The following is a 44,501-nucleotide window of genomic DNA, read 5'->3' on the forward strand; positions in this document are numbered from 1 at the left end:
CGCCTCAAACGCCGGCGGGGCTATTTGGCCTCAGGCGCCAGCCGGACTGTTTCGCCTCAAACGCCGGCGAGGCTGAGTGGCCTCAAGCGCCGGCCCGGCTGTCTGGCCTCAGGCGCCGGCGGGGCTATCAATAGCCCCGCCGGCACTTGAGGCGAAGTAGCCGCGCCGGCGCTTGAGGCGGCCTCGGCCGGAGGCCGGGCTTATCCCGCCCCCGCCTCCGCGGCGGATGCAGCGGCCTTTGCTGCCGCCTGAAGGGTTTGCACCGGGGTGTTCGTGCGGAGAGCGTCCACGAAGATCAGGTGGTCGGTGGCGAGTTGGGCGCGGAGTACGCCGTCCTCGACGACCGCCTCGGTCAGCCAGCCCTCGGCGACCAGTACCTCCGCGGCTGCCGCCACCCCTTCGGCGTCGGTCGCGGTCAGGCCCGCGAGGAAGTCGAGTTCCGCGCGGGCGTCGCCGCTTGCGTCGGAGTGGGCGGTGATGCCGAGCGCGGCCAGTCGTACCTGCGCCGGCTGCTTGCGCAACTTCTTGTGGCCGATCACTCGCGCCACCCACCCCGACGACCGGGTCCGCGGCAGCTTGCCCAGCGAGAAGCCCGCCGCCCCGGGAACCCCACACCCGACCGGGTCCTCCTCGGTGGCCAGCAACTCCTCGGCGTCGACCGCCAGCCACCCGGACGCGGTCAGCTCGCCGACCGCCGACTCCGCGTCCTTCCCGCACACCCCCCGCAGGTCCGGCCCGGTCAGATTCGCCGTGCCCGAACCGACCCCGCGCAACAGGCAGACCAGCGCGAGCAGTCGGGCGACCGGCGCGGTGCCGGGCGCGGTCCGGCCGATGTACGTCAGCGCGCCGCGCACCGGCTCGCCGAGCCCGCTCACCGCCCAGTGCCCACCCGGTTCCGCGTCGGGCCGCGCGCTCTCCCACGGGATGCCGCGCTGCTGGGCCAACTGCTGCAGCGTCGTCTCGTACGCCCGCCGGGCCCGCTCGGCCTCGGCGCGCACCAACCCCGTGCCCAGCGGATAGGGCGCGTCGGCCCACACGGTGAGCGCGGCGGCCTTGCGCTTGGTCAGTTCGGCAACCACCGTCAGATCCGCCGCGCCGGAGGCCTGATGGGCACGGAAACCCTCGACGATCGCGGTCAGTTCGGCCAGCAGCGGCGCGGGCAGCCCCGGCGGCACGGTGAGTACGCCGAATCGCTTGAGCCCGATCTGCTCGCCGTCCCGGGCACCCTTCGGCTCACGCGGGCGGCGGGCCTCCTTCGACACGCGCGGTTCGGGCGTGGGCCGCGGGCCGCGTACCGAATCGGGCGGCGCGGTCGGCTCGCGCAGCTCCGGCATCGTCGGAGCCAGCGGGCGCGGCAGCACCGGCTTGGCCACACTCTCGACCGCGCCGCGACCGGCCACCGACACCTCGATCGGCCCGTCCAGGCCGACCGCGGCGAGCGGCGGGGAGAGCGCGAGCAGGCCGCTGTCGACCAGATCGCCGGCGATGGTCAGCGCGCTGCGCGAGCCGATCGTGCGCCCATTGGGCCCGGCCAGGCCGGCCACCTCGCGAATGGTGATCGGCTGCCCCGCCGCGGCTGCGGCGGCGAACAGCGCGAACACCCGCAACTCCACCGGGGCCATGCGATTCACATCCATCGAGCCGACCCTGGCGGCCCGCGTCTTCAGAGGCATGCCCACCTGTCTACCGCACCGGACCCGCCCCCGAAGCCCCAATCGAGCCCAACACCCGAAAGGACTAACCGAACAACATGCAAACAACGCGGAACGTGTTCCCCGAGCACCCGCCGAGCACCCGCCGAGCACCCGCCGACCACCCACCGACCACCCACCGAGCACCCACCCGGGAAGGCCCGCCGGCGGATGCTCAGTTCGCCGCCCGGCGATCCGCCGCCGTGATCCGCTCGACCAGCACGCGGCGCAACACCTGCCCGGTGGCGGCGGTGCGCGGCAGGTCCGGGACGTGGACCACCCGACGTGGGTGCTGGTGCGCGGCCAACTGCTCGGCGCAGGCGGCGCGGAGGGCGGTGAGCGCGGGTGGGTCGCTCGGGTCGGTAGGGACCACGACGGCGCAGATCAGCTCGCCCCACGTGGGATCCGGGAGGCCGACCACCGCCGCCTCGCGGACCCCGTCGACCCCGACCAGCACCGCCTCGACCTCGGCCGGGGCGACCGCCTCGCCGCCGGTGCGGATCAGCTCGCCGACCCGGCCGGTGATGGTCAGGTAGCCGTCGGCGTCCACTGTGGCCAGGTCGCCGGTGTGGTACCGGCCATCGCGCAGGGCCGCGCGCGTGGCCGCCTCGTCGTCGAAGTAGCCGTCGAACAGCAGCGGGCCACGCACACACAGTTCGCCGTCGGCGGCGACCTCGACCTCCTGGAAGGGGCCGGGTACGCCGCAACTGCCCGGCCGGCACGGGATGTCGGCCCCGTCGAGCGAGGCCACGTTGCCGGCCTCGGTCGAGCCGTAGAAGACCCGCAGCACGGCGTTCGGCGCGGCCCTGGCGATCGCGGCGAGCAACTCCGGCGGGGTCTGCGACGTACCGGTGTCCGCGAACCGCACGGTTTCCAAGGTGCCGCCGCCCGGCTCCTCCGCCGCGAGCGTGTCCAACACCCGCTGCCACACCGCCGGTACGCAGTTCAGCCGGGTCGCCCGATGCCGGCGCACTGCCGCGACGATCTCCGCGCCGTCGGGCCGGGCGACCAGTACCAGGGTGTCGCGCGCCTGCCACTGCTGGAGCGCGATCGTCCAGGCGCCCATGTGGAACAGCGGGTACGGGCAGACCATCGCGCCCCGCGGTTCGAGCTGCGCACCGGGGTGGCTGCGCAGCACATTCGTCCGGTGGGACAGGACGACCCCCTTGGGGAGTCCGGTGCTGCCGGAGGTGAAGAACACGACGTGCGGGTCGGTCTCCTCCGGGCCGACGATCGACTCCGACTCCGACTTCGACTCCGACTCCGACTCCGACTCCGACTTCGACTCCGACTCCGACTCCGACTCCGACTTCGACTCCGACTCCGACTTCGACTCCGACTCCGACTTCGACTCCGGTGCGGGTGCCGGTGCCGGTGCGGGCGCGGGCGCGGGCGCCGGCACGGCATCGACCGGATCCGCCAACCCGTCGAGCCCGAGCACCGGCACGCCCGTCGCCGCGCCGACCTCCGCCGCTGGCACCGTGTCGTCGACGATCAGCAGCGCGGGCCGTGCCACCCGCGCCGTCCGGGCCGCCTCGGCGGCGGACAGGCCCGGGCTCAGCGGCACGAAGACCGCGCCGAGCCGGGCCAACGCCGCGAATACCGGCAGGATCTCCAGCGTGGTCCGATGCCAACACACGACCCGGTCGCCGGGCCCGACGCCGGCCGCGCGCAGCGCGCGTACCGTCCGCGTGGCCGCCGCGTCCAGTGCACCGAAGGTGAGCGCGTCGTCGCCCAGGACCGCCGCGAGCCGGTCCGGGACGGCCCGAGCGGCGCCGGCGAACACACTGCCGATGAGGAGACCGGGTGGCATCGGCGCTACCGGTCCTTCAGCTCGACGATGATCTCGTGATACCGCCGCTCGCCGACGTTGACCGCGGTCTCCACGCCGCCACGCCGCATCGGGACCACCACGCCGGGGACCACGTCGGCCGCGAAGTAGTCGCGGTATTCGCCCTCGCTGTCCGGCTCGGGCTCGACCGCGATCCGATCGCCCGCGATCTGGATCAGGTAGTAGTCCAACTCGTGGCGATGCGCGTCGCTGCGTGCGCCCGGGGCCAGGTCCAACTCCCAGATCCGGACCCGATCGTCCTCGAACAACACCCGCGTGCCGATCCCGCCGAGGGTGCGCTCGGCGGCCGGTCGGGTCTCGGCTTCGGGAGTGGCTTCGGGTTCGGTCGCTGCTTCGGATGTGACTTCGGGTTCGGTCTCGGCTTCGGCTTCGGCTTCGGATGTGGCTTCACGTTCGGTCTCGTCGCTCATCTCTCGTCCGTCCGTCCGTCCCTCGGTTCGTTCGTCCGCAGCGGGCATAGGGGTGGTGATGGTGATCGTGGGGTCAGCAGCCCGCGTCCGAGTCGATTCGATTGCGCAGTTCCTCGCCGGCCAGGTAGCGGGCCAGGTTGTCCCGGAAGAGTCGGAAGACCTCGGTGAAATGTTCGAGGGCCGCGCTGGAGCAGTGCGCGGACAGGTACAGATTCGGCGCGTCCCACAGCGGATCGTCGGCCGGCAGCGGCTCGGCGGCCGTCACGTCCAGGGCCGCACCGCCGAGCCGGCCGGTACGCAGCGCGGCGATCAGGTCCGGCTCGACCACAAACGAACCGCGCCCGACGTTGCAGTAGAACGCGCCCTCGCGCATCGCGGCGAATGCGGCGGCGTCCATCGTGCCCACGGTGTCCGCCGTCTCCGGCGCCGCCGACACCACCGCATCGCAGCCCGCCAGCATCTCGTGCAGGTCGTCGGGGTGAAAGACCCGGTCCACATGCGCCGCGGGCACCTCCACCCGACGCCGCGTCGCATGCACGGTCATCCCGAACACCTGGGCCCGACGGGCCAGTTCCGTACCGATCCCACCGACCCCGATCAGGCCCAGGGTGCGGCCCCGGACCAGCCCGCCGAACATCGGCTTCCAGCGCCGGTCCTGCTGCGCCGCGTCCAGTTCGCGATGCCGCTTGAAGAAGGCGAGCAGCCGGGCGAAGACGAACTCGGCGATCGGCGCGCCGTTCACCCCGGCGGCGGACGTCAACCGGATCCGGTCGGTGGGCAGGCCCGCGGAGAGCAACTGCCCGTTGCCCGCCGCGCAACTCTGTACCCAGCGCAGCCTCGGTGCCAGGGCCGCGACCCCGAACGGCAGATCGGCCACCAGGGCGACCTCGACCCGGGCCAGCAGCGCGTGCTGTTCGGCGGTCAACTCCGGTGCGCGGGCGCGCAGTTCGGGGTCGATTGCGGCGCCGGGCCGACCGCGTGCGATGCGCAGGTCGTCGGAGTCGGCGTAGCGGCAGTCCACCACCTCCAGGCGCGGATCGAGCGCGCGTACCGCGGCGAGTTCGGCGGCCAGGACGTGCGCGGGTCGGATGTCCCACGCGGGTGGGTACATGATGCCGACGACGATGGGCTCGCTCACGCCGGATTCCCTTCCGGGCCCGGGTCCCGGGTCGGTTCCCGGGCCGGTTCTCGGGCCGGTTCTCGGGTCGGTTCCTTGAGTACGCCGAGGGTATGCGTGGCGGCGTGGGTGCGGGCCAGATAGTCCGGCGCGGCGGTGGTGTCCACGAACCAGCCGGTCGGGCACATGGTCAGGATCTCCACGAACGAGAAGCCCTGGCCGCGTAGTTGGGTGCGGAACGCGTTCCTGATCATCCTGGTGGTGCGGGTGATGTTGACGATGTCGTGCACCCCGCCGCGCGCGACATAGGCGGCGCCGTCCAGTTGGGCGATCAGTTCGGCCAGCCGGATGGGATGGCCGTGCCGGGCCGCGTCGCGCCCCTCCAGGGTGTTCTTGGTGCGTTGGCCGAGCACGGTCGCGGCGGTCATGTGGCCCCCGGTCTCGCCGAATACGCCGTTGTTGAGCATGAAGCAGGTGACATTCTCGCCGCGCGCCGCGGTGTGCAACACCTCCTGGAGGCCCTCGTTGACCATGTCGCCGTCGCCCTGGACGGTGAAGACGAGGGTGTCGGGTCGGCAGCGCTTGACGCCGGTGGCCAGCGAGGGGGCCCGGCCGTGCAGGGCCTGCAACACCTCGATGTCGAGGTTGTTGGAATAGGCGGTGTAGCAGCCGATCCCGAACACCGCGATCGCCTTGGCGACCTGGTCGAGTTCCTGGACCTGCTCGACCATCGAGCGCATCGCGATCGGCTCGCCGCAGCCCGGACACAGATGGTGTGCGCCGACGTCGATCAGGTCGGGGGTGAAGTCGTGCACGAGCCGGGCGCCGCAGGTGGGCGCGGTGGCGGTGCCGGTCAGCACGGGCAATTCACGGCGTCCGGCGGGGGCGATTCCGCCGGGTTCGGGGGTCATTGGGACGCCGCCGATCCGTGGTCGGCTTCGAGGTCTTGGTTGGGGTTCTGGGTGTGGTCCCGGTCCCGTCCCCGGTCCCGGTGGTGGTCTCGGTTGCGATCCCGGTCGCGGTCGCTGTCCCGGTCGCGGTCGCGGTCGCGGTCGCGGTTGTGCTCGTGCTCGCGGTCTTGGTCGAACACCGCCTCGATCCGCCGTCGCATCGCGCCCACGTCCAGGTCGGGGGCGATCCCGAAGCCGGACGAGTCCAGGCTCAGCCGGCCGATGAACCGCACGGGCGCCGCGCCGAGTACGGCCAGCCGTACGTCGTCCACCATCTGGCCGCCGCCGTTCTCGTACACCGCGACCACCCGTGCCCCGGCCGCCGCGGCCCGGACCAGCTCGCCGGGGAACGGCACCAGGGTGATCGGGCGTACGTAGCCGACCCGCCGACCGAGCGCGCGCAGGTCGTGCACGGCCTGGCGGACGTACAGCGCAGGTGTTCCGTACGCGATCACCACCACCTCGGCGTCGGCCAAAAAGCCGGTCTCGGCACGCGGTTCGGTCTCGGCGACCATGCGCTCGATCGCCGCGCCGTGCCGGGTGTAGAACTCGGCCAGGTCGTAGCCGGCGTCGTGGCGATCGCCGGCGTGCCGTTGTTTGCGGTCGGACAGCGGCGAGATCAGCTTGGCCGCGCCGGTCCCGCCGGAGGAGCCGTCCAGGGCCCAGTCGCGGGTGGGATCCGGCAGGGGGCCGAAGTCGATCGGGCCTACGTCGACGGAAACATGGGTGTGCGCCAGGTAGTAGTCGCCCAGGACCAGTACCGGGCTGCGCCAGTACTCGGCCAGGTGGAACGCGTACTGCGTCAGGTGTACCGCCTCGCGTACATCGCACGGCGCGAGTACGAGGTGTCGGTAGTCGCCGTGCCCGCCGCCCCGGGTGGCCTGGAAGTAATCGCCCTGCGCGCGGGCCATGTTCAGCACCACCAGCGGGAGGCGGGCGTAGACGATCTCGGCCAGCGACTCCTGCATCAGCGAGAGCCCCTGGCCGGTGGATCCGGTGGCGGCCGGGGTGCCGGTGGCGGCGGCGCCCCAGGCCATTCCGACCGCCTCCAGTTCGCTCTCCGCGTTTACGCACACCCCGCCGACCTCGGGCAGCCGGGCCGCGAGGTGTTCGAGTACCTCGGTGAACGGCGTCATCGGATATCCGGCGAAGAACCGGCAACCGGCCGCGATCATCGCCTCGCCGATCGCGGCCGAACCGGCCAGGATCGGCGGCCGGGTGGTGGTTGCGGTCGACGCGTTCATGCGTGGGTGCCTCCGGTCTCGTCGCGGGGTTCGTCGTAGCGGTAGACCTGGAAGACGAAGTCCGGGCAGATGGCCGAGCAGGCCTTGCAGGCGATGCAGCCGGGGAGCAGTTGCGGGTAGCGGTAGCCGCGGTGGTTGACGACGTCGGTCGTCATGCGCAGTACGTCGGCCGGGCACGCGTCGATGCACAGGTCGCAGCCCTTGCAGGCGTCGATGTCGATGACGAGGGTGCCTCGGCTGAGCGGCGGAGGGATGGGCTGCGGGTTCGTCACCTTCATCGCCTTCATCGCCTTCATCGTCTTCGTCATCTTCATCGTCTTCATCGTCTTCGTCGTCTTCGTCGTCTTCGTCATCGCAGTACCGGCCAGGCGCGGAGGGCGGGGCCGGCGTGTGCGTGGCCGGTGCGGAGGGCGGCGCGGATGCCTTCGGCGTGCTGCGCTCGGTACGGCGGGAGTACTTCGGTGGCGGCGGCCAGGAGCGATTCGAGCGCGACCACGGCGGTGGCGGCGGCGTAGGCGCCGAGCGCGATCATGGTCACCGCCGCCGGGTTGCCGGTGCTCGCGGCCAACTCCGAGGCGGGGATGGGGACCAGGCGGCCGATGGTGGGGGTGCGGACCGGGTCGCACAGGCTGGTGTTGAGGACGAGTAGGCCGTCGTCGTCGAGGCGGGAGTAGACGGCGTCCGCATGCGCGGGGTGCAGGACCAGGGCCGACCAGGCGGAGCCGACGGTCGGCGGGCTCTGCACGGGTTCGTCGCCCAGGACGAGCGTGGTGTCCGAGTTGCCGCCGCGCATCATGCCGCCGTATGAGCCGAAGAACATCGCGTGTCGCCCCTCGGCGACGGCCGCGGTGGCGAGGAGTGCGGTGGCCAGTTGGATGCCTTGGCCGCCGATCCCGGTGAGCAGAACCTCGCGCTGCATGGGCGGTCCCTTCGCGTCGGCTCCGAATCTCGCGGACGGGGAGAACGTAGGAGAACGTCGGAGAGCAACGGAGAGCATCGGAGAACGTCACACGCATCTGTCAGAACGCTGTTCTGGATAGTAGGATGCGGCGTTCCGACAGACAAGAGTGTCGGGGAAACGGTCGGGACACGGTCGGGGAAAACGAAGGTGGGGACCGCCGATGGACGGGATCGAACCGGTGGCCGAGGCCGACCCCGGGGGCCTGATGGGCGATGCGGTCCGCCGCCCGCTGGAGGCGCGGTGGGCGGTGTACGCAGAGGAGGTACGCCGGTTGGTCGACGCGACCTACCGGGTCGTCGAGCGCACCGGAAGCCTGGATCCCACGATGCGCGACATCCTGCGCGAGTCGGGGTTGTCGAACCAGGCGTTCTATCGGCACTTCCGGTCGAAGGACGAGTTGCTCGTCGCGTTGCTGGACGACGGCCGGCGGCGGATGGCGGCGTATCTGGATCACCGGATGTCGGCGGCGAGCGATGTCGCGGGCAAGGTGACGGCCTGGATCGAGGGTGTCCTGGCACAGGCCGGGGATCCGGTGGCGGCGGCCCGGACCCGGCCGTTCGTGGCCCAACAGGACCGGTTGGCGGAGTCGTTCCCGACCGAGCAGCGGGATTCGGTGGAGGCGATGGTCCGGCCGCTGCGCGACGCGGTGGCCGCGGGGGCGCCACCCGGGCGCGATCCGGGGGCCGATGCGTTGGCGGTGTACCGGCTCACGTTGGCGACGCTGCACGACCACCTGCGGGCGGGGACTGCGGTGGGGGAGGCGGACATGGTGCATACGGTGGGGTTTGCGTTGGCGGGATTGGGGTTGGGGCTGGGACTGGGATCCGAGTCGGGGTTGGGGGTGGGGTCGGCCGGAGGGCTCGGTTAGTTCAGGTCGGTCGATTCGATTGCGCGAGGGCGCTTTGCAGCAGCGCGATGCCGTGAATCAGTGGGTAGCTGGTCCGGGGACCGTCGGTCGGCGCAACGTGCCTGCTCGGCCTGGCGGTTCGCAGGATGTGGCGCAGCGTCGGGGCGTGTGGCGCGGCGGCTCGGGCCCAGGCGCGGATGCCCAGGAGGAGGTCCCGGGCACCGAGGTCCCGGGCACCGCGGTCCGGGCCGCCCCTGGTCTGGGTGCCTCCGCCGGCACAGCGCCCGCATGGCCCGGCCGCTCTCCGGGGCCGGCTCGTCGAATCCCCGGAACTCGGGGACCAGTACGGCGAGGTCGCGGCTATCCGTGGTCGCCGCCCGGGCGCAGGCCGTTGACCATCAGGGTCAGCAGGTGCGCGGCCTGTTCGTCGGCGACTTGTTCGCGCATCCAGGCGGCGGCGTTCATCAGGGCGTGTACGTCGGCCGGCGTGACGTCGTCGCGAACGGTGCCCGCCGTGCGGGCGGCGGTCAGGAGCTCCTCGGTGATCGCGGCCATCCGTTCGCACGCCTCGTGCAGCTCGGACGCCTCGTCGTCGAGGCCCGCCATCAGGAGGGTGGCCAGGCCCCGGTAGGCCGCCGCGTGGTCGGCGACGGCGCCCATCCAGTCGGGAAGTTCGCCGGTGAACTCGAACAGGGCCGCGTGCCGTTCGCGGAGCAGGGCGGCGGCCAGCGCCCGGCGGTTCGGGAAGTGGCCATAGAGCGTCCCGATCGCGACGCCGGCCGCGCGGGCGATGCCCTCCAGGGAGGCACCGGTGCCCTGCGCGCGAAACGCGGCGTCGGCGGCGGTGAGGATGCCCTCGTAGTTGCGCTGCGCATCGGCACGCGGCCGGCGCGTCCTGATCTCGGCCATCGAACTGCCGCCCCTCTCTCGTCCTTTGCCCTCTTGCCAAAGTGAGGGCACCTCATCTTATTATCTCGAGGAGCCCTCATCTTAACCCTTGGTGCGATTCGAAGGAGCAGCAGCAGATGATCCTGGTTACCGGAGCCACCGGCTCGATCGGCACACATCTGGTCCGTCGGCTGGCCGAACTCGGGGTGCCGTTCAAGGCGTTCGTGCGGGACGCGGACAAGGGCCGCGCGCTCGGTCATCCGTACGTGGTCGGGGACTTCGACGACCCCGAGTCGATCGCGGCGGCGCTTGTCGGCGTCGACCGCGTGCTGCTCAACGGCGCGGGCGCGGTGCCGACGCCGGACGGCGCGCCGCAGCCGATGATCGCCCAGCAGAAGAGGGTCATCGACGCGGCGGGGCGGGCCGGCGTCGCCAGGATCGTCAAGGTCTCGGTCTGGCGCGCCCGGGAAGGCGGCCGACTCGCCCAGGGCGCCCACTGGGAGATCGAACAACACCTCAAGGCATCCGGCATCGAATGGTCCCTGCTGCACCCCAACGGCTACATGCAGAACTTCTTCACCGGCGCGGGCACCTTCAGCACCGACGGCAGCCTGATCGCCCCGGCAACGGACGCCCCGGTCTCCTACATCGACTGCCACGACATCGCCCGCTCCGCCGCCGTCCTGCTGACCGAACCCGGGGGCGCGGCCGAGACGTTCGTGCTGACCGGCCCGGAAGCCCTCACGATGACCGAGGTCGCGAGCCGACTCTCGAACGTGCTCGCCAAGCAGGTGAAGGTGGTCGCGCTGACCGCCGAGGCGATGGCCACTCGCCTCAAGGAACAGGGCGTCCCACCCGGCTTCGCCGACGACATCGCCTTCCTGTGGGCGGACGTCGGCACCGGTTCCCTGTCCCCGACCACCCGGGAGGTGGAGAACCTGACCGGCACCACCCCACGCACCTTCACCGACTTCCTGACCACCAACCGAGCAGCCTTCGGCTGAGCGGCGGGTGGGCGCGGGGGCGATGTCCGCGGCCGACCGTGGGTCCACTCGGCATGGAACGGACCCACGAGTTGGGCGAGATCGGCTGCCCTTCGGGCACCCTGGTCGTACTATCCATGGGATTCAGCAACCGCTACGGGCGCCGGGACGGCCTGGGGCGGTTCGGGGTCGGTCTCAAACTTGCCGGACTCAGCCTCGGAAAACGCATCGACGTCTACATCAGGAAGTCGGGCGACGACACCATCAGGCACGCCTATCTGGACCTGCAGGAAATCAAGGAAAAGCTGTAAACCCACCTTCAGGCTCGCGAGGTCGACAACTGGCCGGAGGAGTTTGCTGCATCGATGACGGATGCCAACGGCATCGGCTTCGACTCGGGCACCCTCGTAGTGTACGGAAAGATCGACAGGCTGAAGGACGGAGGCACCCTCGGCACAAGCCTCGATGAGAAGATGGCCGACCTGCGTAATTTCGTCGCTCGCGCCTATCGGAAGTTCCTGGACGAGGGATTGAGGTTCGAGCTCGACGGAACGAACGTCACGCTCTTCGATCCGCTGTTCCTCATGGACAACCCGTGCATTGTCAAGAAGTACCCCAGGCTGGCCTGTTGGGAAAGGCGATCGATCGGGGGACGATCGAGATCGTCGACGGTCAGAGCATCGAGGTCACGGTCACCATCGCTCCCGTGGAGTTCCGCTGGAAGGACGGTGTGGGCGGCGCACGGGACAACAGCGGGCGTGATATTCGCGAGTTCCATATCCAAGACAGTGCCGGGAAGATCAGCATGGTCCGAAATCGGCGTGAGATCAACTACGACATCGCTCCCAAGCTGCTGCCCGCCGGTGTGGACAAGGTCGACCGATACATCGGTATCGAGGTGAAGTTCCCCGCCACGCTGGACGACTTCTTCCAGGTGCGCAACGTCAAGCGAGGGGCTGTACCGGTCGACAAGCTCCGGGCAAAGCGTCGCGGTTGGCTGCGGCGCCCTGTCAAGCTCGCCCGCCAGAAGATCCGGCGTCATTGAGGCGAGGTAGCGACGCAGGATCTGGCCGCGGCGAAGGAACACAGAGCCGCGATGCCGGCCGCGTCGCGCGCGCAACAAAACATCCCCGATGGGGCAGGCCAGGAAGAAGCTGACCTCGGAGGACAATGCGCGGATTGTTCAGGAGATCCTTGAAGACCTTGGCCTGGCCGACGACCGGGAAAGGTCGGAGGAGATCCGTAAAGAGATCCAGGAGAACGCCTTCACATTGGTGGACGGTGGCTGGTCGGGGAAGGAGATCTTCGAGATCGATCATCTCAACGAGAAGGCCATCGTCCGCCTGAACCACCGTCACATCTTCGTGCGTGATGTCTATGACCCGCTCAAGTCCGTTGCCAAAGCGGGGGCCAACGGCACCGAGGTCGATGCGCTCGTCGCCTTGATCCGCAGGACTTTGACCGCCCTCGACCTGCTCTTCCTTGCCCATGCCAAGGCCGAGAACCTGCATCGCGACCCCGCCATCTTCGAGAATCTCCGCTGCTACTGGGGTCAGTCGACCCACTCGTTCATGCGCGAACTTCCCAACGGTGAGTGATCGTCGTGGGGGGGGGGGGGGGGGGCCCCCCCCCCCCCCCCCCCACGACGATCACTCACGGGACAGGTCTGCCGCAGGGCGGGTCGAGTCCCAAGAGAGGGTGTCCGGGTCAGTTCGACAAGTCGAGCTTCTCGAACCAGCGCAACAGCAGGTCGCACTGCGTGGCGCTGACCTCCAATTGGGGATGGCCCATCAGTCGGAGTTTGATCTCGGTGGTCTCGAGTCCCTGTCGGAACATTTCCCTGGTTTCGGCGGCGCCTTCGATTCTTTCGAGGAAGAGAGTGCAGAGCAATGCCGTGTCGCGACTCTCGACGAACTTTCTTCCGGAGGGAGTCAGGAGGATATTTTCGTCGTGCACGACGGCGAGTCCGAGCGAGACCAGGTTCATCAGGCGTCTGCGAGCTTCCGGAATGAGCGTGACGCTGGGGAAGCATTCCATGAACTTTCCTATGTACGCGTCGAGCAATGGGGTGTCGTCTACCATCTGGGCCATGGTCCAGAATGTCTCGACGTAGTCGCCGCTGTTTTTTCTGGGAACCTGGGCGAGCCGGTATCTGGGTGTCCTCGTCGAGTTTCGCTGCCGGGTCGAGTCGGCTTCGGCGGATTCGATGCGCTGCAGGGCGGCCACGGAGTCTTCGTCGAACTTCTCCTTCAACGAGAAGACCCGACTGACGTGGCTCATGAGCATGCTGGGCCCGAGCATGAAGAGTCGCTGTCCGGTGATCTCGCGAAGCTCGTCGACCAGTTCGACACGGGGAAGCCGCGTGGGTTTCGAGGACACGTGTTGCCACCAGTCCTCCTTGAGGTCCCTGGTGACAAAGAGGACGTCCGTCTCCCGGTCTAGCGCTTCGTCGAGGAGCTGTCGCCAGACCAGGTAGTCCCCGGCGGCCTCCGCATCACCCTTCTTTCCACTCTCGAAGTCCTTGTAGCCGGGTGGAGTCCCAGCGTTCGCCCGTTCCTTGGCTCGGGTGATCTCCTCGGCGTGGCGTTGCTCGTCGAAGGGGCGCCCGACCCGCCCGTCGAGCAACGGCTCCAACCTGCGGATCACCGGGTCCGTGTTGGTGTCCCGCATTCCGAGGACGGTGTCGCTGTCCGCCTGCTCGCGGAGGATCCTGTCGAGGTCGCCGTAGATCTTCTCGATCCGGTCCAGCGCGTCGTAGAGGGGTTTGGAGATTTCTCCGCTGCTGCCGGAGTGAACACTGTTGACCCAATCGTCGATGACGTGTCTTGACTTGCCAATGTATTCCTTCAGGGATCGCTGCGTGCTTGCAGCCTTCTTCTCGTGGTAGGCAACGAGTTCCTCGCCCTGACGGTTCCGCCGGAATTCGACGATCATCTGCTGCGGAATCCAGATGCGGTCCTTCAGCGTGCGCAGGACGGCCATCATGTCCTTGCGAACGCGGGCATTCATCCTGTAGAGATCCAGCAGGACGTTCGTATCCAGAGCGATCAATCCTTCACGAAGAACGCCCTCGTAGTCGGCATCGGTCGGCGTTCGATAGGCCTCGAACCCGTCGAACAGCCCCTGCCCGTGCGCCACGACATCCCCCAAGCCAGATCGTCGAATATGTTCATGATTCCAGACGGCGCCGACGGAAAGAAACCGATATTTCGTTTGCCCCGAGGGCCCGGACCACTCACGAATCGCGAGCATTGACTCGAGACGTGTCGCCGATGATCTCGCAACCAGCAGCCACACAATGCGGGCACCCGTCGGGACACGGAAGCTGACCCGCACCACCCGGCGGAGGCGTCGGGAGGGGAACCGTCCTCCGCCGTCGGGACGTCTGCAGAACGACGTCTGAGGGTTCCCGACGCGGACGGGGCTTGCTCTCGTGGCTTCTGGGACAAGGCATTCGAGCTCGAATCGGTTCGGCCTCGCAGGATCGCCTGCGATTTTCAGGTCCGGTAACACGCATTACCGGACCTGAACCGTTGAGTGGTCGATCGGAGTACGCACGATGCGCGTGGAGGTTGAGCCGAGGCGGAGACCCGGGGGAGGGTGTGACGAATCCGCATCGCGTGATGTCCCGCCGCGGCCAGGGAGGAATGAGCTCTCGGTGTCGGCCGACGCTCGTTCCGTGCCAGCGCGGCGGGCCGGGAAAGCGAGTGCCGGCCGCCGCGCTCGGTGGCGACAGGTGGCGTTGTCTCCGCCGAGCTTTGCCGGCTCCCACGGGCAGCGGGGTGGGGCGCGGTGAGCGACGCCGAACTCGCCCCGTGTGGTGGGTCGTTGGTGGAGGCCGAGGTTGTCCCCGCGTATCGCGCGGCCGACTTCGAGTTGCCCGACGAGACGATCCGACGCGTCCTGCGCGGGCGCACGGGGGAGACGGTCCGCGCGTACGCACGGGACTGGGAGGCGTTCGATCGGTGGTGCGCGACGGCCCTGGATCGGGCCGGTCGTCCGGCGCCCAGGGTCGCGTTGCCCACTACCTGGGCGACCCTGGGCGCTTACGTCACCCACCTGGTCGTGGCCGACTACGCGCCCTCCAGCATCCGGCGGGCGATGTACGCGGGGTGCGCGCGACATCGCGCGGACGGGGTGCCGATCCCGGACACCACCACCGCGCGCAAGGTGATCGACGACCACCAACGCGAGCGCGCCGACCGGGGGTTGGCCAAGCGCGAGGCCCCGGCGCTGCGGGTCGGCGCGTTGCGGGCTGCGGTCGCGACCTGCGACACCGACACCCTGGCGGGGCTGCGCGACCGGGGATGCCCGACGGATCGCCCGCCGAACGAGACTGCGGAACCCCCCAGGGATCCGCCGTTTCACCCGTGCTCGCCAACCTGTTCCTGCACTACGCGTTCGACACATGCGGGGCGTACGCAGCAGGCACAGAACGGTGTTCACCGGTTTCGGCCCGGCGGTCGCCAAGGCCGCCCTGAAGAGGATGAATCGGTGCGTGAGGTCCTGGCGACTGCACCACTACACCACTTTCTCGGCGCAGGACATCGCGCGATGGATCAACCCCGTCGTGTCGGGATGGATGAACTACTACGGGCGGTACCACCGTTCGGAGTTGTATCCACTGCTCAGACGCATCAACGCCTACCTGGTGCGCTGGTAGAGAAAGAAATACAAGCGGCTGAGGACCTTCGCCAAGGTGCACGCGGCGTGGAGACGGACCACTCGTCAATATCCGCGTTTCTTCGCGCAGTGGCGATGGGTCCACGCTTTCTGGTGAGACCGAGAAGAGCCCGGTGACGGGAGACTGTCACGCCGGGATCTGTGGGAGCCCGGGGGTGCGATTCCCCCGGGCCACCCGACCAGCGTACTTCGCGAAGGACCCCCGGTAGTCGGCAAGTACGAGTTCATCGAATCGATGCGACTCGACACCGCGGAGTACGCATATCCCGTCGCATTCATGTGCGACCGCCTCGGCGTATCCCGATCCGGATACTACGACTGGCGCCACCGCCCGGAATCCGCCAACGCCCGGAATCCGCGACCGCACAACGACGCGAGGAACTGACGCTGCTCGTCGCCGAGGCTTTCGAGATGTCCGACGGCACCTACGGCCACCGCCGCATCCATGCCCGGTTGCTGCGCTGGGACACCCCGGCTGGCCCGGAACTGGTGCGGCAGGATCATGCGCGAGCCGGGGCCTGGTGCCGTGCCGGCCACGCCCGAGGCGCCGATCGCTGACCCGGGCGGCGTCCGCACCCGTGCCGGACCTGGTCGGCCGCGACTTCACCGCCGCGGCTCCCGGCGAAAAGCTCGTCGGAGACATCACATACATTCCGACGGGCGAGGGCCGACTCTATCCGGCAACCGTCATCGACTGCTGCACCAAGGAAGTCGTCGGCTACGCGATGGACGACCACTACCAGGCCCCGCTGATATCCCGCGCGATTCGCAACGCGGCGCGAAACCGCACCCTCGCCGGGGGTGCCGTATTTTTTTACTCGGCCCGCGGGAGCAACTACATGTCGGCCGAGTACGCGAGCGTACTCGGCGAACTCGGACTGCGCCGCTCCGCCGGCCGCACCGGGACTGCTTCGACAACGCCATGGCCGAATCCTTCTTCGGGGCCCTGAAGAACGAGCGGGTCTCGCACGCGAGTTACCCGACCCGTGACTCGGCCCGGCGGGACATCACCCGATACATAGAATTCTGGTATAATCGCAAACGCCTTCACTTGGCCGTGGGTTACCGCCCTCCACACGAAGTACACGCCGAATTTGAAGAGTTGCGACTCGCCGCATGAAATGACAGTCAGAGCTCTGTCCGAAAAACGCGGGGCCCCTCAGGTAGTGGCGGATGCGGCCTCGCATGTGGCGCAGGATCTGTGCGGCGGCGACGTCGTGGTGGGCGGACCATTCGACGGCGCGTTGCCAGACGGCGGCGATCTGTCCGGGGTCGGCTCGGCGCCACCAGGCGCGGTCGCGGACGTCGCGCATGACCTGGTGCGCGGTGGCGTGTTCGGCGCGGATGTCCCGGACGAGTCGGTCGTGTTGGGGCCCGGTGGTGTGCAGGTGGGCCTTCGCCCGGGCGTCGCGGCTGGCGATCCCTTGTCGGGCGTGTTCCTGCGCCTTGGCGAGGCGGGCCAGGGGTGTGCCGGGGTCGGGGCGTCGGCGGGGCGGGTCGAGGGCGTCGGCCTGGCGGTGGAGGTGGCGGGCGTGGAGTTCGTGCAGGGCTGCGCGTTCGATGCGGCGTTGGGGGAGGCGGTGAGTCTGGCGGCGGTGCGGGCGACGGCGCGGTAGCCGTCGCCTTGGTCACGGAGGTCGCGGATGTGTTGGCTGGGGGTGTCCGGGGGACGAGGGGGTCGGTGCCGGTGATCCAGGCGCGGATGAGGGCATTGTGGTCTCGGCGGTGGAGGGAGTCGCGGCGCCGGCGCCGGTGGCGGCCCTGCCGGCGGTAGGCGGATTCGAACGCGATTTCATTCCAGTGGTCGAACTCGGAACGCAGGTGTGGGGGTGGGTCGGTGCGTGGTGTCGCGGCGCGGGGCGATCGGGTTGGGGCTTCGGTGGGTTGGGGTTGGGCTGCCTCAGTTGCGGTGGGTGGCGTGGCCTCGGTCGGCCGCGTGGTGTGGGTTTGTGTCCAGGCGATCGTCCGCAGGGTGCCCATGTCGAGGTTGCGGATCGTGGTGTCGAGGGTGTCCTGTGGCGGCGCGCGCTGCCACATGACGCGTAGGGCGTTGCGTTTGAGGTTCAGTGCCGGGCCCAGGTTCTCGATGGCGGAGATCACGGTGCGGGTGTGGTCCGTGAGGACGCGGAGGTTGTTGGAGCCGACGGTAGGGGTGTCCGTGGCGTCGGTGGGATCGCCCAGGTGGACGTCGTGTCCGGCTCGGGCAGCGAGGAGCGCGTCGGCGAGGGTTGCCTGGAAGCCGCGAACGTGGTCCGGTGTGTCGGTTCGGTTGTCGATGGAGGCCCGCCACACGTGGGTGGCGTCGTCGATGCTCCGGGCTTGGGCATGGGCGTCGTCCCGGGTGGTGTAGGGCCAGGGTCCGTCGGGGTCGTGGTTCGTCTCGGCGGAATCCGAGGCGGTGTGCGCGGGGTTCGGTGCCGGGTCGGGGGAGGTGAGGTTCGGCCGCTCGGTGTCGTCGCTGTGGTCGGTAGTGGGCCGGTCGGGGCCGTCGGGCGCCGAAGTCGGCCGATTGGGCGGCGGGTTCCGCGGTTCCGCGACGGGACGGCCGTCGGTGCGGGTGTCGTCGGCGGTCGGCTGGATGTCTTCGGGGGGAGGCGGCGGGGAAGCCGCGGGCGTGGGGGATCCGAGTCGGCGGTCCCCGAACCGGGATGTGCAACGGTGGCCGCCGGATCGGGGACCACGTGCGCGGTGTGGTCTCCGGTCGCGTCTTGGGGGACCGCCTCGTACGCGGGGTGCTTTGCGAGGACTGCCTGCAGATGGGCCATCGCGCGCCCGCCCGGTCCAGTGGTGGTTTCCAGGCCCCGGGGTTCGTCGATTCCAGGCTCGAAGCCTTGCGCGCGCAGGAGGACCGCGAGATCACGGTCGGCGGGGTCGACGTCATAGACGCCGGCCTCCTTGCCCAGGCGGATCCCGATGCGTATGGGGCTGTGCGCCCTACCTTGGGACATGGTCGGGCCTGTTCACCTCGTGCCTCCCGGGAAGTCGCCGTCGTAGGCGGGGAGGTGCGCGCGAGGCGCGGGTTGTGACGGGGAAGTCGGAGGCGGGTGCGCGGCTCGAAGGCGACGGCGGGATTGGCGGGTCGCTCGACGTGTTCGGTCGAAGATCCGGGGAGTGGCGCATCCGCGTACAGCGCGAACGGTCTGCGCCGAGTCGGTGCGGGTGGGTTCGTGTCTGCCGGCGGCGGCCGGACCTCGCGTGACGAGTCCTGGGGGGCTGCGCGCCACGGGTCCGCACCGATCGGGCGTCCGGTCCGGGTTTCCGGTTTCTGTCGGGTTGTTGGTGTACGGCCCGCCTCGTGGCCTCCGAGGGATGTTAGCCCGTGGGGTGTAGGTGCGCTGGAGGCGGCGGCGCGCCCCGATCGGGGTGTGTGGTCGTGGTGCGGTGCGATCGGCGCCGGGGAGGTTCCCGCTTGGGTGTTGCGGTAGGTGGGTGGTGCGACTGGCCGTGGGGTGGGACCAGTCGATCGGGCCGGGTCGTGACAGGGTTAGTGGGGGGCGGTGGTCCACATGTGCATCGAGCCGTGGAGGGCGTGGGCGTGGAAGGCCATGTGTCCGGAGGTCGGTGCTCCGTCGCGCGTGGATGCGTGAGGAAACGGGTGTGCCGTGCAGGCGGTATCGGGGGTCGGCGCGGTGCACGGCGGAGGGAGTGGGGGTGTGGCGGGTGTGGTGTCGGTGACGGCGTCCTTCGGTGTGGTCGTGTCCTCGTCGTCGTGAGGGACGGGGGCCAGTCGGGTGACCGCCCGTTCGAGTCCGGTGAGCAGGCCGACGATGGTTTCGCGTGGGTCCTTGATCGCGGCGAGCGTGGTGGAGGCGATGGAGGCCATGCGGGTTCGGGCGCGGGTCAGGAATCCGTTCACGGGTCCACTCCCGCCGGGTCGTGGCGGTGGGACGAACGAGGGGACGGAGGCCCGGAGTTGGTGGTGATGCTGGGGAGCATTGGCGCTGAACTCACTTGTCCTGAACGGGGGTCGACGACCCCCGGGTTCCTGTGACCGTTTGGTTGGTGCCATGGCGCGCGCAAGTATTGACGTCTCACTGACCCCAGGAGACCTCAGTGAGCAACAACAGTACTCATGTTTGCACAAACATCCACCGTCTCATTGACAACATGAATCCATTTTCTCGATGATGAGCTCGAAGTCGGGGTCGTGAAACGGCGTTCGGCACGGCCGACGCGCATCGCTCGACGAAGGCGTCCGAGAGGCCGACGACCGCGGGATACCGTGCGGACTCGGGTCGGTTCCGACCCGATCGCGATGACGCGACGTTCGGTGAGAGGTGTGGGGATGGCGACGATCGTGCCGGTGATCCGGGGGCGCATGGGTGCCACGGACTTCTATCAGTGCAAGATGAAGGCGCGAGAGCTCGTCGCGGTGGCCCGTCCCGCGCGCGAGGTGGACCGTTGGGCGAACGTCGGCATCGAGGAACGGTTGCAGCGCGAGCTGAACGACAGGCGCGTGCACAACGAGATCGTTCCCTACCTCGCACAGTCGAAGGACCGGTTCTTCGGCTCGATCATCGTGCTGGTGGTCGACGCGAAGCTGTCCTTCGAGTCGTTGGACAGGATCACGAACAAGCTGCACGCGGCGTACCGGTCGGTGTCCGAGGACATCGGCTTCCTGACCCTCGACGGCGGCGAGTTCATCGTGTTGGACGGTCAGCATCGCCTCGCTGCGCTGCGGGAGGTCATCCAGTCTCCCGTGGTCGAGGGCAAGTACGTCCAGGAGGTGCCCAACGACGATCTCGTCGTGGTGTTCGTGCCGTTCCAGAGCGCCGAGCACACCCGCCGCATCTTCAACAAGGTCAACCGCAACGCCAAGCCCACGGGTCGGGGCGACAACATCATCACCAGCGAGGACGACGGCAGTGCGATCCTTACCCGGTGGCTGCTGCGGGAGGGTGAACCCCTGGGGGTCACCGACAACAAGGGCGAGCTCCTCGTGAACTGGCGGAGCAACACCATCGCCGACCGCAGCCGGCAGTTGACGACGATCAGTGCCGTGTACGACACGGTGCAGACGGTGCTCGAACTGCATGGCCTGCGGGAGGAGTTCGACGAGAAGAAGGCGGTGGTGCGACCGGACGTGCAGCGTCTGGAGGAGTCGTACGAGCATGTGAAGAACTGGTGGCTCGCGGTGCTGGAGGGGCTGGACGCCCTCCGGGAGGGATTGCGCTACCCCCATTCCCTGGCGAGCATCCGTCTCGACGCCGAGAAGTGGAGCCTGTTGGTCAAGCCAGCCGCCCACATCGTGCTGTTCCGCGGGCTCCGACGGGCGGTGGAGCAGGGTGTGGATCTGCGGGTCGCGGTGGAGCGGGCGAACAGGCTCGAATGGGGGGTGAAGGACGAGATCTGGCGGGACGTATTGATCGCGCCCAACGGGCGGATCGTGGCCCGCAACGAGAACTTCGAGGTCTCGGCCGACCTGCTGGGCTACCTCCTGAGCGGTGAGGTGATGTCGCCGACAGATCGTGAGAGCGTGCGTCATCGGGTGGCCAGGCACCTCGGTCGCGAAGGACAGCGGGCCCCGGAGCCGGGGCTGGAGCGGTACGAGCTTCCGCAGCCGATCGGGGCGTGACCGGCGGGGCGCGGTGCGTCGCATCCCCCGGAGCGCGTTCACCGGGTCCACAGACCGCGGAGCGCACGCAGCATCCTGTGGAAGTGTTCGAGCAGCAGGCTCAGGACGCGATGCGCGGCGGTCCGACGGGCGGGCACGCGCGACCAGATCGCGGGCAGGACGACGCCGACGTACACGAGCAGGAACAGCAGCAGGCTCAGGAGTCCGAGGGGGCCCAGCAGGGTTGCGGTGGTGGCCAGGAAGTCGCGCGGGGCGTGGTTCATGTGTCCTCCGAGGAGTGGGTCCTTCCGGCTGTGTGCCGGGCGATGCGTCGACGATGGCCGTCCGACGGGGTGTCCTGCAGCCTGGTGCGGACAAGTGGACGGCGGTCGGGCGAAGCCGCAGGTGGTGGAGTGCGCGGGAGCGGTGTCCAGTGGGGTGTCCAGTGGACGGGTCCGGGCGTTGGACACGAAGGGACACGGGGCGGGCGCCATGAAGCCGGCGGATGTGGACAAGTACCGGCGTTCGGAGCTGGGCCTGGCATTGGCCGCCGTGGGTCGGGTCCATCGGGAGGATGTCGCCAGGGAGGTGTTTCCCTCCCTGCGCGGACTGGCAGAGCTGGTGAGGATGTCCCCGTCCACGGTGGGTTCGTGGTTGAACGGGGATCGCCCTCCGGGGTCCGAGGAAAAGCTGATCAAACTGATCAGGGTGTTGGGGGAGGCGGCTCGTCGGGCACCCCCGCTCTCGTCCGACGCGCGGGCGTTGAACTGGGACCCGTCCTGGTGGATCTTGTTGTTTCGCGCATTTCAGGAGACCCGACGGAGCGGGGTCTCCGCCGGGATCTCGGCAGGACTGGCCGGGCGGGCGCTGGACGCGGCGCGGGACCGGGAGCGTCGGGACCTGCTCCCGGACAAGCCGCAGGAGGTGTCGTGGTGGCCTCCGCAGATGTTGGGGGTGCGGCCGGCGATCTCCGATGCGGAACGCGGCGAGAAGGGGTTCGTTCTGCCCGCCTACGTGGTGCGTCCCCACGACGGGCAGCTGCGGGAGCGGCTCGAGGGGATCGGGAAGGGGAGGCACGCGGAGTTCGTGTTGCTGCACGGGGTGTCCTGTTCGGGCAAGAGCCGGACGGCCTTCGAGGCGGTGACCGAATGTCTGCCGGACTGGGCGCTGGCCTTCCCCAAGGACGCGAACAGCCTGTTGGCGCTGTTGGAGCCGGCCACGCTCGGTGAACGGACGGTGTTGTGGTTGGACGGCGTTCATGATTACCTTCATGGCGCCCAAGGCGACGACTGCGCGGCCGCGTTGCGCCGGCGGCTCGAACTGCCCGGGCCGATGGTCGTGTTGGCAACGGGGTGGGACACGCTCGACCAGGCCCCGGAACCCGTTGCCTATGGTGGACGGGAGGGTGTGATGCACCTGCGTGCGTTGGCGAAGTCGGCCGTGTCGATCCCGGTGCCCGGCTCGTTCTCCTCCTCGGAGATGGAGGAACTGCGTGTGGCCGCTCGTTCGGACCCTTCGCTGGCGCTGGCGGCCGAGGCCGCGGCCGATAGTGGACGCGTGACGCAGACGTTGGCCGCGGCGGGGAAGCTGCTCGCCCATGCCAGGAACGGCGGTGGTTCGTCGGGGGTCTACGGCAGGGCGTTGCTACGGGTGGCCATGGACGCCCGTTGTCTGGGCGTCCGGGGACCGCTTCCGTTGGTCTTTCTCAGGGACGCCATTCCGGGGTACCTGAGCTCTCGGGAACGGGCCGAGGCCCCTGGCGACTGGTTTCGCGGTGCGGTCGAGTTCGGGCGTACCCCGGTCGAAGGCGTGGCGTCCGCGTTGACGCCGGTGGTGCGGGCAGAGGGCATGGGAGCCGCCGAGGACGTGGTCGGCCTGGACGGGACGTTGGAGTATCACGCGTGCACGTCGCGGCATGCCCCATGGCCTTCCGAGACCTTCTGGTCGGCCGCCGTAAAGCATCTGGTGGAGGTCGACGATCTGCGGATGCTGTCGTTTTCGTCTTTGGCGGGTGGGGACGGCGACGTATCGCTGCGCCTGTTCCATCACGCACACGTGCTTGCGGCCTCCGACGACGACGATCGTCTGCGGCGCGCGTTCGCGGAGTTCGACGCCGCGGAGCACACGACGACATCGGTGCTGGCGGGGTGCGCGGACGCCCAGGACATCGCAATGGTCGAACAGGCCCGGGTGATGATGCGACGTCTCGCGTACTACCGGGAGACGAATGGGGCGGACTCCCCGGCTCGGCGGCGAGCGTCGGGGTCACCGAAGGAAGTCGCGCAAGTCGTCGAGGCGTTGGCGTTCTGCCTGCTGTCCATGGTGTGGACGTTCGCTGGGGAGAAGGACGAGATCGGGCGGCGCCTGGGGGATGCGGCAGGCACGGGTGACCTCCTGGCTTCGCAGCTGCGAACGTGCACGAAGTTGTTCGAACGCGTCCGGAGCTGCTTCGGCGAATAGGCGGCGGCGTGGGGCATGATCTTGTCCAAGCCGAAGCGGCGCACCACAGCTGTCACGCCGAGCCAGGCCGGAACGCTGGCAGAAGCGCGCCAGCCAGGGCCAGCCGAACAACGGCGAGCGACCCCCACGCGAGTGGGACTTCGCGTTGCCCTTCTCTTCCACGCCAACGCGCTGCGGCTCACCCCCACGCATGTAGGGACTTCAAGGGTGGCGCGGCCGACGACATCGAGCACTTCATTGGGCACTTAGAAGTCGTCTCATTTGGATTGATCGGTAGTCTGATGCGGTGACGCTTGTGGAGCGGTTGGTGCCGGACGAGCTGTGGGAGTTGTTCGAGCGGGTGGTGCCGTCGAGGCCGACCCGTCCGCAGGGTGGTGGTCGGCGACGGCACGGGGATCGCGAGGTGTTGGCCGGGATCGTGTTCGTGGCGACGTCCGGCTGCACGTGGCGGCAGTTGCCGCCGGTGTTCGGCGCCTCCTGGCAGACGATCCACCGCAGATTCACGGAATGGAGTCGCGCCCGCGTGTGGGCGAGACTCCACCGTGTCCTCCTGGACGAGCTCGGCGCGCGGGGCGAGTTGGACTGGTCGCGGTGTGCGGTGGACTCGGTGAACATGCGGGCCTTGAAAAAGGGGAGTTGACGGGTCCGAATCCTGTGGATCGGGGCAAGAACGGGTCGAAGATCCACTTGCTGACCGAACGCACCGGTCTGCCGATCTCGATCGGGATCTCCGGCGCCGACACCCATGACAGTCAGGCCCTGATCCCGCTCGTCGAGGGCATCCCGCCGATCCGCTCCCGCCGCGGACCCCGGCGCCGAAAGCCCGCCAAGCTTCACGGCGACAAGGCCTACGACCACCGCTTCATCCGCGCGTACCTGCGGAAACGCCATATCGCCCACCGCATCGGCCGCCGTGGCGTCGACTCCTCCCGACGCCTGGGCCGCCACAGGTGGGTCGTGGAGCGAACGGTGGCCTGGCTCAACGCGTTCCGCCGACTCCACCGCCGATACGAGGTCAAGGCCGCTCACTTCGGCGCCTTCGTCAGCATCGCAGCCGCACTCATCTGCTACCGGCGATACGCCAAATGAGACCATCTCTTAGCCAAGTACGCCGACAGCAGTTCGATGCGTTCGCCTCGCACGACGGTGGTCCTGCCCATGGGCGCCTCCTCGGCGGCTCGGGTCCGCCGTCCGGGGTGGCACCGCATTGTCCGTGATCGGTAGCTGGCGCACACGACCGGAGTAGGCAACCTTGCGTGCGCCCCACGATCCCATTCGATCGTGACTTCACACCTCGAAATCCCGGCGTACCTTGGCAGCAGACGCACTCACCATCCCCGGGGGCATTCATGGACCTGCCGGCTGACCTGACGAGGGGCGAGCGAATCGAGTGGCTGAGGACGCGACGCGGCACGAGCAGGCCCGTTCTCGCGGGCCTTTGCGGACGCGGCCCGGACTGGCTGAAGAAGATCGAGTCAGGCGAGCGCGAACTGCGCGACTACAGGCTGATGCTGCGGCTCGCGTCTACTCTTGGGCTGACGGATCTTGGAGTCCTCACCGGCACCGGAGAGGTGATGCAGCCCGTGTCCCCAGCTCTGCACCACGAGTCGATGCCAGATATCTGGGCGGCTGTCAAGAAGCGCAATTACTCGGCCGTCCGGCTGGATGAACGGCCGGATGTGGCGGCTCTGTGCTCGCGTGTCGAGGCTGCCCGGACGCTCTGGCACGGCTCGCAGTACAACCACACCGAGGTCGGTGCGCTCCTGCCGGATCTGATCGGCGACGGCGAGGTCGCGATTCGTGTGCTCGACGGGCGTGAGCGGCGTGATGCGTATGCAGTCCTGGTCACGATCTACCACCTTGCGCAACAGCACATCGCCCACATCGCGCCCGCCGAGTTGGTGTGGGTGGTCGCGGACCGCGGCATGTTGTCCGCGCAGTACGCGGATACCCCGGAGGCACTCGCGGGCGCGGCTTGGTGCTACGGCAACGCGTTGCGCGAGACGGCCGACGGGGACGAGGCGCTGGCCGTGGTGATCGACGCGGCGGGGGCGATGCGGCCTCATCTGGACGACCTCGGCGAGGAGGCGAGGGGCCTGTACGGTGCGCTGCATCTGCATGCCGCGATCACGCACGCGAAGTACGGCCACGACGGGGATGCCTGGGCACATTGGCAGCGCGGCGACGCCACGGCGAAGTCGCTGCCGGCTGGGTACCCGCACCCGTGGACGGTGTTCGGGCGGACGAACGTGGACATTCACGCGGTCTCGGTGGCGGGCGATCTGCTGCGCGCGGGAACGGCGCTGGAGTACGCGGATTAGGTCGACCCGGAAACCATGCCGTCGACGGCGCGGCAATCGCGCCTGTGGACGAAGAGCGCGGTGTAGTCGGCCGCGCCCCCGGGGAGTTGAACCTCCTTGCAGGGGGCTTCTTCATGTCCTGGTGAGGCTTCCGTTACTCACGGGAGTTTCAGGGGAACCCTAGTCCCTTCGGGGGCCAGGTGCGAGAGCACGGGACAACTCGCCGGTCGGCGTGTCGCCCATCCGGGCGGGCCGGTGTCAAGGAATTGCTCGTGTGAACTTCCGCCGTCCGGCGGAGGGTTCCCGGGATCTGTCGTGGGTGCATGTTCGGGGAGGTGACCGGGGGACGCCGGTTGTGACGTCCCGCCGGTGAATCTCTTTCGGCGCTGTGCGGTGAAGGTCCGCGTGTCCGGCCCGCGTTGCGATCCGGCGGAGGTGGAACTGACGGTGTCCGGCGGCGCGACGGGGGTGTCCGGACACGCCCGCGACGGGGACGCTGTGTCCGGCGGACACACCGTGTCGCTGTCCGGTCCGGTGTCGTGTCGCGTGTCCGGTGTCCAGCCAGCCGGTGTCCGGACGCGATGTTGGTCGGGCACGCGTGTCGCCTCGTGTCCGATGGCGGTGTCGCATCGGACGGCATCCGTCGAGTCGGTGTCCGGGTCGGACGGCGGGAACGACACGCGTGTCGGTCGGCCAAGTTGCGTGACCTGTGCCGGAGTCAGTTGGGCGACACGGTGTTGAGGAGTTCGCGTGATGCGTGCATTCTCGCGGTGGCCGTGCCCGTGTCCGATGTCCGGCCACGAGGCGGGCCTGTCCGGTGGTGTCCGTTCGTGGCGGTCGCCGGTGTGTCCGGTTGTTCGGTCACGGTGTCCGATCGTCGTCGTCCGGTGGCGGGTGGGCGGAGGGCGACTTCTCCGGTGTGTCGCCTGCCGGATCCCCGAGGGCGGATGCGGCGACGGTCGGACATGCTCCGGCCGCTCGTCTCCGACGACCGACGAGCGGGCGGAGCGTGTCCGGGGCGTGTGGTCGGTGTCCGATGGCGGGCCCCGCCCGTGCCGGTGAGGCGGGGCTACTCCCAGACAAGTTTTCCGACGTCGAGGATCTCGCTCACGACGTCGGGCTTGGTGTCGGGTGTCTCGGCGAGGGCATCCAAGACGAGGTTGTTCACCACGTCCGAGATGTTTCGGCCGCTGGTGTTGAGTTCGCCGCGGATGAAGTTGAGGCCGGTGTTGGCGTATTCCTCGAAGATTCGCACGCGGTCCTGGAGTCGGTCGTCGGCCAGGATCTTGGGGTCGTCGGTGACCCGGGCCGCGGCAAGGAGGTCGACGAGGATTTCCCCGTGGGTCCTGTTGCCGAGACGGGAGAGGTTGATCGGTTCGTCGGTCCTGGTGAAGGGGGTGGGTACTCCCTTGCGCGCGCCCAGGGTGGCCGCGAACATCATCGCCTCGTAGAGCGTGGTGAAGGGCCCGTCCTTGGTGGTCATGGCGATGAGCAGGTCTTCGTGATCGGCGGGGCGCCGGAATCGGTCCTCGGCCATCAGGGGGTCACCTCTTCCAGGACGGTGTGCTCGAAGTCGCCGCGGGTGACGTAGGGAACGGCGCGGCCGGAGACGGTGATGGTCTGTTCCTTGGCGTCGGGCTTGGAGGTGACCGAGCGCAGGACGTAGACCCGGGTGGCGGCGGCCTGGAGGCGTTCCATGACTTGGCCGCGGGCCTGGGACTGGGACAGCATCGTGACGATCTGGGTGGTCAGTTGGGGCAAGGCCTCGGCAACCTGGTTCTGGTACTCGATGTCGAGGTTTCCGAAGGGCGCGTCCATGACGACCGGGTAGATGCCGCCGCCTTCGAAGGTGTCGCCGCTGGGGGACTGCCTGCGGTTGTGGATCTCGAAGGCCATGTCCGCGACGGCGCCGACGAAGGACAGGCCGAGGATCTGGTTCTCGCCGGTGCTGCGGATCGCTGCGGGCCCAGTGGTGTCGGCGTGGATCTGCAGGTCGAAGGAGGCGGTGAGTTCGGGAGTGAACGGCTTGATGCAGATGCGCGAGAAGACGTTCTTGACCTTGGTGTCGAGTTCCGTGCGGATCTCCTCGGTCTTGAGGCTGAGGATCTTTTCGAGCGCTTCGAGGACCTCATCCACGAGGGCGATCTGTTGTTGTACGCGCTGTGCCTCCTTGTCCCGCACCTTGGCGGCGTGGAAGGCCCGGCGCTGCTTCACGATCTCCTCGTCGAGGCGCTCGATCTCCTTGGTCGTTTCCTGCAGACTGTCGGACGCGTCATAGCGTTTGCCCTCGTACTCGCTGCGGCGTTGCTCCAGGCGTTGGACGTCCGAGACATCAACGTCCTTGAGTTTCCGGTCGATGTCGCTGCTTTCGGCGTCGAGGCGGTCGATGCGATCCTCCGCTTCCCGAATGTCGGCGGTGATACCACGGAGGTCGGTGCGCAGCGCCTCGCGGGCGTCCGTCAGTCGCGCGGCGTCGCCGCGGAGGTTCATCCACCGCACCTGGACGTCGACGAGGCCGGCTCCGTGGCGGCGTTGGCTGAGGGCGGCGTGTCCGGGTGATCCCGGCGGGACGGGGGTGTTGCACATGCATTTTCCGTCTTTGAGCAGCCCGTCGATGAAGTCTCGTTGCACACCCGCCGGGAGTTGGTGTCGGCTGCGCATGTCGTCGGCGAGGTCGATGACGGCGCGGTCGATGCAGGTGGTGAAGGCGATGAAGCCTCTCTCGCCGAGGATGCGTTGTTTGCGTTCTCGGAGCTCCTTGCGGCGGATCTTCTCGGCGCGGCGTTCCTCGTCGAGCTGGACGCGTCGCTCTTGGAGAGGTGCGGCGTGCTTGTTCTCCATAAGGGCGCGCCCGGCCTCCTCCGCCTCGTGTCGGTAGCTGGCCATGTCCTGGGACAGTTGTTGTGCGCGGCGTTCGGCGTCGGCTTTGAGCTTTTCGAGCTTTTCTCGGTTCTCGGCGAGGGGCCCGAGGCGGCTGTCGCCGAGTTTGCGGGCCTCGTTGGTCAGTCGGCGGGATGCCTCGGGGAGGTGGTCGCTGATGGCGCGCTCGATGGTCTCAAGGCCGAGGAGGGTCTTGATGGCCTCTCGGACGTCGCTGTTGCCTTTGCCGGCGAACATCTGTTCCGCGCGTTCGCCGTTGAAGAAGAAGAATCGGCGCAGGCCTTCGGGGAGGATCTTCTCGATGCGGTCCTGGCCGTTCTCGATCTTCTTGCTCTCGCCGTGCTGGTTTTCGGTGACGAGGACGGGCCAGGGGCCGGTGAGGTTCTGCGCGGGTGCGTCCTTGGTGACGGCGGCGTGGCGGTGAACGGTGACGATGACGCCGTCATGTTCGAACTCGAGCTTCACCGAGGCGGTCACGGGTAGATCGAGTGAGGTCTCGTCCCAGACGCGGTCGTTGATGATCCGTTCCTGGTATTCGACGTCCTTGGTGAAGGTGCCGTACAGGGCCCAGGTGAAGGCGTTGAGGAGGGTCGTCTTGCCTGCGCCGTTCATGCCCAGGATCAGGACGACGGGTTTGTCGTCGTGGACGTTGAGGTCGAGGACGTGCTTGCCGTGGAAGACGCGGAAGTTCTCGACGGTGAGTCTGAGGAGTTTCATCGGGTGAGCTCCTTTGCGGCTTCCACGATCCTGTTGGTGAGGAGCGAGGGCTTCTTTACGTGGAGGTATTCCTTCTCGAGTTGGAGGACCCTTTTGGCCAGTTGCTGGGCTGCGGGCGACAGGGCTTCGAGGATCTGGATGGGGGTTTCCCGGGTAGTCATGGCTTTCCTCGTGCTCGGTGGGTGCGGGCGTCCTAGATGTCGTGCAGGCCGAAGCGGGTGCGTAGGGGGCGCAGGGTATCGAGGGTGGTGGCCTCGTTGTCGGAGAAGCGCGCGAACTCGGTGACGCGGGTCAACTCGCGGGCGACCATGCGGCGTTCCGTCTCGCGTCTGAGGCCGCCTTCGTCGTCGGGCGGGATGACGACGAAGTCGACGATGTCGGCGTGGTCCTTGCCGGGGGCGCGCCTGAGGACGCGGCCGCGGCGTTGGATGAACTGTCTGGGGTTGGAGGAGCTGGCGAGGAGGTAGGCAGTGCGGGCAGCGGGGATGTCGACGCCTTCGTCCAGGCAGCGCATGGAGGCCAGGACCTGGAGATCGTCGCCGGAGGCGAAGCGGTGGAGGAGTTCGAGGCGCTGGGGGCGGGGGGTCTGGGCGGTGTAGGAGGCGGTGGGCATGCGGAGTTCCCGGCCAACAAGGTCCATGGCTCGGTGGAGTTGGGTGGGTTCGTCGGTGGTGTGGGTGTCGGTGGCGAGGGGATGTCGGCCTTCGGCGCAGTACAGGAGTTGGTGGCGGTGGTCGAGGCGGCGGAGGATCTGTCCGCGCAGGGCGGGGATCTTGGCGCGGGCGTGTCCGAGGATGTTGGCGCGTTTGCGCAGGAGCATGCCCAGGGGGCTGTCGGCGTCGGCGTCGTCGGCGTTGCCGTGGGTGGCGAGTGCCTTGGCGATGGCTTCGGTGACGCGGCCGTACAGTTCGCTCTCCTCGTCGTCGAGTTCGACGAGCACGGGTGTGTAGGTGTAGCGGCACAGGGCGCCGGCTCGGATGGCGTCGCCGATGCCCATTTCGAAGACGATGTCGCCGAAGTACTGCTGGAGGGCGGCGGTTCCGGTGTCGTCGAACCAGCGTTCGGGAGTGGCGGAGAGGCCGAGGCGGTAGGCGGCGGTGTGGGGGAGGCGGTCGCGCAGTCGTTGGGCGCCGAGGTTGTGGACCTCGTCGGCGATCATCAGGAGGTGGCCGCGGTGGCGCGCGAGGAGTGTTTGGAAGGTGTCGCCGCTGAAGGTCGCATTGGTGGTGACGATCACGCCGCCGGAGGCGGCGCGCAGGGCCAGGGCGTCGGTGAGGGCCGAGGCGCGGTCGTGCCAGGCGCCGACGGACTCGTAGGCGCGGATGGGGGTGACGCCGAAGCGTTCGATGTCGGTGGCCCATTGGTCGACGAGGTGTTGGTAGGGGGCGACCACGACGGTCAGCAGGGGGCCGGCGTCGTGGTGGGCGATCTGCTTGGCGAGTTGGGCGCCGCCGGTGAGGGCGGTGACGGTCTTGCCGGTTCCGGTGGCCATGCGCAGGAGGATGCCGCGGCAGCCGTGGGCGAACCACGCCTCGACGGCGTGTTTCTGGTAGTCGCGGACGGTGAGACCGATGGGGATGGCGAGGGTGCCGTCGGGGTGGGGGCGGGGAAGGCTGATCAGGGTGCCGTCGGGGAGGGTTGTCCGGGGGGCGGTGTGTGGTGCGGCGCGGGTGGCGTATTCGTCGAGGAGCGGTCGGGCGGCGTCGGTGAAGGTGAAGACCCGCAGGAACCGGGTGCGGTCGTGCCAGAGGTCGTCGAAGTCGCGGGCGATGCGTTGGGCGCGTTCGCGGTCGGGGGTGAGCCAGCTGCGGAAGACCTCGACGGATTCGAAGTTGCCGACAAGTCCGGGCAGGGTCTCGTTGGCGCTGCCCTTGAACGCGACGGTGTCGTGGGTGTCGTGGAAGACGCCGATCTTCTCGTGATAGATGCCGACGCGGTCGCGGTCGAGGATGTAGGCGAGTTTGATATCGAGACGGCCGTGGGCGACAAGGCGACCGAGTTGGCCGATGCCGGCGGCGGCCTGCGGGTCCTCTGCGGCTTCGTTGAGGTCGCGGAGGGCGGCGTGCTCCAGGACGGCGCGCAGGGCGTATCCGGCGCGGAGCTGGTCGATGTCCTCGGTGCGGAGCTGGGGTGAGGCGACGATGCGCATGTAGCCGCCGTGGTGGGCGAATTCGTCGAGTCCGTGGCCAAGGACGGCCAGGACGGAGGCATTGAAGTAACCGACGGCGCGGTCGTAGCGCGTGGAGGCGGCCAGGGCGGGGAGGTAGAAGTCCTCGACGAGGTGGGCGCGGTCGCTGCGGTAGTCGCCGTGTATGGGGGTGGTGCGCAGGGTGGCGGGGTCGCGGGTCATGCGAGTCCCATCAGGTCGAGGAGTTCGCGGGTGAGAGCGCCGGGGTGTGCGGGGTCTTGGGGTGGTGGTGCTGTCCGGGACTCGGGTGGGTCGGTGTCGGAAGGGGGATCGAGGTGGTGGACGAGGCCGTTGCGGGTGGTGAGCGGTGGTGTGGCAGCGGCGGCGCGGATGGTGGCGGTTTGGAGGGAGAAGTCGCGGGTGAGGGTGCGTTCGAGGTCGTGGAGGGGCATGGGGCCGCCTGCCTTGTCGAGTTCTTCGACGATGAGGTCGTGGGCGTTGCTGTAGGGGCGTAGTCCCCATGCGGTCAGGGCCCAGGTGTCGATGTCGCTGCGGGTGAAGCGGTCGTCCCTGGCGAGTCGGGTGTTGAGGACGCGGGGCTGGAGTCCGCCTCCGATGCGGGCGACCAGAGTGGGGGTGGAGAGGGGGTGGTCGGCGGATCGCAGGTGCTTCAGGGCCTGTTCGGCGACGATGTCTCGCTGGCGTGCGGTGGGGTCGGGGGTGATGTCGAACAGGGTTTCGGCGACGGGTGCGTCGGAGGTGGGGCGGGGTGCCGGCGGGGTGTCGGCCGCCGGTGGGGGCGGTTCCTTGGTGGGTGGGCGTTGGTCGTTGTCGCGGGTCGCATCGTGTGCGGTGGCTGGCGTGGGGTGGGGGACGAAGGCCTCGGACGTGGGGAACTCGGGGACTGCCGCGTGGGGTTCGACCTGCGATGGTCGAGGCTGTGACGTCATGGTGACCACACTGTCGTATCGGTGAGACGACTTCACCCGGACGGGGATCGTGGTGGGGTGTGGGGCGGGCCGCGTGGTGGATCAGGGGAGTTTGGCGGTCGGGGGCGTGGGCTGATCGGGCCGGGACGCGGTGGGGCCGACCGTGCCCCCGGGGCGGGCACGGTCGGCCGTCGGTGGGTCAGGAGACGGGGGCGCGGCGGTAGGTGTGGTTGCGGTGCCAGGCGAAGTAGGGCTCCCGTTCGGGGGTCCACCAGGTGGTGGTGCGGTTTGCGAGGTAGGCCTGGACGTGTTCGGCGACGTGGGGGGAGTCGTCGACCTCCGGGCTGACGCGGATATGGCCGCCGGGGTCGAAGCTGATGTGTCCGCTCTCGTAGAGGCTGTCGCAGCCGAGGACGCAGGCGAGCATGCCGACGTGCCCGAGGTCGCGGCGCTCGTTCTCGTCACAGTGGGCGCGCTTCTTGATGTGTGCGGCGATGAGGAAGCCCTGGGGGAGGACGCGGCCGCACAGGGCGCAGGCGTCGGACCAGCCGAGCAGGTACTGCTTGAGGTGGCGCTGTTCGCCGCGGCGCTTGAGGGTGGCCTCGATCTCGAGCGGACCGTCGAAGGAGACGGGTTCGTGGTCGAGGAGGGTGAGCGAGTCGGAGGAGCGCAGGGGCAGGACGTCGTCGAGGTCAAGGAGTTCGAGGAGGAGGTCGCCCTCGAGGTCGCTGAGGTGGGTGAGGTTCTGGACGTTGCGGTTGGGTTTTTAGTCCAGGAGCCGGCGGATCTCGTCGATAGGGACATCGTGTCCGCGGACGGAGCCGACGGCGTACATGTGTTCCCAGGTCTGGCCCTGGTCGTCGGTGCCCCACAGGCGCTTGGCGAGGGCGGGGTTGTGGAAGGTGGCGACGACGATGCCGCTGAGGTAGGCGCGTTTGTCGCCGGAGAAGAAGACGCGGTCTCCGGGGCGGATCTTGTGGGCCTTGCCGACGTTGGCGCCGTTCTTGCCGGGTGTCACTCCCCACAGCCGGGCGGTGCCGTCGGGGAAACTGGCCGCGAGTTTCTCTCGGGTCGCCGGGTCGAGGACGTCGTGGTGGTGGGCGAGGATGACGGCGGTTGCGATGGTGTCGAGGTAGTGGCGGTGGACGGTCGTGTCGGAGAGGCGGGCGGGCTGGAAGAAGACGTGCACGTGGTTCCCCCGGGCGGGTGTCGCGCGTCGGTGCGTGAGCGATTGCGTCACGAGCCGGCGGCTTGTTTCACTGAGATCCTGCTCTGTGTTCGGTGAACATACCCGAATGTCTCGAGACATGAAAGTAAGTTCGGAGACTTGCTCGAAGTTGTGCAGACATGGAATCATCCTGTGGTGACATCGCCCTTCTCTCTCGAGACGGGCGGGACGGTCCGCGCCGGGGCGGGGAGCCTTGTCGGATCGGTGACCGCCACCGACCCCGAGTCCCGTACGCCGCGCCGTGACCGTCGAACGAACCATCGGAGAAACCATGGACGACCAGAACTCGGCCGAGCTGGCCGCCGAGATGGATCAGATCAACGGGCACTGGGACCGGGCGAAGGCCGTGCTGGCGCGGCTCCTCGACGACCACATCAAGCAGGAGGACGCGCTGTTCGTGGAGGCGGCCCGGATGGGCGGCAGTCCCTCCTACATCGCGTCCACGTCGTTGGAGTGGATCCGCAACCACGTGCGGTTGGCGAACACGATGCCGCTGCTGAAGCGGAGCTTCGACCCGGAGACCGGCAAGCTGCGGATCGACGAGGAGAGCATCGAGATCATCTCCCAGCGCGCAATCGACTGGTCGCGCGAGGCCGTCCTGGCGAAGTATCTGATCGAGCGGGACAACCACAAGTTCCCGCCGATCCTCGTGGTGCTGGGGCAGCCGTGGGTGGACGATCCCACCAGCGACCTGTGGGACGAGGACGGCGCCGCCCGCGAGACGTCCACCACGTTCGAGGCCCTCGACGGCCAAGGACGGGTGGGAATGCTCAAGTTGGGTCCCACCAGCTCGCTGTACGTCTTCGACGGTCAACACCGCCTGATCGGTATCGCGGCCGCCCTGCGCCTGATCACCTACGGCCGGCTGGAGGTGCGCGACCGGGAGGGAGACGTCAAGAGCGACGAGGTGCTGGTGCTGGACGACCTCGTCGAGGAGTACGGCCTCGACGAGACGCGGTTGCAGCAGTTGGGCGCGGAGCGCATGGGCGTGGAGATCATCCCCGCCGTCATCCGGGGTGAGACCCGCGCGGACGCCCAGCGGCGGGTGCGGAGCATCTTCACCCACGTGAACAAGCAGGCCTCGCCGCTGACCCCGGGCGAGGTGGCACAACTGGACGAGGACAATGGCTTCGCGATCGTGGCCCGTCGCATCGCGGTCGAGCACCCGCTGTTCAAGATCGTCAGGAACGCGGTGAATTTCAAGAACAGCACGATCACCAAGCGGTCCGCGCATCTAACCACGCTGCAGACGCTCACCGAGATGGCCAAGCGGTATCTCACGGCCGACGAGAGGTACGCGGGGTGGGGTACAAAGGGTCGCGAGCTGGCCCGTCGGCCCGTCGACGAGGAACTCCTGCGCGGACGTGCCGACTTCAAGGAGCTGTGGGACCACGTCGCCGATCTGCCGACGTTCCGCGGCATCGTGGCGGGGCAGTCGCCGTCCCGGTATCGCCGATTCGAGCACGAGGTCGAGAAGGGCAGCGGGGGCGGGCAGGGGCACATGCTGTTGCGCCCGATCGGCCAGCAGGCGCTGGGCCAGGCGGTCGGCGTGATGCGGGCCGAGGGAATGTCGTTGGACGACATCTTCGCGAAGGTGGCCGCGATGGACGGGGCGGACGGTCTGCGCCTGGACCTCGTGGGGGGTCCCTGGTGGGGGGTCCTGTACGACTTCAACGGCCAACGGATCAACACCAAGGGCCTCGAAACGGCCGTGAAGCTGCTGTGTCACCTGATCGCCGGCCTGCCCACGGACAGGGACCGCCGCACCCTGCGCGACCTGGTCGCGGACGCGCGCTCCGTCGGGGAGAACGAATTCCGAGACTACAACGGGGAGATCGTGCCCCGCAGCAAGATCACCCTGCCCACGCCCTGGTGACCCAGGACAGCGCCGACGCATCCTGGGCGGTGACCGGGTCCGGCCTACGTCGGGTTCGGACGGTAGGCGGGTGCGTTCGCGGCACCGGGCGCGCGGTTACGACGTCGGGTGGATCGTCCGATGGCCGTGCGGTGGGCCTCCCCGGCCATCTTCCGGAGGCGTTTGCGCATCTGCGCCTGCCGCGTGTTTTCACGGCATGATGGTTGAGGCACGGAGCAATCGTGTTCTTGGGGTAGTCCCGACCGCCCGGGGCAAGGTCCTCGATGCGGTCGACCTCGAGTATCGCCAGGCCTCATCACGGTGGGCTCGTATCCTGCCCGCTCGCGGAGCCGGGTGGCTTCGGGCCACCCGGCCGTCCGCGGTCATCCCGCGGCGCTCATCACCAGGTCCTGGATGGTGTGCAGGTCCTTGCGGCCGGCCATGTAGCCGATGCCGCGGTGGAGGTGGATGGTCAGGGTGCGGGAGATCGCCTCGTCGGTGGGTTCCTCGCCGTCGCGCAGGCAGCGTTCCTTGAGCAGGGCGAGGTAGATGTCGCCGTACTGGCCGGTGAACGTCTTCCAGCTCATCTCGACGTTGGAGTCGGTGGTGATGTCCCGGACCAGTGGGACGGAGGCTTCCTGGAGGGAGTAGGCCAGTGCCCAGCGGCACAGGACGTTCCAGTGTTTGATGCCGGTCACGCGCTTGAGGCGGATGAGTTGGTCCCGGGCCGGCTGGGACAGGCGGATCGTCTCAAGCGACATGGGCTTCTCCGGTCGGCCACAGGTAGCCCTGGCGGACGCTGGTGGTGAGGGTCTCGTTGTCGTGGGTGAGGGTGTAGGTCCGGGCGATGGAGGATTCGAGCTTGTGGAACAGGCGCTCGTCGATCTCCTCGTCCGTGGACAGCAGCAGGACCTGGTCGCCGGCGTGCGGGAAGTAGCGCTCGACGAGTTGTTCGCGGTGCTTGCTGTCGAGGCGGCCCAAGGGGGTGTCGATGACGCTGGGCAGGCGGTTGCCGGCGACGCGAGCCACGCCCCAGAGCAGGGACAAGGCGAGGAGCTGGCGCTCGCCGGCGCTCAGGCGGGTGGAGTCGAGGGGATGCCCGTCCGTTCCGGTGAGGGCGAGCGAGAAGTCCCCGGTGTCTATGCGCAGATCCGCCACCAGGTTCTTCTTGCGCATCAGCTTGCTGAAGCTGTCCAGGACGGCGACCTCGAGTCGGCCGATGTGGCGGGTCAGCAATGCCGCCGAGTATCGCCCGAGGACCTCCCGGGTGGTTTCGGCGTAGTTCTTGACCCGGGCTTCAACCCTGTCGGTTTTTTCGTGGAGGTTCTGCTTGCGCAGTTCGCGCTCCAGTTCGGCATTCTGACCGCGCTGTCGGGCTCTGAGTTCTTCCAGGTCTGTGTCGGTGCGGGCCAGTTCCGCACGCAGCGAGGAGACCTTGTCCAGCGCGGCGGTCTGCGCGTCCATCAGTTTGCGGATCTCGTCCTCGTCCTCCGGTTTGGAGGCGAGAAGACGGTCGGTGGCGTCGTAGCGGGCCTGGTCCTTGATGGCGCGTTCGACCAGTTCCACGGCGAGAGTGCGGTCGCGGGTCAGACTCTCGCCCAGCGCGGACAGCTGGGCGAGCATGTCGTGCGGCACGTTGAGTTCGCGCGGGGCACGGGCCTCGGCGTCGCGACGGTCGCGATCCGCCCGGAGTTCGCGCTCGATCGAGGCGACGCGGTCGGGGGTGCTCGTTTCCCGGAACAGGTCGGTGAGCCAGGTGTCCCGTTCCCGCAGGACGTTCAGGACCTCGGCGGCCTGGTCCGCGCGGTGTTCGCGGTTCGCGTGCTCGCGGACGGTGTCGAGCTGTTCGTGCAGGAGCAGCAGGGGGAGAGGTCCAGCGGCGATGGTGGTGACGAGGGTGTCGTTCGTGGCCTTGAGGGCGGCGGCGACACCGTCGTTCTCGGCCTTGAGGGTGGCGAATCGGCGGAAGACCTCCCCGCCCTCCTTCGCGAATCGCACCCGTGCCTGTTCCGCGCGGTACACGGCGGTCTTGAGGTGGGTGTTCACGGAGCCGCGTCGTTGGACCGCGTCGGCGATGGCGGCGGCTAGGGCCTCGAGTTCGTTGCCGAGGTCCGCGATCCTGGCCTGGGCGTTCTCGTCGGCCACGCTGGTCTGGAGTCGGCGTTCCAGGACGAGGAGGTCGGCGCGCAGGCGTTCGACTCCGCTGATGCCCAGAAGGGATTCCACGGCGGAGCGGATGACGTTGGAGGCCTTGTCGGGGTCCGCGAGTTCCTCGAGTTTTTCGCCGTCGAAGAAGAAGAGCGAGGCGACGTCGAGGGGGAGCAGGCCCTCGATGTGGTCGACCCAGCCCTCGCTGAGGCCCCACTCGGGTTTGCCGTTGACGGTGATCTCGAGCTTTTCGTCGATCTTCCTGCCGGAGGGGATCCGCCAGCTGCGGGTGACGCGGTAGCGGTGTTCCTCGCCTTCGAGCATGATCGAGAACTCGACGGCCACGCGTGCGCCGTCCTCGGGGTTCGCGAGGCGGTTGATGCTGTCGCGGAGGTAGCTGTCGTAGGAGGCGTTCCCTCGGCCGCTGCAGCGGGCGCGGTTGCCGTAGAGGGCGAGTTGGATCGCGTCCAGCAACGTGGTCTTGCCGCAGCCGTTGAGACCGCCGATGAGGACGATCGGGCGCCCCTTCTCGGTGGTGAGATCCAGCGACTGTTCACCCCGGTAGGCGCCGAAGTCGTGCAGGGTGATGTTACGCAGAAGCATTGCTGGTCTCTTCGTCCTCTGCCGGGGTGGTGTGGTCGGTCCCGGAGGCGATGCCGTCCAGGTCGAGGGACTGCTGTACGTCGGTGTCGTCGGGTGTCTGGTCGCGGGTGCCGACGCCTTCGAGTTCCTTCTTGAAGGCGAGGGCGTCCGCTTCGTCGACGTAGTAGCCCTTGACGATGGTTCTCTGCAATTCCTCGTACAGGCCGGTGCGGCGGGTCTTGGTGCGGAACCTGCGTTCGACGGCGAGGAGGTCGCGGGTCATGGAGTAGCGCAGTTCGTCGCCGTCGCAGATCTCGCGGAGGATGTCCATCTCGTCGGATCCCTGGGCGAGGTGGGCGTCGACGGGCAGGCCAGGGAACGTCTCGCCGTAGACCTCTTCGTAGATCTTGGGGAGGGCGTCCTGGACCTCGTGCTTTTCGAAGATCCAGATGCGCCGGATCTCGTGGAGCTCCTCCATGGTGATCAGCTCTATGCCGCGGACGTGTTCGGGGGCGTTGTCGCGGACGTGCTTCTGGGCCTGGAAGAGTTTCGTCAGCCAGTCGTGGCGGGACTTCTCGGTGTAGGGGCCGGGGATGACGCGGCCGTCGGTGATGAGTTGGACCTGGCCGTTCATCCGGCGGAAGTCGCGAAGGTGCTTGTCGTCGGGGACGTCGAGGTCGTTGCGCAGGTCGAGGAGGGGCTGCATCCAGTCCTTCTCCTCGTCGTTCTGGATCATGGCGGACATGGACTTGTCCTTCTCGACCAGAGTGCACGTCCAGCAGCCGAAGCGGCTGTCGCCGCACGAGGGCGTGGTGTTGTCCACGACCAGGGGGCATTCGCCGTCGGCGGACGCGCCCTGGTACATCGAGAGGAGGTCCTTGTTGTTGTGGCCCCAGGGGTTGGCCTGCTGCATGAGGAAGAGCCACACGTCGTCGGTGGTCCAGTCCTCGACCGGGCTGTAGACCAGCGAGTTGGGCAGGTTGCCGTTGGGGGAGAGGCGGTCGCGGACGCGGCGCTTCTCGTGTTTGGCCATGGACTTGGAGCGGGCCTGGCTCTCGCTCTTGCGGATGCCCAGGACCAGGATGGCCTCGCCGTGGCGGCGGACGACGCGGCGGATGAAGGCGTTCGAGGGGCGGATCTTGAGGCGTTCGGTGCACCAGCGGAACTTGGGGCGGGGGGCGGGGTAGCCGCGGCCGATGAGGCCGACCCAGAAGGTGTCCTTGACCTCGGGGGTGAGGCGGTGGGGCTCGATCGGGAGTTGCTGCTCGGCGGCCGCGGTCCGCATCGTCTCCAGGGACTGGGTGACCCAGCTGGCGACGATGGGATTCTCGACGAGGGTGTCGGTGCTGATGACGTGGACGGGCTTGGTGCGTTGTTCGGGCGCCAGGCCCTTCAGGGCCAGCCACACGAGCTGGAGGACCGCGGTGGAGTCCTTGCCTCCGCTGTAGCCGACGACCCAGGGAACCTCGTCGGCGAGATAGAGCTCGCGGATCTCCTCCGTGAGCTCCTTCACGACCTCGGACATGGCTCGGCCCTGGAACGGGGCTGTGCGGGTCGGGGTGCTCATGCGTCTCCTCGCTGGCGAAACGCGTCTTCGATCTGCTGTTCTTCCGGGGTGAGCGGCAGGTCCAGGCGCAAGCGCAAATAGTTGGTGGTCAGGCTGAGGTTGCGGTGTGACTTGGACACGCGTCCGGCGAGGATGGCGCGTCCGTCCCATTCGGGATTCGTCCGGGCCCAGTCCACCTTCTTGAGGCGTCCCATGTAGGGAAGCCAGTGGGCTGGGTCGGCCGATTCCCGCAGGAGCGTGTTGCCCACGCGTCCGAGGGCGTGCAGGGCGAGGCTGTGGCTGTGGAGGTACTCGCGTCGCACGTCGGGAGCCGGCAGCGTTCGTTCGCGGACCATGGCCCATTCCGGCACGGTGGCGTCGATCGCCTCCCAGAACTTCTGCGCGAGGGCCGGTGCCTGGGTGGAGTCGATCTTCAGGTTGTGGAGCAGGGCCTGGTTCCCCGAGTGGATCGCGCTGAGCGTGAACAACCTACGAGACCGGGCCGACAGCGTCGAGGCCTCCATCTCGACCTGTCCCTTGAATACGGGGGATCGCAGTGCGATCAGCCGGGTCAGGGCGGCGAGGTCGTCGCGGTGGTCGTAGAGCACGCCGATGGAGCGCGCGGGGCGGACGGCGTGGCGATTGAGGTCGGCGAACATCTGCTGGCAGCGGGACAGGCCGGAGTCGTGGAAGAAGACGACCGCGATGGTCTCGTCGCCCAGATCGGGATTCTCCCGCAGGGCCACCTCGATGGCGGCGCGGCGGTGCTGACCGTCGTTGATCAGGAAGCGGGCGGCCATGGGGATGCGGATCTGGCCGATTCTTATCCCCGGGCCGGCGGGGGCGGCGCCCTCGAAGCGCAAGTCCCCGTCGACGGAGGCGGTGAGCGCGCTGAAGACGTAGTCGTCGGGGTTGTCGAGGATGTAGCGGGTCAACGCCGGCAGGCGGCCCTTGTTGAGTATGCGCTGGGCGCGCACCTCGGGCGCGAGTTCCTCCTCGTCGAATACGAAGATCTTCGGGATGAGGCGGAGCGGACACATCGAGACGTAGAACTCGCGTCCTGCCTGAATGCCCCTGATCGCCGGAAAATTGTACTCGTAATCGGTGAAGATCGGAGTCTCGACGGATCCGGGCTGCGTACGTGATCCCACATGCGTAACGCTATCTTAGGTACGTCTCAATTTTCACGTTCGCATGGCTTGAAGCATGTGTCGTGGGCAACGTCGAAGGGGTGCGTGACGGTCGATGGTGGCCTACCTTGATGCTGCGGCCACGACTCGGGTGGACTCCCGGGTCGCGGACGTCGTCCTACATTGGATGACCGAGGATTTCGGCAACGCCGGGAGCCGCACCCACGAATACGGCGCTCGGGCCAAGGCTGCCGTCCAACGCGCCCGCGAGCAACTCGCCGGCGCCTTCGACGCCCGTCCGGACGAATTGATCTTCACGAGCGGGGCGACGGAGAGCAACAACATCGCGTTGTTGGGCCTGGCCCCGCACGGCGAGGCGTCCGGGCGTCGGCACATCATCACCTCGGCAAGCGAGCACAAGGCGGTCATCGAGCCGTTGGAGCATCTGCGGTCGCGTGGGTTCGAGGTCGATTTCCTGCCACCGGGTACGAGTGGCCGAGTCGAGGTGGAGGCGATCCGCGAGCGGCTGCGGCCAGACACGCTGCTGGTGTCGTTGATGCACGTGAACAACGAGACCGGGACGGTGCAACCGGTCGCGGAACTGGCCCGGATCCTGCGGGAGACGCCCACGTTCCTACACGTCGACGCGGCCCAGGGATTCGGGAAGCTTCCGGGGGATCTCACCGCCCCGATTGACCTGATCAGTGTCAGCGGTCACAAGATCGGCGCCCCCAAGGGGGTGGGCGCGTTGCTGATGCGTCGTCGCGGCTGGGACCGGATTCCGCTCGCGCCGTTGATGTTCGGCGGGGGACAGGAGCGCAAGTTGCGTCCGGGGACCCTCCCGGTGCCGTTGATCATGGGCCTGGCGAAGGCCGAGGAGGTCTTCCGCGAGGGCCACGCGGTGTGGCGGGAGCGGGCGGAAGTGTATCGGGAGGAGCTCTTGGACGCCCTCGCCGCGACGCGTTTTCGCCTCAACGGGGATCCGGTGCACACGGTGCCGCACATCCTGAACGTGTCGTTCGAGGACGTGGACGCGGAGGCATTGATCGTGCGGGTCAAGCACCTGGTGGCGCTGTCGACGGGGTCGGCGTGCACGAGCGCGTCCTACACGCCCAGCCACGTGCTGATCGGGATGGGGCTGGATCCGCTGGTCGCGGCCAACGGGGTACGGCTGTCGTGGGATCCGCGTCAGGCGCGGGACCTGGATCCGAGGGAGTTCGCCGCCCTGGTGGGCGAACTGCAGTCTTAGGCGGGTCAGTCGGGGTGCGCGGCGCGGCGGACGAGGCGGTGGCCGCGCAGGGTGCGCGCGCAGCGGTCGAGTTCGGCCTGCCAGCCGGTCTCGGTGGCGATCAGGTGCGGGCGGGCGTACAGGCCAGCGCGCGCCTCGGCGGCGGTCAGGCGCCGGTACTTGGGGGCGTCGGGGTCGTCGGGCGCGAGGAACTCGTGTTTGCGGTGCAGGACGGGTCGGTCGGGGTCGTCCGCGTGTGAGCGGAACGCGGCCTCGAGGGTCTTGAGGTCGACGGTGTACGAGCCGGCCAGGCGCGGGTGGGCGTCGGTGTCGAAGTCGGGGTAGTCGAGCCACGCCACGGAGCGCCCGCGGTGGGCGAGTTTGGCGATGGTCCACGTTGCGGGTCGACCGGCGGCGATCGCGGCGCAGTGTTCGTACAGGCGCAGCACGATGGGCAGGCGGTCGAGGGCGCGGCGGTGGACGTACAGCGCGGTGGGGGAGATCCTGCCGGCGGTGGAGGCGTGCATGGCGCCGTGGAGGTAGGTGTCGTCGCGGAGTTTGAGCAGGAGTCGGTCGGCGCGTCGGCAGGCTTCCTTGTAGGAGGCGAAGAAGGCGCGGACGTCTAGTTGGACGGGAAGCGGGAGGCCGCCGAAGGGTCCTCGTCCGTTGAAGAGTTCGACGGCGAGGAAGAGCAGGGTGTCCAGGGTGGTGCGGCGGGCGCCGGCGGCGGTCCTGTCGGGGTCGGCGGTGGTGCGGACCAGGCGGTGGACCTCGGTGGGTCGCAGGTGGCTCAGGAGGGCGGCCGTGGTGGGCGGCATTTCCTCGAGGCGGGGGACGCGGCCGCGGTGTTCGGTGTGGTCGACGGCGGCGGCGATGGCAGCGGTGGTGTCGCCGGTGACCGGCCACGGCACGTGGGGAATGATGCGGCGGGCCAGGAACGCGACGCGTTCGCGGTCGTCCTTGAACGCGTAGACGATGCCGGGGGCTGCTGCGACGCAGCGGGTGCCGGTGGTGTCGCGGACGAAGTCGCGGAGTTCGCGGGCGCCGAACAGGTGTTGGAAGGTGCCGCGGCCGGTGAGGATGCCGTCGGTGTACTCGTCGCCGTTGACGCGGGAACGGTCCCAGGTCAGGCGGGCGGAGGCGATCAGGACGGTGCTGGCGAGGTCCCAGGCGCGGCGCAGGGTCTCGCGGCGTTCGGTGGGGTCTTCGATGATGTTGAGGACGTAGGTGAGCAGGACGACGTCGGCGGGGGCGAGGGGGGCATCGGGCCGGTAGTGGGGGTCCCAGCCGTCGGCGGCGATCTCCATCCCGCGCAGGGTGCGCAGGTCTCCGCCGCGCCCGCAGCCGTAGTCCAGAACGCTGGTGTCGGGGGTGATCTGTCGGTCGGCGAGGGCCTGGCGGGCGGGGACCGACAGTGCGGTGCGTCCGATGGCGGTAAGTCGGCGGTCGCTGCCCCACGTTCGTGCCACGGGCACCATCCTGGACCACGCGCGGGGTGGGTGTCCGGCGGGTGGGGCTCCTGCGGGCTGGCTGGGGGCGAGTCGTGTCCGGGGATCGTCGGTGCGGGGTTGGGGTGGTGGGCCGACGGCGTGTCGGAGGGACCGGGTGCGTTGTTGCCGGGGCGCCGCGACCGGCTTTCTGTGCCGGGGGTCGCGCCCGTTCGCGTGACTGTGGGCGGGCGGGGCCGGGAGGAGTCGGGTCGCGGGTCAGTTGCGGGGCTGGGAGCGGGCGGACAGTTCGGTCGACGCCGCTGGTTCTCCATGGCCGTCATGGTCCGGAATGACCGACGTGACCGAAGCGACCGGACTTCCGACATGGGGCAGGGATGCCGGGCCGCATTCGTGGTTCGTTCGCTGCGATCGGTGGCGTGCCGGGAGGTGATTTGACGTCCCGGGTGGGGGATTCGGAGTGCGGAGCGACCGAGTCCTCAAATCGTTCGGGAGTTACGCGGGGCGGGTGGGTGGAAATCGGTCCCGAGGCGTGACCTGGTGCTTGGGTGGGTGGGCGGGTGCGAAATGACCTGCCATTCGAGGCTCGTTGTTGGGCGCTTCCGAATGGGGCTTGCCTGAACTTCGGCGGGCCACCGCCTGGTGGGCTTAGAAGTCGTCTCATTTGGATTGATCGGTAGTCTGATGCGGTGACGCTTGTGGAGCGGTTGGTGCCGGACGAGTTGTGGGAGTTGTTCGAGCG

The 44,501-nt window shown here is 68.6% G+C and carries 40 protein-coding genes; 16 read left to right on the forward strand and 24 right to left on the reverse strand.

Annotation, left to right across the window (positions count from 1 at the left end; translation table 11 throughout):
- Positions 1 to 200 precede the first annotated feature (200 nt).
- From ABIA38_RS43490 to ABIA38_RS43525, 8 genes are all read right to left on the reverse strand, one after another.
- Entirely contained in the window at positions 201 to 1,673 is a 1,473-nt protein-coding gene (locus tag ABIA38_RS43490; RefSeq protein WP_424644574.1) for a hypothetical protein, read from the reverse strand.
- A 193-nt stretch (positions 1,674 to 1,866) separates the two neighbouring features.
- Positions 1,867 to 3,504 (reverse strand): class I adenylate-forming enzyme family protein, encoded by a 1,638-nt coding sequence (locus ABIA38_RS43495; RefSeq protein ID WP_424644575.1) that lies wholly within the window; start codon positions 3,502 to 3,504, stop codon positions 1,867 to 1,869.
- A 5-nt stretch (positions 3,505 to 3,509) separates the two neighbouring features.
- Positions 3,510 to 3,953, reverse strand: a complete 444-nt coding sequence (locus tag ABIA38_RS43500) for a hypothetical protein (protein ID WP_424644576.1) — start codon at positions 3,951 to 3,953, stop codon at positions 3,510 to 3,512.
- A 73-nt stretch (positions 3,954 to 4,026) separates the two neighbouring features.
- Positions 4,027 to 5,091 (reverse strand): D-2-hydroxyacid dehydrogenase, encoded by a 1,065-nt coding sequence (locus tag ABIA38_RS43505; protein WP_424644577.1) that lies wholly within the window; start codon positions 5,089 to 5,091, stop codon positions 4,027 to 4,029.
- Positions 5,088 to 5,981 (reverse strand): thiamine pyrophosphate-dependent enzyme, encoded by an 894-nt coding sequence (locus ABIA38_RS43510; protein ID WP_424644578.1) that lies wholly within the window; start codon positions 5,979 to 5,981, stop codon positions 5,088 to 5,090. Before ABIA38_RS43510 ends, ABIA38_RS43505 begins: the two co-directional genes overlap by 4 nt.
- Positions 5,978 to 7,264 carry a hypothetical protein gene (locus ABIA38_RS43515; RefSeq protein ID WP_424644579.1) on the reverse strand — a complete coding sequence of 429 codons (1,287 nt, stop codon included), beginning with the start codon at positions 7,262 to 7,264 and terminating at the stop codon, positions 5,978 to 5,980. The genes ABIA38_RS43510 and ABIA38_RS43515 overlap by 4 nt, the downstream gene beginning before the upstream one ends.
- Positions 7,261 to 7,617 (reverse strand): 4Fe-4S dicluster domain-containing protein, encoded by a 357-nt coding sequence (locus ABIA38_RS43520; protein ID WP_424644580.1) that lies wholly within the window; start codon positions 7,615 to 7,617, stop codon positions 7,261 to 7,263. Before ABIA38_RS43520 ends, ABIA38_RS43515 begins: the two co-directional genes overlap by 4 nt.
- Entirely contained in the window at positions 7,614 to 8,183 is a 570-nt protein-coding gene (locus ABIA38_RS43525; protein ID WP_424644581.1) for a 2-oxoacid:acceptor oxidoreductase family protein, read from the reverse strand. The genes ABIA38_RS43520 and ABIA38_RS43525 overlap by 4 nt, the downstream gene beginning before the upstream one ends.
- 202 nt (positions 8,184 to 8,385) lie before the next feature.
- Between ABIA38_RS43525 and ABIA38_RS43530 the strand changes: the two genes are divergently transcribed.
- A complete protein-coding gene (locus tag ABIA38_RS43530) occupies positions 8,386 to 9,093 on the forward strand; it encodes a TetR/AcrR family transcriptional regulator (RefSeq protein WP_424644582.1) in 708 nt (235 codons plus the stop codon).
- A gap of 339 nt (positions 9,094 to 9,432) precedes the next feature.
- Here ABIA38_RS43530 and ABIA38_RS43535 read toward each other — a convergent pair whose 3' ends face one another.
- Positions 9,433 to 9,981 carry a TetR/AcrR family transcriptional regulator gene (locus ABIA38_RS43535; protein WP_424644583.1) on the reverse strand — a complete coding sequence of 183 codons (549 nt, stop codon included), beginning with the start codon at positions 9,979 to 9,981 and terminating at the stop codon, positions 9,433 to 9,435.
- A 116-nt stretch (positions 9,982 to 10,097) separates the two neighbouring features.
- Here ABIA38_RS43535 and ABIA38_RS43540 point away from each other — a divergent pair, with 116 nt between their 5' ends.
- From ABIA38_RS43540 to ABIA38_RS43555, 4 genes are all read left to right on the forward strand, one after another.
- Positions 10,098 to 10,964 (forward strand): SDR family oxidoreductase, encoded by an 867-nt coding sequence (locus ABIA38_RS43540; RefSeq protein WP_424644584.1) that lies wholly within the window; start codon positions 10,098 to 10,100, stop codon positions 10,962 to 10,964.
- Positions 10,965 to 11,017: 53 nt separating this feature from the next.
- Complete coding sequence (locus ABIA38_RS43545; RefSeq protein WP_424644585.1) at positions 11,018 to 11,254, forward strand: ATP-binding protein; 237 nt, start codon at positions 11,018 to 11,020, stop codon at positions 11,252 to 11,254.
- 317 nt (positions 11,255 to 11,571) lie between these two features.
- Complete coding sequence (locus ABIA38_RS43550; protein WP_424644586.1) at positions 11,572 to 11,988, forward strand: hypothetical protein; 417 nt, start codon at positions 11,572 to 11,574, stop codon at positions 11,986 to 11,988.
- A gap of 88 nt (positions 11,989 to 12,076) precedes the next feature.
- Positions 12,077 to 12,541: a hypothetical protein gene (locus ABIA38_RS43555; RefSeq protein ID WP_424644587.1), complete on the forward strand. Its 465-nt coding sequence runs from the start codon at positions 12,077 to 12,079 to the stop codon at positions 12,539 to 12,541.
- Positions 12,542 to 12,650: 109 nt separating this feature from the next.
- Here ABIA38_RS43555 and ABIA38_RS43560 read toward each other — a convergent pair whose 3' ends face one another.
- Together ABIA38_RS43560 and ABIA38_RS43565 are read right to left on the reverse strand one after the other, a co-directional pair.
- The gene (locus ABIA38_RS43560) at positions 12,651 to 14,093 is read right to left on the reverse strand and encodes a PIN-like domain-containing protein (protein WP_424644588.1); all 1,443 of its coding nucleotides are present in this window, start codon (positions 14,091 to 14,093) and stop codon (positions 12,651 to 12,653) included.
- Between the two features lie 923 nt (positions 14,094 to 15,016).
- A complete protein-coding gene (locus ABIA38_RS43565) occupies positions 15,017 to 15,220 on the reverse strand; it encodes a hypothetical protein (protein WP_424644589.1) in 204 nt (67 codons plus the stop codon).
- A gap of 221 nt (positions 15,221 to 15,441) precedes the next feature.
- On the opposite strand from ABIA38_RS43565, the gene ABIA38_RS43570 reads away from it, so the two are divergent.
- The 4 genes from ABIA38_RS43570 (at position 15,442) to ABIA38_RS43585 (ending at position 17,242) form a co-directional block, all read left to right on the forward strand.
- A complete protein-coding gene (locus tag ABIA38_RS43570; RefSeq protein ID WP_424644590.1) occupies positions 15,442 to 15,606 on the forward strand; it encodes a group II intron maturase-specific domain-containing protein in 165 nt (54 codons plus the stop codon).
- A gap of 598 nt (positions 15,607 to 16,204) precedes the next feature.
- Complete coding sequence (locus ABIA38_RS43575) at positions 16,205 to 16,576, forward strand: DDE-type integrase/transposase/recombinase (protein ID WP_424644591.1); 372 nt, start codon at positions 16,205 to 16,207, stop codon at positions 16,574 to 16,576.
- Positions 16,549 to 16,746, forward strand: coding sequence for an IS3 family transposase (locus tag ABIA38_RS43580; RefSeq protein ID WP_424644592.1), 198 nt, complete (start codon positions 16,549 to 16,551; stop codon positions 16,744 to 16,746). The genes ABIA38_RS43575 and ABIA38_RS43580 overlap by 28 nt, the downstream gene beginning before the upstream one ends.
- Positions 16,747 to 16,813: 67 nt before the next feature.
- The gene (locus tag ABIA38_RS43585; RefSeq protein WP_424644593.1) at positions 16,814 to 17,242 is read left to right on the forward strand and encodes a hypothetical protein; all 429 of its coding nucleotides are present in this window, start codon (positions 16,814 to 16,816) and stop codon (positions 17,240 to 17,242) included.
- Positions 17,243 to 19,110: 1,868 nt separating this feature from the next.
- On the opposite strand, the gene ABIA38_RS43590 is transcribed toward ABIA38_RS43585, so the two are convergent.
- Complete coding sequence (locus ABIA38_RS43590) at positions 19,111 to 19,482, reverse strand: hypothetical protein (protein ID WP_424644594.1); 372 nt, start codon at positions 19,480 to 19,482, stop codon at positions 19,111 to 19,113.
- Between the two features lie 429 nt (positions 19,483 to 19,911).
- On the opposite strand from ABIA38_RS43590, the gene ABIA38_RS43595 reads away from it, so the two are divergent.
- Positions 19,912 to 21,201 (forward strand): DGQHR domain-containing protein, encoded by a 1,290-nt coding sequence (locus ABIA38_RS43595; protein ID WP_424644595.1) that lies wholly within the window; start codon positions 19,912 to 19,914, stop codon positions 21,199 to 21,201.
- Positions 21,202 to 21,239: 38 nt separating this feature from the next.
- On the opposite strand, the gene ABIA38_RS43600 is transcribed toward ABIA38_RS43595, so the two are convergent.
- Positions 21,240 to 21,464 carry a hypothetical protein gene (locus tag ABIA38_RS43600; RefSeq protein ID WP_424644596.1) on the reverse strand — a complete coding sequence of 75 codons (225 nt, stop codon included), beginning with the start codon at positions 21,462 to 21,464 and terminating at the stop codon, positions 21,240 to 21,242.
- A gap of 670 nt (positions 21,465 to 22,134) precedes the next feature.
- On the opposite strand from ABIA38_RS43600, the gene ABIA38_RS43605 reads away from it, so the two are divergent.
- From ABIA38_RS43605 to ABIA38_RS43615, 3 genes are all read left to right on the forward strand, one after another.
- Positions 22,135 to 23,640 carry a hypothetical protein gene (locus ABIA38_RS43605; protein WP_424644597.1) on the forward strand — a complete coding sequence of 502 codons (1,506 nt, stop codon included), beginning with the start codon at positions 22,135 to 22,137 and terminating at the stop codon, positions 23,638 to 23,640.
- Positions 23,641 to 23,935: 295 nt separating this feature from the next.
- Positions 23,936 to 24,729 (forward strand): IS5 family transposase gene (locus ABIA38_RS43610; protein WP_424644613.1). Its coding sequence is split into 2 segments (ribosomal slippage): positions 23,936 to 24,265 and positions 24,268 to 24,729, totalling 792 coding nucleotides; the frame shifts between segments, so codons are not numbered across the junction.
- Between the two features lie 260 nt (positions 24,730 to 24,989).
- The gene (locus ABIA38_RS43615; protein ID WP_424644598.1) at positions 24,990 to 25,961 is read left to right on the forward strand and encodes a helix-turn-helix domain-containing protein; all 972 of its coding nucleotides are present in this window, start codon (positions 24,990 to 24,992) and stop codon (positions 25,959 to 25,961) included.
- 1,048 nt (positions 25,962 to 27,009) lie between these two features.
- On the opposite strand, the gene ABIA38_RS43620 is transcribed toward ABIA38_RS43615, so the two are convergent.
- From ABIA38_RS43620 to ABIA38_RS43645, 6 genes are all read right to left on the reverse strand, one after another.
- Positions 27,010 to 27,477 carry a DNA phosphorothioation-associated protein 4 gene (locus tag ABIA38_RS43620; protein WP_424644599.1) on the reverse strand — a complete coding sequence of 156 codons (468 nt, stop codon included), beginning with the start codon at positions 27,475 to 27,477 and terminating at the stop codon, positions 27,010 to 27,012.
- Positions 27,477 to 29,537 (reverse strand): AAA family ATPase, encoded by a 2,061-nt coding sequence (locus ABIA38_RS43625; protein ID WP_424644600.1) that lies wholly within the window; start codon positions 29,535 to 29,537, stop codon positions 27,477 to 27,479. The genes ABIA38_RS43620 and ABIA38_RS43625 overlap by 1 nt, the downstream gene beginning before the upstream one ends.
- Positions 29,534 to 29,698, reverse strand: coding sequence for a hypothetical protein (locus tag ABIA38_RS43630; protein ID WP_424644601.1), 165 nt, complete (start codon positions 29,696 to 29,698; stop codon positions 29,534 to 29,536). The genes ABIA38_RS43625 and ABIA38_RS43630 overlap by 4 nt, the downstream gene beginning before the upstream one ends.
- Before the next feature lie 32 nt (positions 29,699 to 29,730).
- Positions 29,731 to 31,887 (reverse strand): DEAD/DEAH box helicase family protein, encoded by a 2,157-nt coding sequence (locus ABIA38_RS43635; protein ID WP_424644602.1) that lies wholly within the window; start codon positions 31,885 to 31,887, stop codon positions 29,731 to 29,733.
- Positions 31,884 to 32,615 (reverse strand): hypothetical protein, encoded by a 732-nt coding sequence (locus ABIA38_RS43640; RefSeq protein ID WP_424644603.1) that lies wholly within the window; start codon positions 32,613 to 32,615, stop codon positions 31,884 to 31,886. The genes ABIA38_RS43635 and ABIA38_RS43640 overlap by 4 nt, the downstream gene beginning before the upstream one ends.
- Positions 32,616 to 32,793: 178 nt before the next feature.
- Complete coding sequence (locus ABIA38_RS43645) at positions 32,794 to 33,021, reverse strand: hypothetical protein (RefSeq protein WP_424644604.1); 228 nt, start codon at positions 33,019 to 33,021, stop codon at positions 32,794 to 32,796.
- Between the two features lie 6 nt (positions 33,022 to 33,027).
- On the opposite strand from ABIA38_RS43645, the gene ABIA38_RS43650 reads away from it, so the two are divergent.
- Both ABIA38_RS43650 and ABIA38_RS43655 read left to right on the forward strand, forming a co-directional pair.
- Positions 33,028 to 33,879, forward strand: coding sequence for a hypothetical protein (locus tag ABIA38_RS43650; RefSeq protein ID WP_424644605.1), 852 nt, complete (start codon positions 33,028 to 33,030; stop codon positions 33,877 to 33,879).
- A gap of 214 nt (positions 33,880 to 34,093) precedes the next feature.
- Positions 34,094 to 35,698 (forward strand): DGQHR domain-containing protein, encoded by a 1,605-nt coding sequence (locus tag ABIA38_RS43655; RefSeq protein ID WP_424644606.1) that lies wholly within the window; start codon positions 34,094 to 34,096, stop codon positions 35,696 to 35,698.
- 362 nt (positions 35,699 to 36,060) lie between these two features.
- On the opposite strand, the gene dndE is transcribed toward ABIA38_RS43655, so the two are convergent.
- The 4 genes from dndE to dndB are packed head-to-tail and all read right to left on the reverse strand — an operon-like array spanning position 36,061 to position 41,104.
- Complete coding sequence (dndE, locus tag ABIA38_RS43660; protein ID WP_424644607.1) at positions 36,061 to 36,438, reverse strand: DNA sulfur modification protein DndE; 378 nt, start codon at positions 36,436 to 36,438, stop codon at positions 36,061 to 36,063.
- Positions 36,428 to 38,428, reverse strand: a complete 2,001-nt coding sequence (gene dndD / locus ABIA38_RS43665; protein ID WP_424644608.1) for a DNA sulfur modification protein DndD — start codon at positions 38,426 to 38,428, stop codon at positions 36,428 to 36,430. Before dndD ends, dndE begins: the two co-directional genes overlap by 11 nt.
- The gene (dndC, locus tag ABIA38_RS43670) at positions 38,415 to 39,974 is read right to left on the reverse strand and encodes a DNA phosphorothioation system sulfurtransferase DndC (protein WP_424644609.1); all 1,560 of its coding nucleotides are present in this window, start codon (positions 39,972 to 39,974) and stop codon (positions 38,415 to 38,417) included. Before dndC ends, dndD begins: the two co-directional genes overlap by 14 nt.
- On the reverse strand, positions 39,971 to 41,104 hold the full coding sequence (gene dndB / locus ABIA38_RS43675; protein ID WP_424644610.1) for a DNA sulfur modification protein DndB: 1,134 nt from the start codon (positions 41,102 to 41,104) through the stop codon (positions 39,971 to 39,973). The genes dndC and dndB overlap by 4 nt, the downstream gene beginning before the upstream one ends.
- Positions 41,105 to 41,198: 94 nt before the next feature.
- Between dndB and dndA the strand changes: the two genes are divergently transcribed.
- Positions 41,199 to 42,332, forward strand: coding sequence for a cysteine desulfurase DndA (gene dndA / locus ABIA38_RS43680; protein WP_424644611.1), 1,134 nt, complete (start codon positions 41,199 to 41,201; stop codon positions 42,330 to 42,332).
- A gap of 5 nt (positions 42,333 to 42,337) precedes the next feature.
- Here the strand turns inward: dndA and ABIA38_RS43685 are convergent, their stop codons facing one another.
- The gene (locus ABIA38_RS43685) at positions 42,338 to 43,789 is read right to left on the reverse strand and encodes a DNA phosphorothioation-associated putative methyltransferase (RefSeq protein WP_424644612.1); all 1,452 of its coding nucleotides are present in this window, start codon (positions 43,787 to 43,789) and stop codon (positions 42,338 to 42,340) included.
- Between the last annotated feature and the right edge of the window lie 712 nt (positions 43,790 to 44,501).

Source organism: Embleya sp. AB8, assembly GCF_049739465.1.
Lineage (GTDB): Bacteria > Actinomycetota > Actinomycetes > Streptomycetales > Streptomycetaceae > Embleya.

Coding starts and splice junctions, on each gene's coding strand:
- ABIA38_RS43635 (WP_424644602.1), bottom strand. CDS start 31,887: ATGACCCGCGACCCCGCCACCCTGCGCACCACCCCCATACACGGCGAC.
- ABIA38_RS43545 (WP_424644585.1), top strand. CDS start 11,018: ATGGAACGGACCCACGAGTTGGGCGAGATCGGCTGCCCTTCGGGCACC.
- ABIA38_RS43535 (WP_424644583.1), bottom strand. CDS start 9,981: ATGGCCGAGATCAGGACGCGCCGGCCGCGTGCCGATGCGCAGCGCAAC.
- ABIA38_RS43525 (WP_424644581.1), bottom strand. CDS start 8,183: ATGCAGCGCGAGGTTCTGCTCACCGGGATCGGCGGCCAAGGCATCCAA.
- ABIA38_RS43625 (WP_424644600.1), bottom strand. CDS start 29,537: ATGAAACTCCTCAGACTCACCGTCGAGAACTTCCGCGTCTTCCACGGC.
- ABIA38_RS43685 (WP_424644612.1), bottom strand. CDS start 43,789: ATGGTGCCCGTGGCACGAACGTGGGGCAGCGACCGCCGACTTACCGCC.
- ABIA38_RS43530 (WP_424644582.1), top strand. CDS start 8,386: ATGGACGGGATCGAACCGGTGGCCGAGGCCGACCCCGGGGGCCTGATG.
- ABIA38_RS43520 (WP_424644580.1), bottom strand. CDS start 7,617: ATGACGAAGACGACGAAGACGACGAAGACGATGAAGACGATGAAGATG.
- ABIA38_RS43620 (WP_424644599.1), bottom strand. CDS start 27,477: ATGGCCGAGGACCGATTCCGGCGCCCCGCCGATCACGAAGACCTGCTC.
- dndD (WP_424644608.1), bottom strand. CDS start 38,428: ATGCTTCTGCGTAACATCACCCTGCACGACTTCGGCGCCTACCGGGGT.
- ABIA38_RS43540 (WP_424644584.1), top strand. CDS start 10,098: ATGATCCTGGTTACCGGAGCCACCGGCTCGATCGGCACACATCTGGTC.
- ABIA38_RS43580 (WP_424644592.1), top strand. CDS start 16,549: ATGGCCGAATCCTTCTTCGGGGCCCTGAAGAACGAGCGGGTCTCGCAC.
- ABIA38_RS43515 (WP_424644579.1), bottom strand. CDS start 7,264: ATGAACGCGTCGACCGCAACCACCACCCGGCCGCCGATCCTGGCCGGT.
- dndE (WP_424644607.1), bottom strand. CDS start 36,438: ATGTCGCTTGAGACGATCCGCCTGTCCCAGCCGGCCCGGGACCAACTC.
- ABIA38_RS43510 (WP_424644578.1), bottom strand. CDS start 5,981: ATGACCCCCGAACCCGGCGGAATCGCCCCCGCCGGACGCCGTGAATTG.
- dndA (WP_424644611.1), top strand. CDS start 41,199: ATGGTGGCCTACCTTGATGCTGCGGCCACGACTCGGGTGGACTCCCGG.
- ABIA38_RS43555 (WP_424644587.1), top strand. CDS start 12,077: ATGGGGCAGGCCAGGAAGAAGCTGACCTCGGAGGACAATGCGCGGATT.
- ABIA38_RS43615 (WP_424644598.1), top strand. CDS start 24,990: ATGGACCTGCCGGCTGACCTGACGAGGGGCGAGCGAATCGAGTGGCTG.
- ABIA38_RS43655 (WP_424644606.1), top strand. CDS start 34,094: ATGGACGACCAGAACTCGGCCGAGCTGGCCGCCGAGATGGATCAGATC.
- ABIA38_RS43645 (WP_424644604.1), bottom strand. CDS start 33,021: ATGCTCGCCTGCGTCCTCGGCTGCGACAGCCTCTACGAGAGCGGACAC.
- ABIA38_RS43640 (WP_424644603.1), bottom strand. CDS start 32,615: ATGACGTCACAGCCTCGACCATCGCAGGTCGAACCCCACGCGGCAGTC.
- ABIA38_RS43495 (WP_424644575.1), bottom strand. CDS start 3,504: ATGCCACCCGGTCTCCTCATCGGCAGTGTGTTCGCCGGCGCCGCTCGG.
- ABIA38_RS43600 (WP_424644596.1), bottom strand. CDS start 21,464: ATGAACCACGCCCCGCGCGACTTCCTGGCCACCACCGCAACCCTGCTG.
- ABIA38_RS43500 (WP_424644576.1), bottom strand. CDS start 3,953: ATGAGCGACGAGACCGAACGTGAAGCCACATCCGAAGCCGAAGCCGAA.
- ABIA38_RS43490 (WP_424644574.1), bottom strand. CDS start 1,673: ATGCCTCTGAAGACGCGGGCCGCCAGGGTCGGCTCGATGGATGTGAAT.
- ABIA38_RS43595 (WP_424644595.1), top strand. CDS start 19,912: ATGGCGACGATCGTGCCGGTGATCCGGGGGCGCATGGGTGCCACGGAC.
- dndC (WP_424644609.1), bottom strand. CDS start 39,974: ATGAGCACCCCGACCCGCACAGCCCCGTTCCAGGGCCGAGCCATGTCC.
- ABIA38_RS43630 (WP_424644601.1), bottom strand. CDS start 29,698: ATGACTACCCGGGAAACCCCCATCCAGATCCTCGAAGCCCTGTCGCCC.